Genomic DNA, 42,387 nt, shown 5'->3' on the forward strand with positions numbered 1-42,387 from the left:
GCTCGCCATGGACCACCTCCTCGGCGTCCGGGCCTGACACGGCGGAGGCGTCCGGGATCGCGTGAGTGCGGCGGTGGCACGCGCGGCGCACGCGCACGCTGTCGCGGACGGAGCGCGATCCTGGACGGAGCCGCCCTGCCCTGGCTTCGGCGCGGGGGTCTGCCGCCCGCAGCACCCCGCGGCCGCCCGGGCCGCGCCCGGTGACACACCACCGCCGGAGGACGGCTTCTTCCGACGCTGACGGTCTTGCGTCGCTGCTGCCGTCCCTGGTCGCCGATGCGGCGCAGTGAAGGCGTGAGGGCGGCCGGGGCGGTCAAGGCTCCTGAGGCTCGCTCCCGTCCGGACGTGCCGTCTGGGCCAGTGCCGTCGCGGGGTCGTGCGCCGCCACGCCCGCCGGTACCCAGCGGCCGTCCTCCTCGCGGTACGGCCACCAGCGGCCGTCACGGCCCAGGCGGAGCTGATGCGCTGCTCCGACGACGGTCCAACGGTTGGCGCGCGCCCGCAGCGAGGGCCGTTCGTCCTCGTCCCAGGCCGACTCCAGAGCGGCCCGCGCGCGTGCGAGCGCCTCACCCCCGACCGCCCACTCCTCCTCCAGTACGGCCAGCGCCTCGGGGCCGCCGAGCCGCCACGCGGCCACGGCGGTCGCGAGGACCCGCGGATCGCGACCCGATCCATCGGCCAGGCGTGCCGGCAGGAGCGGATCGGGCTCGTCCGCGGTCGAACGCGCCGCCGCGAGTCGCACCGCGTCCTGAGCCGGTGACAGCTCCTCCGCCACGGGCCGCTGTCCGTGTCCGGGGCGCAGGGCGTCGGCGAGCAGTCGACGTGCCTCCGCCGCCGTGGCGGACATCAGGAAGGTCAGGGCGGCCGGATCGACGGCAGCGGGGACAGGCTGGGCATTGGCGTCCAGGTCGCTCCCGAGGTCGGTATCCATAGCGGTGTCGGTGTCCAGGGAAGGGGGTGTCCCCGGTATCTCGGGGACCTCGGGCAGGGCGGGCGGGGGCGGCAGTACGACGCCCGCGGCGTACGCCTCGGCGGCGTCGATCCCGGCCGGCCGCGACCGGGCCGAAGCCGCCGCCCCGGCAGCCCCGCCGTCGCGTGCCTGGAGCGCCTCCACGACGGCGCGTTCACCGCGCCCCCGCATCAGCAGCAGGACGAAGGGGTCCTGGTCCAGAAGCCGGGCCACCTGGTGGCACAGCGCCACCGTGTGCCCGCAGTGGTCCCAGGCACCGCAGTCGCACTCCGGCTCCAGATCACCCGTGCCGGGCAGCAGGTCGATGCCCGCGGCCTCCGAGTCCTCGACCAGGTGCGGAGGCATCTCCAGGTCCAGCAGGGCCGCGACATGAGCGGCCCGCGCGGCCGCCATCTCGATGAACCGGTCCCACTGCGCCCCGGACAACTCGGCCAGCAGGACGTCGGCACGATGACCCGTCCCGTCCGGGTCCCGCACGATCGCGGTGATCCGTCCCGGCCGCACCGACACCGCGCCGACCGCACCCGCGCGGGCGAGCCGCCGCCCCGTCCGTACCTGCTGACCGTCCAGGGCGGTGTCCTCCAGCGCCTTCAGCCAGGCCTGGCCCCACCACGTCTGCGCGAAGCCGCGCCCGCGCGCGGGCGGCAACGCAGCGAACGTCCGCTCGGCGTCACCGCCGCCGTCATCGGCACGGTCGTGGTCGTGTGCGTCCTCGTACCGGGTCACACCGTTCCTCCTCGCAGTCGCACCAGATCGGCCAGCTCCGCGTCCGTCAGCTCGCTCAGAGCCCCCTCTCCGGCTCCGAGCACGGAGTCGGCCAGGTCCCGCTTGCGGCTCAGCAGAGCGGCGATACGGTCCTCGACGGTGCCTTCCGCGATCAACCGGTGCACCTGCACCGGCCGGGTCTGGCCGATGCGGTGGGCACGGTCGGTGGCCTGCGCCTCGACGGCCGGATTCCACCAGCGGTCGTAGTGGACGACATGCTCCGCGCGGGTGAGGTTGAGCCCGGTGCCCGCCGCCTTGAGCGACAGCAGGAAGACGGGGACCTCGCCGTCCTGGAAGCGCCGCACCATTGCCTCGCGGCCGCTGACGGAGGTCCCGCCGTGCAGGAACAGGGAAGGCACGCCCCGCGAGGCCAGGTGGTCTTCCAACAGGCGGCCCATCCGCACGTACTGGGTGAAGACCAGCACGCCCGCCTCCCCGGCGAGGATCGTGTCGAGCAGCTCGTCCAGCAGTTCCAGCTTCCCCGAGCGGCCGGCGATCCGCGGGCGGTCCTCCTTGAGGAACTGCGCCGGGTGGTTGCAGATCTGCTTCAGGCTCGTCAGCAGCTTCACGATCATTCCCCGCCGCTCCATGCCGTCCGCGCCGGAGATCTCCGTGAGCGCCTCCCGGACCACCGCCTCGTACAGGCCCGTCTGTTCCGCGGTGAGCGATACCGGGTGGTCCGTCTCGGTCTTCGGGGGCAGCTCCGGCGCGATACCCGGATCGGATTTCCGGCGACGCAGCAGGAACGGCCGTACCAGCCGGGCGAGTCGTTCCGCGGCGGCCGGGTCCTGGCCGCTCTCGACGGCCTGGGCATAGCGTGTGCGGAAGGTGCCGAGGCGGCCGAGCAGCCCCGGTGTGGTCCAGTCCAGGATGGCCCACAGTTCCGACAGGTTGTTCTCCACCGGGGTGCCGGTGAGCGCCACGCGTGCGCGCGCCCCGATGGTGCGCAGCTCCCGCGCGGTCGCCGAATAGGGGTTCTTGACGTGCTGGGCCTCGTCGGCCACCACCAGGCCCCACGGCACCCGCGCGAGCCGCCGCGCGTCCAGCCGCATCGTGCCGTAGGTGGTGAGGACGAACCCGTTCGCGCAGAGGTCCGCCAGGTCGCGCCGCGTGCCGTGGAAGCGGCGCACCGGCGTGCCGGGCGCGAACCGTTCGATCTCCCGCTGCCAGTTCCCCATCAGCGAGGTCGGGCAGACCACCAGGGTGGGCCCCTGGGACGATTCCTCGGCCTGCCGGTGCAGGTGCAGGGCGATCAGCGTGATCGTCTTGCCGAGTCCCATGTCGTCGGCGAGACAGCAGCCCAGCCCCAGTGAGGACATCCGGGCCAGCCACTCGAGACCGCGCCGCTGATAGTCCCGCAGTGTCGCGGCCAGGGCGGCCGGCTGTGCCACCGGCTGCTGCCCCTCCGGGTCTGTGAGCCGCTCCCGCAAGGCTGCCAGCCACCCGGTCGGCCGCACCTCCACCAGGCGCCCGTCCACCTCGGCCGAGCCGGTGAGCGCCGCGGCGAGCGCGTCGACGGGCGTGACCTTGCGGTCCTGCCGGTCCCGGGCGCGACGCACGTGTTCGGGGTCGACGAGCACCCACTGGTCGCGCAGCCTCACCAAGGGCCGGTCGGCCTCGGCGAGCCGGTCCAGTTCCGCACGCGTGAGCCGCTCGTCCCCCAGGGCGAACGTCCAGTCGAAGGCGAGCAGCGCGTCGGCGGACAGGAACGACGGCCCGCCGCCGCCGGCGAACCGGCCCGCATCCGGCTCCTCGTCCGCCGGACCGATCTCCGCGCGGGAGGTCAGCCCGCGGACCCACTCGCGCGGCCAGTGCACGTCGACCCCCGCGCCGGCCAGGGTGCGGGCGGCGCCGGCGAGGAGTTCGGTGACCTCGTCGTCGGCGAGTTCGACGGCGTCCGGTACGGCGGCCGACAACAGGGGCGTGAGCGCGGGCCAGGCGCGGGCCGCGCGACGCAGTGCGAGCAGGGCGTCGATGCGCGCCCGCGGGCCGAGGGCGTCGCTCGCCGCGCCGGCCCAGACCTCGGCGGCGTCCGCGACGAGCGTGGGATCGCCGACGCTGTGCACCTGCGGCACGACCCGGAACACGGCCCCCGCCCCCGCCTCCGTCCCCGCCATGTCCGTCAGGCCGGACACCTCGATCCGCAGCGAGATCCGCACCCCCGCGTCGTGCCCCGAGGCGACGGCGTCCGCCCAGGCGCGCAGTCCAGGCCGAAGCGCCGGCTCCCGTACGGCGTAAGCGGGACCGCCCGTCACCAGTGGGGCGGCGGGGGAGCGCGGCAGCGTGTCGGCGACCGCGTCCAGGAAGGCGCGCACCAGCAGCTCGGGCTCGGGCAGCCGTGCGGCCCCGGGACCGTCCACCGCCACGGCGTGCGCCTCGGGCGGCATCGCGGCCGCCAAGTGACGCACCCGCTCCAGGTCCTCGGCGCGCAGCGGACCCACGCGCCACGCGTCGTGGTCCCCCGGGGACAGGCCGGGCAACAGCAGCCCGCGCGCCAGGAAGTGCAGGGCCTCCACGGCCGCGGCGCCCCAGAACGCCGCCGCCCGGTGGCTCTCCGCCTGGGCACGCACACGCGTGAGGACCGGCAGCGCCTCCCGCAGCGGCAGCACTACGGCCGGCACGTCCACCGTCTCGACACCGTGGGCGGCGGGTACGGTCACCGCCAGGTCCACCAGGGAGCCTGCCTCGACGCCCCAAGGCCGCTCACCGTCGGGTCGCCAGAAGGCGATCGACCCGCTGCGGGCGGGATCGCCGGGCAGGAACACGACGCTGCACCGGGCGAGTCGGGAGATGTCCGTCGAGGCGGGCGGGGGAGTGGTCTGCTCGGCGATGACCTATTCCTCAAGTTTGACTAGTGGGATCGGAACGCCGACTGTACCGCAGTACGGCGCCTGGTCGGGTGTGCTTTCGGGTGGGGTGGGTCACTATGCAGGGGTGGGGTGGCGTCATGGGTGGCGCCATCGGTGGCGGGGTCGTTGTCGGGTCCAGGGGGCGACTGAGGGCGGTGAGTAAGGGCAGTAAGGGCGGCGTGTAAGGGTTGGGCTCAGGGGTGCCTCAGGGGCGTCTCAGGGGTGCGGGCCGGAACTGCGGCGGGCGCGAGCCCGTTCTCAGGAGAGAGAGCGGCAGTGGCCGCGGAGGAGGCGACACCATGTCGAAGAACGCCAAGATCGCCGCAGGGGGTGTGGCGGTCGGCCTCATCCTGTTGATCTGGCTGCCCTGGTGGGCCGCCCTCCTGATCATCGTGGGCATCCCGGCCGCCGCGTACCTCGCGCTCGATCCCTCCCAGCGGCGCAGGCTGCGCCGTAACCGACGCCGGGAACTCGGCCGCTGACGGGCCGGCGCCCCGCCATGGCCACACGCTCCGCGGGCGGCGGAACAGAGGCGAGGGGCAGGGGAGACGGACAGAGGTGACGGAGAGGGGCGACGACTCGTGGGCGTAGCGCTCAGCCGGGGCGTACGGCCATCTTGTCCAGGGCTTCCAAGAGGCCCGGCAGCTCCGCTCCCCGGCCGACCGGGAGGACCTCGCCGGGTTTCTCGTCCAGCAGGACGAAGGCGATGTCGTCGGTGCGCGCCACCAGGGACCAGCCGGGGCCGTCGGCTCGCAGGGTGCGTGCCTCGCCCGGTGCGAACGACGACCGCACGCGGCCGAGCGGCGGCGGCGTGTCGACGTAGGCGCGGGCCTCCGCGAGCACCCGCCGGATGCCGTTGTGGCCGCTCTCGGGCGCGTTCTTTCGCCCGGCGCCTGCTCGCCCGGCGCCTGCGTCGGCCGGTTCCGCCGCGGCGGCGCCCGCCTCCCGCTCCGGGGCATCGGGCACACCGGCGTCCCCACCGGCACCCGTACCGTCGTCCGGGGCGGGGAAGTCGGAGTCGTCGAGCTGCTCCCGCCACTGCGACCACCGCGACGCGATCTCGTCGGCGCCCAGGCGTCGTTGCGCCGACCCCCAGGCGGTCGTGTCGGGCGGCGACAGCGGAGGCTGGTCCTCGCTCTCCGGCGCGGGATCGTGCGGCGCGGGTACGCCCGGTGCCGCCACGGCGAGCGCGAGAGGCCACCCGGGCAGGGCCGCGACGACCGTGCGCTCGTCCGGCGACAGCTCGTACTCCATGCCGCAGTCCCAGGACGCGACGGCCACGGCGACCAGGGAGACGTCGTCGATCACGACGGTCCACCGGGCGCCGTCGCCGTCCTGGCCGAGCACCAGCCCGTAACCGTCCGCGAGGGGCGGAAGACCGAGCGCCGCGCACGCCTCCGGGTAGTCGTCGCCCAGCACGCTCGGGAAATTCGCCGGCGTCAGCAGCACCGCCGTCAGCACATAGAGCGCGTCGTCCGCGGTGGCGACGGCGTCCTCGTCCGTCTCGGCCATCCCAGCCTCCCCATCGGTTCGACCAACCGCGCGCACCCTAGTGCGACCGGAAGGCGCTTGTCACGGCTCCCCGACGCACGCTGGCTGCGGTTCTCCGGCCGCACGGGGCGACACCGACCACCGCGGGCGCGGCGAGCGGCCCCTCAGACCACCGGAAGCCCGAGGAGCGCGCGGGCCACCTGTCGCGGTGACTCCTCGCGTTCCCGCGCGAGTGCCACGACGGCCCGGCAGGCCAGCTCGTTCAACCCGAACGACAACGCCTCCGGTGACACCCAGCCCGCCGCCTCGTCGATCCGCTCCTGATCGTCCTCCACGGACGCCGACACGTAGGCGGCGGCCGCCTCGAAGAGGTTGTGCGGCCGCGTGTCCGCTCCGGCGGCCGGCGTGCCCTCCTCGCCGGCCGCCGCCCCGGTGACTCTGCTCCAGACCGTGCGCACCCTGTCGAACACGCTGATCACCTTCCCCCTGTGCGGCTCTCCTCGCCGAAAGTGCGTTCCCTGCCACTCAACGTAAGGGTTTCAGGGCGGCGTCGACAGAAGGGGGCCATGGCCGGTCGTCGGCCGCTTCGCGGGGGTGCGCCGCCGGTGGTCGGAGCCGGAGCCTCAGCCCTCGCGGACGGCCAGGGCAAGAAAGCGGTCGTCCTCGTCCACGTACGACGTCATCCGCCATCCCGAACCAGCCAGCAGCGGACGCAGATTGGGCTCCGCGCGCAGATCGTCCGGAGTGAGCCGCCGCCCCTGGCGGGCCGCCAGCGTCGCCCTGCCGAGGGGGTGGAACAGGGCCAGCAGACCTCCCACCCGCACCACGCGTGCCAACTCCCGCAAGTTCGTCCCCGGTTCCGGCAGGTGGGCGACAAGACCCGCGGCGAAGACGGCGTCGAGCGACGCCGAGCGCAGCGGCAGCGCGGCGACATCGGTCCGCAGCAGCCGTCCGTCCCGGTCCCGCCCGGCCCGCACGGCGGCCTGGAGCATGGCCGAGGTGAGATCGGCCCCCATCACGACCCCCGCCGGGCCCACGGCCGCCCGCAACGGCGTCAGGGCCCGTCCGGTGCCGCAGCCCGCGTCGAGCACACGGTCCCCTTGGCGCAGGTTCAGCGCGGCGACGGCCGCGGCGTAGGCGGGGGCGTCGTCGGGGAATCTGCTGTCCCAGTCGGCGGCGCGGGCGGCGAAGAACTCCTGGACGCGTGTGTGGTCGTGACTCATGTTCCGCATGATCCCCCACCGCCGCGCCGCGACACCGCGGTGCACGCGTGCGAACGGCGTGGGCCCCGGGCGGGCCCGGTCCGCTCAGTCCGCCACGCCCTTCTGCGCCAGGACCTTGTCCACGGTGACCCGGACCAGCAGCTCTCCGGGGACGCCGTTGCGGACCCCGAACTCCTCCGCTCGGTCCTCGCCCATGTACCGGGCACCGATGCGGGCGGCCCAGTGCCTCAGCTCGGCCAGGCCCTCCAGCAGGCGGGCGCGGCCCTGCAGGACGACGAAATCGAAGGGTGGCCGGTCGTCGTCCACGCACAGGGCGACCCGGCCGTCCCGGGCCAGATTGCGCCCCTTCACCGTGTCCGCCCCGGTGTTGAACACGATGTCGTCCCCGTCGAGCAGGAACCAGATCGGCGCCACGTGCGGACTGCCGTCCGCGCGGACGGTGGAGAGTTTCGCGGTGCGGGTGCCGTGGGAGACGAACGCCCGCCACTCCTCGTCGGTCATCTTCTGTGCCATGGCCCCATCCTGCTTGCCCGGAGCCGGACCGTGGGGAAGGCTGGCGGAAGCTCCCTCGGCCGGAGGGAGACATCGCACGGGGAGCACACGGGGAGACGGGATCATGGCGCAGAACCGGGGACTCGGCTGGATGCTGGACGATCTGACCGAGCGCGTCGAACACGTCCGGCACGCACTGGTCCTGTCCAACGACGGGTTGGTGACGGGCGCCAGCACGGGCCTACGACGCGAGGACGCGGAGCACCTCGCCGCCGTCTCGTCCGGCCTGCACAGCCTGGCCAAGGGGTCGGGGCGCCACTTCGGTGCCGGGCGGGTACGTCAGACGATGGTCGAGTTCGACGAGGCGGTGCTCTTCGTCACGGCGGCCGGCTCCGGTAGCTGCCTGTGCGTACTGAGCGGCGCGGAGGCCGACATCGGCCAGATCGCCTACGAGATGACCCTGCTGGTGAACCGGGTCGGCGAGCACCTCGACATCGACGCCCGCCACCCCGAACCCACCTCTGCGCTGGACTCCTGACCCCGTGGCTCCTCACCCCGCGCAGTGCTGACTCCGTGGGCTCCTGACCCCGTGGACTGCTGACTTCGTGGGCTTCTGACCCCGTCGAGACCGGCCGGTGCAGGGCCGTCACGGAGAGTTATCCACAGGCTCGTCGGGAGAACCGTCGCAGCGGCTACGGTTTTCTCGGTCGCACGCATCGGGCGTCGGCCGCACGGACTCCACGGGGGAGACGAGCATGTCCGGCAACATCCTCACGCACAGCACCGCACCCACGACCGCCGCTGACCGGGCTGCCGCCACCACCGGGGACTCCCTGGTCGCACTCGGCCGAGCCGCACGGGAACTCGGTCTTCGACGCGGCGAGTTCGACATCGCGATGGGCCTCGGGCGGATCCGCACCGTGCCCGACGACAGGGGAGGGGGCCGGTCCGTCCCGCAAGCCGAGATCGACAGGATCCGCGCCCGGGAGGGCTTCGGCACGGCCCTGCGGGACAGCGTCCGGACCGTGGGCACCACACAGGGCGCGGCGCTCATGGAGATCCCCAAGGCCCGGTTCACGCGTCTCGCGCGGCTGGGACTGCTGGTGCCCGTGCGCTTCTACCTCAACCGGTACCGCGCCGTGGTGTGGCTGTACCTGGCCGACGAACTGGAGCGGTTCGCGGCCGACGATCGGCATACGGCGCTGCTGACGGGCCGGATGTCCGAGGAACTGCTGGACCGTCTGAGGGCGGGCCAGGACCGGCGCCCCCGCAACTGGCGCGGGCGGCACCTGGGTTTCCTGCTCCGGCAGGCCGACGGTCCATGGGCCCGGGCCGCGGCGGTGGCCTCCCTGCTCGGCCCGGCCGAAGTGGCCGCGGTGGTGGCGGACCCCGGCGAGCGTGACCTCCTCGACCGGTTCCGCCCCGCGCCGGCCGCTCACGGCGCGCCGGGTTCACCGGCCGCCGACGCGGCGGAGGAGATCATGACCGCGGCCGACCCGGACGAGATCGACTGGCTCCGGGCCGACCTCACGCGCGCGGTGTCCGACGCCCGCGACCACCAGCCGGCACCGGACCGGACCACGGACCCGCCCGCTGCCCACCGCCCGGCGCCCCCGCCCCCGCCCCGGACCGTTCCGTCCTGGGCGCCGGCACCCGCTGTCCCGTCCCCGGTCGCTCCGTCCCCGGTCGCTCAGTCCCCGGCTGTCGGACGGGCGCGCGGGCTGCTCGCGCCGCGCCCCGCCACCGAGGCGCACACGGCGCACACGCCCTGCCGGGCACCGGCCCGGCGCCCGGAGCGACCACCCGCACGCCCCCGCGGTCTCCTCGCCCGTCTGCGCCGGGGGAACCGCTGAGCGAGACGGGCGGTCATGCGCGCAAGGCCGGCGCACCGGACGCGGGAGCGCGCGGGCGCGGGGAACGCAGCGACCGCAGTGACCGCAGGGCACGGACTACAGGGCCCTGAACAGGCCCTCCTGCACGACGGACACCAGCAGGCGTCCCTCGGTGTCGTAGATCCGGCCGCGGGCCAGTCCCCGCCCGCCGGTGGCGATCGGCGACTCCTGGTCGTACAGGAACCACTCGTCCGCCCGGAACGGACGGTGGAACCACATGGCATGGTCCAGGGACGCCATGTCGAAGCCGCGCGGACCCCACAGCGGTTCCACCGGGATACGCACGGCGTCCAGGAGCGTCATGTCGCTGGCGTAGGTCAGCGCGCAGGTGTGCACGAGCGGATCGTCACCGAGCGGCCCGACCGCGCGCATCCACACGGCACTGCGTGGCTCGGCGTCCCGGATCTCCTCGGCGTCCCAGCGCAGCCGGTCGACGTAGCGGATGTCGAAGGGCTGGCGCCGTGCCATCCGCTCCAACTGCTCCGGCAGGCCGCCCAGATGCTCCCGGACCTCGGCGGCGACCGTCGGCAGGGACTCCGGGTCCGGCACCTTCCGGGCCGGCGGCAACTGATGTTCGAAACTGCCCTGCTCGGGCTTGTGGAAGGAGGCGGTGAGATTGAAGATCGTGCGGCCCTGTTGCACGGCGGTGACCCGGCGGGTCGTGAACGACCGTCCGTCCCGCACCCGTTCGACCTGGTACACGATCGGCACACCCGGCCGTCCCGGCCGCAGGAAGTACGCGTGCAGCGAGTGCACCGGGCGGTCGCCCTCCGTGGTGCGCCCCGCGGCGACCAGCGCCTGGCCGGCGACCTGGCCGCCGAAGACCCGCTGCAGGGACTCCTCCGGGCTGCGGCCGCGGAAGATGTTGACCTCGATCCGCTCCAGGTCGAGCAGGTCGACAAGGCTCTCGGCCGGGTTCGTCATGAGTGGTGTTCTCCTGTGGTCACAACTGGCCGACATCGGTGACGCGCACGATCGCCCGGCCCTCCGCGTCGGAGGCCACCAGGTCGATCTCCGCGCTGATGCCCCAGTCGTGGTCGCTGTTGGGGTCGTCGAAGATCTGCCGCACGCGCCACAGCCGGTTCTCCGGCTCCTCCGTGATCACCAGCAGCTTCGGGCCGCGGGCGTCGGGACCGGTGCCGAGGTCGTCGTACTCGTCCCAGTACTTGTCCATGGCCTCGCCCCAGGCGTCCGCGTCCCAGCCGGCGTCACCGTCCATCTCGCCCAGCTCGTTCACCTGGTCGAGAGCGGCCAGCTCCACCCGGCGGAACAGGGCGTTGCGCACCAGGACGCGGAAGGCGCGGGCGTTGGTGGTGACCGGCCGGACCTGGTCGGCCTTCTCCTGGGCCTCCTCGGCGGTCATCTCCCCCGGGTTGGCGAGCTGCTCCCACTCGTCCAGCAGGCTGGAGTCGACCTGGCGCACCATCTCGCCCAGCCACTCGATCAGATCCTGGAGGTCGTCGGACTTCAGGTCGTCGGGGACGGTGTGATCGAGCGCCTTGTAGGCGCCGGCGAGGTAGCGCAGCACGATGCCCTCGGTGCGGGCCAGCTCGTAGTGCGAGGTCAGCTCGGTGAAGGACATCGCCCGCTCGTACATGTCCCGGATCACCGACTTCGGCGACAGCGGATGGTCACCGACCCAGGGGTGGCTCTTGCGGTACGTGTCGTACGCGTGGAAGAGCAGTTCCTCCAGCGGCTTCGGGTAGGTGACGTCCTGGAGGCGCTCCATGCGGTCCTCGTACTCGACGCCGTCCGCCTTCATCGCGGCCACGGCCTCGCCGCGCGCCTTGTTCTGCTGGGCGGCGAGGATCTGCCGCGGGTCGTCCAGCGTGGACTCCACCACGGACACCATGTCCAGCGCGTACGACGGCGACTCGGGGTCGAGGAGTTCGAACGCGGCCAGCGCGAACGTGGACAGCGGCTGGTTCAGGGCGAAGTCCTGCTGGAGGTCGACCGTGAGGCGGACGATGCGGCCCTCCGCGTCCGGCGTGTCCAGCTTCTCGACGATGCCGCCGTCCAGCAGGGAGCGGTAGATCGCGATGGCCCGCCGGATGTGCCGGAGCTGCTGCTTGCGGGGCTCGTGGTTGTCCTCCAACAGGTGCCGCATCGCCTCGAAGGCGTTGCCGGGCCGGGCGATCACCGACAGCAGCATCGTGTGCGTGACCCGGAAACGGGAGGTCAGCGGCTCGGGCTCGGAGGTGATGAGCTTGTCGAAGGTCTGCTCGGCCCAGCCGACGAAACCCTCGGGAGCCTTCTTGCGGACCACCTTGCGGCGCTTCTTCGGGTCGTCGCCCGCCTTGGCCAGGTTCTTCTCGTTCTCGATGACGTGCTCGGGCGCCTGCGCGACCACGAAACCAGCCGTGTCGAAACCCGCCCGCCCGGCCCGCCCCGCGATCTGGTGGAACTCCCGGGCGCGCAGTGTCCGCACCCGGCTGCCGTCGTACTTGGTCAGCGCGGTGAACAGCACGGTGCGGATCGGGACGTTGACGCCCACACCGAGCGTGTCGGTCCCGCAGATCACCTTCAGCAGTCCGGCCTGGGCGAGTTTCTCCACCAGCCGCCGGTACTTGGGCAGCATGCCGGCATGGTGCACCCCGATGCCGTGCCGCACGTACCGGGAGAGGTTGCGCCCGAACTTGGTGGTGAAGCGGAAGCCGCCGATCACCTCGGCGATCTTGTCCTTCTCCTCCCGGGTGCACATGTTGATGCTCATCAGCGCCTGCGCCCGCTCCACGGCCTGCGCCTGCGTGAAGTGCACGATGTACACCGGAGCCTGCTTGGTGACCAGCAGGTCGGTGAGCGTCTCGGTGAGCGGGGTGTAGCGGTACTCGTAGGACAGGGGCACCGGGCGGGTCGCCGACCGGACCACCGACGTGGGGCGGCCGGTGCGCCGGGCGAGGTCCTGCTCGAAGAAGGAGACGTCACCGAGGGTGGCGGACATCAGGACGAACTGCGCCTGCGGGAGTTCCAGCAGCGGGATCTGCCAGGCCCAGCCGCGGTCCGGCTCCGCGTAGAAGTGGAACTCGTCCATGACGACCTGGCCGATGTCCGCGTGCTTGCCGTCCCGCAGCGCGATCGACGCCAGTACCTCGGCGGTGCAGCAGATCACGGGGGCGTCGGAGTTCACCGAGGCGTCGCCGGTCAGCATGCCCACGTTCTCGGTGCCGAACAGCTTGCACAGCTCGAAGAACTTCTCCGACACCAGTGCCTTGATCGGCGCCGTGTAGAAGGTGACCTCGTCCCGGGCCAGGGCGGCGAAGTGGGCGCCCGCCGCGATCATGCTCTTGCCGGAGCCGGTGGGCGTCGACACGATCACGTTCGCACCCGAGACCGCCTCGATCAGCGCCTCCTCCTGGTGGGGGTAGAGCGTGAGACCGCGTTCCTCGGCCCACGACTCGAAGGCTTCGTAGAGGGCGTCGGGGTCGGCGGTCGGCGGCAGGCGATCGATGAGGGTCACGCCCCCATCTTGCCTGGCCCCGTCCCCCAAGAGGGAATCGGCTGCGGGCCCGAAGATCACGAACGCTACGCTGGACGGCCGGTGACGCATCGGCGGCCGGAGTCAACTGGGCAGCGGCACATGAGGAACAGGGCGGGCAACGGTCATGATGGGACCAGCACACTCACTGTCGGGCGCCGCGGCCTGGCTGGGCGTCGGGGCGGCGACCGCCGCCGCCGGGCACCCGATGCCCTGGCCGGTCCTCCTGGTCGGAGCCCTGATCTGTGCCGGTGCCGCGCTCGCCCCGGATCTGGACCACAAGGCGGCCACCATCTCGCGCAGCTTCGGGCCGATCTCCCGCGGAGTGTGCGAGATCGTCGACAAGCTCTCGTACGCCGTCTACAAGGCCACGAAGAAGCAGGGCGACCCGCGCCGCTCCGGCGGGCACCGCACGCTCACACACACCTGGCTGTGGGCGGTCCTGCTCGGTGCCGGCTCCTCCGCCGTGGCGGTGGGCGCGGACCGCTGGGGAGTGCTGGCGATCCTCTTCGTCCACCTGGTGCTGGCGATCGAGGGCCTGCTGTGGCGGGCGGCCCGCGGCTCCAGCAGCGACGTCCTGGTCTGGCTGCTCGCCGCGACCAGCGCGTGGATACTGGCCGGCATCCTCGACGAATCGGACAACGGGTCGGCCTGGCTGTTCACCGCGCCGGGCCAGGAGTACATGTGGCTGGGGCTGCCCATCGTGCTGGGCGCCCTGGTGCACGACATCGGGGACGCGCTGACCGTGTCCGGCTGCCCGATACTCTGGCCCATTCCGCTGGGCCGCAAGCGCTGGTATCCCGTGGGCCCGCCCAAGGCCATCAGGTTCCGGGCGGGCAGTTGGGTGGAGCTGAAAGTGCTGATGCCGGCGTTCATGCTGCTCGGCGGGGTGGGCTGCGCGGCCGCGCTCAACGTCATCTGAGGCCGGGCCGCCGCCCGGACGCGAGGGGCGGCGGCGCGTCCCGCTCCGGCGGCGCGGCCTCAGGACCCGGTGCCCCGCGTGCCACCTGCGGCGCCCGCGTCGTCTCCCTTGCCGCCCGTGCCCCCGTCGCTTCCGTAGCGGCGTTCGAAGCGGGCGACGCGTCCCTCCGTGTCCACCGTCCGGGCCTGGCCCGTGTAGAAGGGGTGGCTCTCCGAGGAGATCTCCACGTCGACGACCGGGTAGCTGCGGCCGTCGTCCCACTCGACGGTCCGGTCGCTGGTGGCGGTGGACCGGGTGAGGAAGGCGTAACCGGCGGCGCGGTCCCGGAAGACGACCGGGTGGTAGTCGGGGTGCTTGTCCTGTTGCATGGGGGCTCCTCCTACGGCCTCGGCCGCGAGGGCCGGGGCGGCACCGGAAGGCCGGCGCGGCCTGTGGGGCCCGGCGGGTTCAGCGGATCGAGCGGATGGGGCGGATCAAGCGGATCAAGCGGCTTCAGCAGGCTCTGGGAAGTCTGCGGGGTCTTCAGGTTCCGTGGGTTCCGTGGGTTAGGTGGGCCGGCCCGCCGGGCGACCGGCGGCCGGGTCTCAGTGGGGCAGAGTGTCCTCGTCGACGACGTGCATCGCGGCCTCCTCGGCGGAGGCGGCGGCCCCGTCGATGCCGACGTCCGTGGCGACGAGCGCGGGCTCCTCGTCCTCGCGCGCGCCCTCGTCGGGGGCGACGAGCCGGCCGGAGCGCGCGGCGCCGACCTCGTCGTCCAGCAGTTCGCCGTCGGTGTCCTCGCTGTCGCCGAGGCCGTCGCCGTCGGGTGCCGGGGTGTCCGGGGTCTCCTCGGCGAGGCGCTGGTCCAGGGTCTCGCCCCGCCGGCGTTCCGCCGCCGTCACCCCCTCGTGCTCGACGGCCCAGGGCCGCTCCGGCGGGGACCAGCCCCGGTCGAGGGGATCGTCGACACCGTCGTACTCCAGGGTGTCCTCCGCGTCGAGCAGCCCGGTGTCCTCCCGCTGCTCGGAAGCGTCGGGCTGGTAGACGTCGTCTCCCCATCCGTCGGCGCTGCTCACGGATACCTCCAGGGGGTGGGGGCGGGCCCCTCGCGGCGACGGCCCGGGGCGGGCCACCGCCGTGCGGGGCACAGGCGCCGCCCGTCGCCGAACCGCGCGGTTGCGGGGCGTTCCCCGAGCCGGTGCCTGCTTCCAGCCTTCCACCCCCGCTCGGCACCGCGCAACGGCACGGACCCGTGCCGGGGACCCGGCGGCCCACGCCGTTCCCCCTTGAACCCGGACACAACGGCGATCACCAGCGGGGCCGGGCCCGGGTCGACCGGCCGACCGACCCGTCGCCCGAGCCGGTCGACCGCTCGTCCCCGTCGTCCGTCCGGGGCGGCCGGCCGCCGCGGATCAGCCGTGCCAGGAGCGCCACAGCGCCGCGTAGGCGCCGTCCGCCGCGACCAGCTCGTCGTGACTGCCCAGCTCACTGATCCGGCCGTCCTCGACGACGGCGATGACGTCCGCGTCGTGGGCGGTGTGCAGGCGGTGGGCGATGGCGATCACCGTGCGGCCCTCCAGCACCCGGGCGAGCGAGCGCTCCAGATGGCGTGCCGCCCGGGGGTCGAGCAGCGAGGTCGCCTCGTCCAGGACCAGCGTGTGCGGGTCGGCCAGCACCAGGCGGGCCAGGGCGATCTGCTGGGCCTGCGCCGGGGTGAGGGCGAAGCCGCCGGAGCCGACCTCGGTCTCCAGCCCCTCGTCGAGGGCGCGGGTCCAGCCGTCCGCGTCGACCGCGCCCAGCGCGGCCCACAGCTCGGCGTCCGCGGCGCCACCGCGGGCGAGCCGCAGGTTGTCGCGCAGGGAGCCCACGAAGACGTGATGTTCCTGGTTGACCAGGGCGACGTGCGAGCGGACCCGTTCGGCGGGCATCCGGGAGAGTTCCGCGCCGCCCAGGGTGATCCGGCCCTCGCGCGGGGCGTAGATCCCGGCGAGCAGCCTGCCCAGGGTGGACTTGCCGGCCCCCGAGGGGCCGACCAGCGCCAGCCGGGTGCCGGGGGCGACCTCCAGGGACACCTTGCGCAGGACGTCCACGCCCTCCAGGTAACCGAAGTGCACCCGGTCGGCGCGTACGTCACGGCCGTCGGGGGTCTCCGTGACATCACCGGTGTCCGGCTCGATGTCCCGGACACCGACCAGCCGGGCCAGCGACACCTGCGCCACCTGCAGCTCGTCGTACCAGCGCAGGATCAGGCCGACCGGGTCGACGAGCATCTGCGCGATCAGCGCCGCCGTGGTGAGCTGGCCGACCCCGATCCAGCCCTGGAGGACGAAGACGCCACCGATCATGAGGACCGAGGCGAGCACCGTCGCGTGGGTGAGGTTGATGACGGGGAAGAGCACCGACCGCAGCCAGAGCGTGTAGCGCTCCCACGCGGTCCACTCCGCCACCCGGCGGTCCGACAGTTCGATGCGGCGGTCGCCCAGGCGGTGCGCCTCGACGGTGTGCCCGGCGTCCACGGTCTCGGCGAGCGCCGCGGCCACGGCGGCGTACCCGGCGGCCTCCGAGCGGTAGGCGGCGGGGGCACGCCGGAAGTACCAGCGGCAGCCGATCACCAGCAGCGGTACCGCGAGCAGCACGACCGGGGCCAGCGGCGGTGCCGTGACCACCAGACCGCCCAGCAGCAGCACCACCCACACCGCGCCGATCGCCAGTTGTGGCACCGCCTCGCGCATGGCGTTGGCGAGCCGGTCGACATCGGTCGTGATCCGGGACAGCAGGTCGCCCGTGCCGGCCCGTTCCAGCACCCCCGGCGGCAGCCCGACCGACCGTACGAGGAAGTCCTCGCGCAGGTCGGCCAGCATCCGCTCGCCGAGCACCGCGCCGCGCAGCCGCACCTGGCGCACGAAGACGGCCTGGACGACGAGCGCGGCCACGAACAGGGCGACGGTGATGCCGAGGTGGAGTTCGCGGGCACCGTCCGAGACGCGTTCCACGATCCCGCCGAGCAGGTAGGGCCCCGCCATGGAGGCGACGACGGAGACGGTGTTGACCGTGACGAGGATCAGGAAGGCGCGGCGGTGGCGGCGCAGCAGCTCCGTCACGTAGGCGCGGACGGTGGCCGGGGCGCCGACGGGCAGGGTGTTCGCCGTCGTCGGGGCCGCCGGGTCGTACGACGGGGGCGCGACGCCGATCATGCCGTCTCCTCGATCTCTTCCAGCTCTTCCAGCTCTTCAAGTCGGCGCAGTGCGCCGCCGCCCTCCGGGACGCCGCCCGCCGTGGTCCCGGTCCGGGTCTCGGTCTCGTCCTCGGTCTCCCGGGTCACCACCGCCCGGTACCGGGGGTCGGAGTGCAGGAGGTCGTGGTGGGTGCCGACTGCCGCGACCTCGTCGTCGTGCAGGAAGACCACCCGGTCGGCGCTGTCCAGCAGCAGCGGTGAGGAGGTGAACACCACGGTCGTCCGGTCCTCGCGCAGGCTGCGCACGCCCCGCGCGATCCGTGCCTCGGTGTGCGAGTCGACGGCGGAGGTGGGCTCGTCCAGGACGAGCACCTCGGGGTCGGTGATCAGGGAGCGGGCGAGGGCGAGCCGCTGGCGCTGGCCGCCCGACAGGGAGCGGCCCCGTTCGGTGATGCGGGCGTCCATCGGGTCCTTCGCGTCGTACGAACCCTGCGCGAGCGCCGCCAGCACGTCTTCGCACTGGGCGGCGGCCAGCGCCTCCTCGGCTCCGACGGCGCCGGAGGCGGGCACGTCGAGCAGGTCGCGCAGCGTCCCCGACAGCAGCACCGGGTCCTTGTCCTGGACCAGTACGGCGGTCCGCGCGGAGTCCAGCGGCAGCTCGTCCAGCGGTATGCCGCCCAGCAGCACCGAGGTACCCGTCTGCGCGGGGTGTCCGCCGAGACGTTCCGCGAGCCGGCCGGCCGCGTCCGGGTCGCCGCACACCACGGCCGTCAGCCGGCCCGTCGGCGCGAGCAGACCGGTGGCCGGGTCGTACAGGTCGCCGGCGGGGACGTCGGCCGCGCGGGAGCCGGCCGTGTCCGTGGCGCGCTCCAGCGACAGCACCCGGGCCGCCCGTGTGGCCGAGGGCCGGGAGAAGGAGTACGCCATGGCGATCTCCTCGAAGTGCCGCAGCGGATAGGTGAGGATCATGACCGAGCTGTAGACGGTGACGAGTTCGCCCACGCCGATCCGGCCGTCCCGGGCGAGGTGCACGCCGTGCCAGACGACCGCGATGAGCAGCAGCCCCGGCAGCAGTACCTGGATCGCGGAGATCAGGGACCACATGCGGGCGCTGCGCACGGCGGCGTGCCGGACCTCCTGGGAGGCGTGGCGGTAGCGGTCGAGGAACAGTTCCTCGCCGCCGATGCCGCGCAGGACCCGGAGGCCGGCCACGGTGTCCGAGGCGAGTTCGGTGGCCCGGCCCGCCTTCTCGCGCTGGACGTCGGCGCGCCGGGTGGCCCTGGGCAGCAGCGGCAGCACGGCGAGCGCGAGCACCGGCAGGCCGACGGTGACGACTACGCCGAGCGCGGGCTCGTAGACGAGCAGGCCGACGCAGACCAGCACGATGGTCAGCGCGGCGGCGGTGAAGCGGGAGACCGCCTCCACGAACCAGCCGATCTTCTCGACGTCTCCGGTGGAGACGGCCACGACCTCGCCGGCCGCGACGCGACGGGTGAGCGCCGAGCCCAGCGTCGCGGTCCTGCGGGCCAGCAACTGCTGGATGCGGGCCGCCGCGGTGATCCAGTTGGTGACCGCGGAGCGGTGCAGGAAGGTGTCGCCGAGCGCGTTGCCGACGCACGCCAGGGCCAGCAGGCCGCCGGCGAGGGCGAGCCGGGCACCGGACCGGTCGACGACGGCCTGCACGGCGAGACCTACGCAGAACGGCAGGGCGGAGACGGAGAGGAAGTGCAGCATTCCCCAGGCCAGCGAGGTGAGCTGTCCGCCCCACTGGTTCCGGAAGAGCCACCACAGGAATCGGGGGCCCGAGCGGGCGTCGGGCACACCCGGGTCGGTGTACGGAAGGTCTTGGATCTGCATGACGTCCCAGTGGCTCGTGTCAGGGGCCCCACCGCAGGACGGCGGGGGGAGCAAACCGTGACAGGTTCGCGTCGCTGCGTGGTCAAAATCAAGGGGTTTTTCCGCAGCCGCCCGCTCCTGCCGGAGGTGCCGCGGGCGGACCGGCGGCGAGGACGGGCGGGTGGCCGGCCACCGCGGCGGTCTGCCGCGGCGGTCCGCGGACGGGGCGGCCGCCGGGTCCGGCCGACCGGCCCCGGCCTGCGGCGGAGTCAGCGGGCAGCGGGGCCCTGGTGACCGGCGGCGCAGCCGTGATGGTCAGCACCGGAACCGTGGCTCTCAGTACCGGAACTGTGATGGTCGATACCGGAACCCTGGCTGTCGGTACCGGAACCCTGACTGTCATCACCGGAACCGTGGTGGTCGGCGGCGGAGCCGTCGACCAGGGTGTCCATCAGCCCCCCGAGCACCACGCGTTGCTCGGTGGTGAGCGGGGCGAGGATCTCCTCGGCCGCGGACCGGCGTGCGCGGTGCAGTTCGCCGAGAGCCATGCGCCCCTCGTCCGTGATCTCGATCCGGATCACCCGGCGGTTGGCGGGGTCCGGTACCCGGCGGACCTTCCCGGCCGCCTCCAGCCCGTCCACGAGTGTGGTCACCGCCCGGGGGACCACTTCCAGACTCTCGGCCAGGTCCGCCATCCGGGGCGGGGAGGCGTAGTGCGCGAGCGTGCGCAGCAGGCGCGACTGGGCCGGGGTGATACCGAGCCCGCGCAGCTCCAGGTGCCGTTTCTGGATGCGGTGCACCCTGCGGGTGAGGTGCAGCAGTTGCTCGGCGAGCGGGCCGTCGGGATCGGGGGCGGTCATGCCGGGAACATTATCAGGATGCAGTTCATTGTGAGCATAGGTAACAATGACCTACGATCCACAAGTCACGTACCACACCCATGAAGGAGCCCATGAAATCCGACCACGTCCCTGCCTGGACCCCACCCGCCGACGCCGAGGAGCAACCCCGGCAGGTGCGGCGCATCCTGAAACTCTTCCGCCCCTACCGCGGCCGCCTCGCGGTCGTCGGACTGCTCGTCGGCGCCGCGTCCCTGGTCTCGGTCGCCACGCCCTTCCTGCTGAGGGAGATCCTCGACGTCGCGATCCCGCAGGGGCGCACCGGCCTGCTGACCCTGCTGGCCCTGGGCATGATCGTCGGCGCCGTCCTGACCAGCGTCTTCGGCGTGCTCCAGACGCTGATCTCCACGACGGTCGGCCAGCGCGTCATGCACGATCTGCGCACCGCCGTCTACGGCCGCCTGCAGCGCATGTCGCTCGCGTTCTTCACCCGCACCCGCACCGGCGAGGTCCAGTCGCGCATCGCCAACGACATCGGCGGCATGCAGGCCACCGTCACCTCCACGGCGACCTCCCTGGTCTCCAACGCCACCAGCGTCATCGCCACCGTCGTCGCCATGGTCGTCCTCGACTGGCGCCTGACGGTCGTCTCGCTGGTCCTGCTGCCGGTGTTCGTGTGGATCAGCCGACGGGTCGGCAACGAGCGCAAGAGGATCACCACCCAGCGGCAGAAGCAGATGGCCGCGATGGCGGCCACCGTCACCGAGTCCCTCTCGGTCAGCGGCATCCTGCTCGGCCGCACCATGGGCCGCTCCGACTCCCTCACCCGCTCCTTCTCCGACGAGTCCGAGAACCTCGTCGATCTGGAGGTGCGGTCGAACATGGCGGGCCGCTGGCGCATGGCCGTCATCACCATCGTCATGGCCGCCCTGCCCGCCGTCATCTACTGGACCGCGGGCCTGACCCTGCACACCGGCGGCCCCCAGGCGTCCATCGGCACGATCGTCGCCTTCGTCTCGCTCCAGCAGGGCCTCTTCCGCCCCGCCGTCAGCCTGCTGTCGACCGGCGTCCAGATCCAGACCTCGCTCGCGCTGTTCCAGCGCATCTTCGAGTACCTGGACCTGCCCATCGACATCACCGAGCGCAAGGACCCCGTCCACCTCGACCGCATCAAGGGCGAGGTCGCCTTCGAGGGCGTCGAGTTCCGTTACGACGGCAAGGGCGGGCCCGTGCTCGACGGCATCGACCTCACCGTCCCGGCCGGCGGCAGCCTCGCCGTCGTCGGCCCGACCGGCGCCGGCAAGTCCACCCTCGGCTACCTGGTGCCGCGGCTCTACGACGTCACGGGCGGCCGGGTCACCCTGGACGGGGTCGACGTGCGCGACCTCGACTTCGACACCCTGGCCCGCGCGGTCGGCGTCGTCTCGCAGGAGACGTACCTCTTCCACGCCTCGGTCGCGGACAATCTGCGGTTCGCCAAGCCGGACGCCACCGACGAGGAGCTGATCGCGGCGGCGCGGGCGGCGCAGATCCACGACCACATCGCGGGTCTGCCCGACGGTTACGACACGGTCGTCGGTGAGCGCGGCCACCGCTTCTCCGGCGGTGAGAAGCAGCGCCTGGCCATCGCCCGCACGATCCTGCGCGACCCGCCCGTCCTCATCCTGGACGAGGCGACCAGCGCCCTGGACACCCGTACCGAGGCCGCCGTGCAGCAGGCGGTGGACGCGCTCTCCGCCGACCGCACCACCCTCACCATCGCGCACCGCCTCTCCACGGTCCGCGACGCCGACCAGATCGTCGTCCTCGACGCCGGACAGGTGGCCGAGCGGGGCACGCACGAGGAACTGCTGGAGCGGGACGGGCGGTACGCGGCCCTGGTCCGCCGGGACGCCCGGTCCGTCCCCACACTGGAGGCCGAAAAGCTGACGATATGACAACCAATAAGGGGTGTATGCCGTAATTGCCCCTCTTTGGGAGTTACCGTGCACGCATGCAGATCAACACACCGTCACGGACTCGGAAAGACCCGACAGACCCCACAGACCCGATGGGCACAGGGAGCACGATCCGACTGACGCGCCGGGGCCGTGTCGCCCTGATCGCGATCGGAGCCGTCGTCGCCGGTACCGCCGTGGCGGTGCCGCTGCTGACCTCGGACGGCGAGGAGGACACCCGTCCCGAGTCCCTGGCGATCCCCGAGGGGCGGCGCGCCGCCCAGATCTACCAGGCGGTCGACGAAGCCCTCGCCCTCCCGGCCGGGACCACCGGGAAGGCCCTCGGCAAGGCCCGGCTGAAACTGCCCGTCGACGCGGAGGGCAACCCCGAGGGCTACCTCTTCCCGGCGACCTATCCACTGAAGGACGCCACCCCCGAGAAGCTGCTGACGGCCATGGTCGACACGGCGAACCGGCGGTTCAACGGAGCGCCGGTCGCGGCGGGCGCCGAGCGCAACGCGATGAACGTCTACCAGGCGGTGACGATCGCGAGCATCGTGCAGTCCGAAGCCGCCACCGAGCCCGACATGGGCAAGGTGGCCCGGGTGGTCTTCAACCGCCTGGAGCGCGGTATGCCGCTCCAGATGGACTCGACCCTCAACTACGCCCTGAACCGCTCCACCCTGGACACCACCGTCAAGGACACCAAGATCGACAGCCCATACAACTCGTACCGGCGCATGGGGCTGCCGCCGACCCCCATCGCCAACCCGGGCGAGGCCGCGATGCGGGCCGCGATCAGCCCGACGCCGGGCGACTGGCTGTACTTCGTCACGGTCAAGCCCGGCGACACCCGCTTCACCGCCGACCACCGGGAACACCGGCGCAACGTCGCCGAATCCGACAAGTACCGGCGCGCGGCCCCCGACGCTTCCGCCACGGCTCAGGCCAAGAGGTGACGCCGCGGCTCCTCAAGCGGCGAGCGGGTCCGCCGCGGCGAGCAGCCGCCTGATGTCCCGTACGGCCGCGCGCCCCGCGCGGTTGGCGCCGACCGTGCTGGCCGACGGGCCGTAACCGACGAGGTGGACCCGCGGGTCGGCGACCGCCCGCGTGCCCTCCAGACGGATGCCGCCGCCCGGCTCGCGCAGCCCGAGCGGCGCGAGATGGCCGATGGCGGCCCGGAACCCGGTCGCCCAGAGGATGGCGTCGGCGGCGACCTCCCGCCCGTCGTCCCACGCCACCCCGTCCGGTGTGATCCGGTCGAACATCGGCTGCCGGTCGAGGACGCCGGAGGCGAGGCCGGCCCGGATCGCGTCGTTCAGCGGCAGCCCGGTGACCGACACCACGCTCGTCGGCGGCAGCCCCCGGCGCACCCGCTCCGCCACGAGCGCGACGGCGGCGCGGCCCGCTTCCTCGTCGAAGGGCCCCTCCCGGAAGACGGGCGGACGCCTGGTCACCCAGGTGGTGGCGGCCGCGTACGGGGCGATCTCCAGCAGGTGCTGAGTGCCCGAGGCGCCCCCGCCGACCACGACGACGCGCTGCCCGGCGAACTCCTCGGGCCCGCGGTACCGCGCCGTGTGCGACTGGCGTCCCCGGAAGGTCTCCTGCCCCGGGTAGCGCGGCCGGAACGGGCGGTCCCAGGTCCCGGTCGCGTTGATCAGCGCGCGCGTCGCCCAGTTCCCCGCCGAGGTCTCCACGAGCAGCCGCCCGCCCGTGCCCTCCCGCACCGCGTGGACGTCCACGGGCCGCCGTACCCGCAGGTCGAAGGCGCGCTCGTAGGAGGCGAAGTACTCCCCGACGACCTCGGCGGACGGCCGGGCGGGGTCGGCGCCGGTCAGTTCCATGCCGGGCAGGGAGTGCATGCCGTGCACCTTGCCGTACGTCAGCGACGGCCAGCGGTACTGCCAGGCGCCGCCGGGGGCGGGGGAGTGGTCGAGCACCACGAAGTCCCGCTCCGGCGCGAACCCGGCGCGCCGCAGGTGGTACGCGCCGGCCAGGCCGGCCTGGCCGGCACCCACGACGACGACCTCGACCTCATGTGTGGCGTTCACCCTTGCGCCAACAGCGAAGCCGGGGTGGATCTTCCCGGCCGGATGCGGCGGCGTACGTCAGGATGGGAGGCATGTCTGATGCCTTCACCACCCGGATCCTGAACCTCGCCACCGGCTCCTCGGAGAGGGTGGCCGACATCACCCGCGACTGCGAGTCCTTCCTGCGCGAGGCTGCGGCCGGCCGCGACGGTCTCCTCAACGTCTTCGTCCCGCACGCCACCGCCGGGATCGCCGTCATCGAGACGGGCGCCGGCAGCGACGACGACCTGCTCTCCGCCCTGCACACCCTGCTCCCGGCCGACGACCGCTGGCAGCACCGCCACGGCAGTCCCGGCCACGGCCGCGACCACGTCCTGCCCGCCTTCGTCCCCCCGCACGCGACCCTGCCGGTGATCGGCGGCCGACTGGAACTGGGCACGTGGCAGTCGGTGTGCCTGGTCGACACGAACGTGGACAACACCGACCGCAAGGTGCGGTTGAGCTTCCTGGGCTGACCGAGATCGTTCAGGCGCATGCCTGCCCGGAGCGCGTCGCTTGTCGCGCGCGCAGCCGGCGACGTCCTCCCCTGGGCGCCGGCGCGAGAACGTGCTGACCCGCCCGAGCCTCGGCCCTCTGCCTCGGAGCGTCCGCCTGCCGGCGTGCCGGGTCGAGAAAGCGGCGAACGCCCTCTGCCACTCAGATCTGGTTCTCTCCGCCGTCGACGTAGAGGTTCGCACCGACGATGTAGCTGCTCTGTCCGGAAGCCAGGAACGACACCGCGGCGGCGACCTCCTCGGGACGCCCCAGGCGGCCCTTGGCCACGGTCGCGGCGACATTGTCCTTGACGGCGGACAGCATCTCCTCACCGCCGAGAACATCGGCGAGTCCGGGAGTTTCGACCCCGCCCGGCGACACCGCGTTGACCCTGATGCCTCGGCCCTTGAGTTCGTTGGACCAAGTGCGCGCGAAGGAACGGACAGCGGCCTTGGACGCCGCGTACGTACCGAACGCTTCCGTGCCGTTGTCGGCGGCTGTGGAGGAGATCAGGATGACCGAGGCGCCGTCATTGAGCAGCGGGAGAGCCTTCTGCACGGTGAACAGAGTGCCCCGGACGTTGACTCCGAAGGTCTGGTCGAAGTGGTCCTCGGTGGTCTGCTCCAGCGTGACGAACGCACCGACCGCCGCGTTCGCGACGAGCACGTCCAGTCCCTGCCCCCGGGAGCGGACCGCGTCGTAGAGCCGGTCCAGGTCGGCTGCCTCGGAGATGTCGCAGGCCACCGCGGTGGCCCTGGATGCTCGGATGCTCTCGACGGCGGCATCCAACACGGTCTTGCGCCGGCCTGTGATGAACACGTGCGCGCCCTCGTCTGCCAGACGCGCTGCTACGGCCAGACCAATTCCGGTGCCGCCCCCGGTGACCACGGCCGTCCTGTCCTTGAGCTGTCCCATGCGAGTGCCTCCATAGCCCTCTGTGCCGATCTGTTTGATCTTCTTCTATGGCCATCCTTCAGGAGCGCCCCGGTGCGGTGCATCATGTGCAGTCCACACTTCTTTATGCAGCGTCCAGAAGGGAGGAGTGCGTGCGCGGCTCCAGCGATCCGATCGCCGACGCCATCGGTCTTCTGCGCCCTCGTACCGTGATCGACCCCGGTCTCCACGCGGCAGGACCATGGGCGCTGCGCTTCGAGCAGTCTCCGCACGTCAAGCTTGGCGTCGTCGCGCGCGGCGCATGCTGGCTGGCCCTCGACGGGCACAGGCCCGTACGGCTGGAGGAGGGCGACTTCTACCTGCTGGGCAACCCCCCGTCCTACATCCTGGCCAGCACACTCACCGCACCGTCGCGCCCCGCGAAGCCGGTGTGGACGAGCGCCGAGGACGGTGTCGTACGCATCGGGCCGGAAGCCGAGGAAGACACGTATCTCTGCGGCGGGCACTTCTCCTTCGAGGACACGAACGCCCCCGTCCTGACCCAGGTCCTGCCGCGGCTCGTGCTTGTCCGTGCCGCAGATCCTCGCGGCAAGCTCCTGGCACACCTTGCCGAGCTACTGGTCTCCGAGACCAGGACCGCCGCCGCCGGCAGCTCTCTCGTCCTGAACCACCTCGCACAGGTCCTGTTCGTCCACATGCTGCGCGCCCACGCCGAACAGGCCGATCAGCCCACCGGCTGGCTGGGAGCGCTCAACGACGACGGCATCGGTGCCGCACTTCGCGCCATGCACACCGACGCGGCGCATCCCTGGACCCTCAAAGAGCTGGCCGGCATCAGCCACATGTCACGTTCCGCGTTCGCCTCATCCTTCAAGGACCGGGTCGGAACCACCCCGCTGGACTATCTGATCCAGTGGAGAATGAGCCTCGCCCGCGACGCCCTGAGCCGCGGTACGCACACGATCTCCGAACTCGCGTTCATGATCGGCTACAAATCCGAAAGCGCGTTCAGCACCGCATTCCGCCGTGTGGTCGGTTCCTCACCCAGGCAATTCCGCGAAACATCAATCCGCGCGGTCGACGGCCCCCCGGAGCAGGGGCACTGATCCCGTGCCGCGATACAAGGCCGTCTGGGGCAGTTGCCCGGTGCACGTCATGGTCCGGGCCCACAAGTACGACCTCTCCCTGCCGGACAACGAGCGCCCCCGGGAAAGTGGGGACGAACAGCGCCGCCGCGACCGTCGTTGTCTCACCGGCCGAGATCGGCGTAGCGCACGGTCTGGGCGGCGAGGCCGGCCAGCATGGCGGTTTCCGCTGCCGAGATCAGGAGGAGCGGCCAGTGCCGGGGTCCGAGCAGCAGGTGGACGGCGAGGGCCGCCAGCGGGGCCACGCAGAAGGTGAGCAGGTCGACGGCGAGTTGGATGCGTTTGCGGGAGCGGCGGTGTGCGTCGCGGCGGTGTGCCGATTCCCAGCCGAAGACTTCGAGCCGTTCCGGGGTGAGCCGTTCCGGGGTGAGCCGTTCCGAGGTGAGCTGTTCGAGCCGGGGGGCCAGTTCGTCGCGTACGTACCGGCCGACGGCGGAGATCTTCTCGTCGTTGACCAGGTACGTCCAGCCGAGGATGACCGACAGGGGAGGCAGCAGCAGAAGCATTTCCAGGTGACCGCCCCGGGGCAGCGTCGAGCCGATGACGGCGGCCATGACGCCGAGAGTGGCGTAGATGAGGTTGTCGCGGAAACCGATGCGGGCCCGCTGTTCCTGCTTGACCTGCTCGTACTCGGCGAGGATGAGCTGACCACTGTCCATCACGGTTGTTCCTTCTCCAGTCGGGCCAGTTGGGCTTCCAGGCCGGTCAGGCCGTTCTTTCCGGCAGCGCCCAGGAGGCGGGACAGCGTGGGGGCCGCCAGGCCCAACTGCCGGGACAGGCGCGCGACAAGTTCCCCGGCCTCCTGCCGGGTCACCCGCCGCCGTGCCCCCAGGTTCTGGTCCAGACGCCTGAGCAGCGCGTGCTTGCGCTGCGTCTCGTCCGGGCACCACAGACGGAAGAAGCGGCTGCCCGCCATCCGGTAGGTGCCGATGCGGGTCACCGGAAGCCCCTTCTCGCCGAAGACGGTGGCGGGGAGCGAGACCGACCAGGTGCCGTCGTCGCCCCGCTCCGGAGCGACCGTGTCCAGGCCCAGCTCGCGGAGCCATTTGCGGGCCGTCCGCAGCACGCGCTCGTCCGCGTCGTCGGCTGCCTCCTCGTTGTCGAGTGCGCTGATCAGCTCCGGTGTGCGGCGGCAGACTTCGCTGAGTTCCGGATCGGGTGCCGTGCCCGCTTCCGCCTGCCCGTAGACCAGCAGCCCGGCGTGGCCGCGCACCAGGTAGACCGGGAGGAAGACCTGCTCCTCGCCCAGGCTCTCCACCTGTTCCAAGGCGACCGGCAGATTGAACCGGGCCCGGTCCGCGCGGTCCCTGAGCCGGTGCAGGGCGGCGCGGTCGAAACCGGAGGTCGCGTAGGTCGGGGTGAAACGCGGGTACTGGTCGGCCCGCAAGGCCTTTCCCAGGCTCTCGCCGGACAGCAGCGTCACGACTTCCTCGTCGTAGTGGACCCGGGTCAGCGGAGAGCAGCTCAGGGCCTCGAAGTACAGCTTGCGGCGGTCCTGGCGGGTGACGACGTAACGGATGTCGTCGTCCACTGACCGATGGCCCAGGCGCGTCAGGGAGAGCCGCCCCGACGACTCCTCGACATGGCCGATGGCTGACAGGAAGCGCACGGCCTGTGCCACCAGAGCCCTGTCCAGGGCGAAGAACTCGGCGAGTTCGTCGACGGTGTGCAGACCGCCGTGGCGCAGTCCGCGCTCCAGGAACCGGTCGATGAGGTAGAAGTCCTCGCCCTCGGTGATGTCGGCACGGATCTCGACCTCCCACACCGGCAGCAGCAGTGCGTACAGCCGGGTGGGGGCGACGCCCCGGCCGAACGCGGCGTCCTCCAGGACGCGCTCCGGGGGGAAGGACATGAGGCGGGGCGCCGTGCTCACGGCCGGTCTCCTTCCGGTGCCGGGGCGGCGGCGTCGAGCGCGTCCATGACGTCCCGGTAGTCGCGCAGGTCGCCGTGGTCGCGCAGATACCGGTGGAGATCGTCGGCCAGCGCACGGAACCCGGGGTCGTCGGCGGCGAGCAAGGTGCTCAGGTCACCCGTCATCACCAACTGGCTCTTGGCCCGCGTGAAGGCGACGTTCACGCGGCGAAGCTCCGCGAGGAACCCCACCCGCCCCCGGGGATTGCTGCGGGTGAAGCCGTACAGAACGACCTCGCGCTCGCCGCCCTGGTAGGAGTCGACGCTGCCGACCGAGGCGGCCGCGAGCTGCGAGTCGCCGATCAGCGGGGTGAGATGACGGATGACCTCGGCGCGCTGCGCACGGTAGGGAACGATCACCACCCACTCGGAGCCCCGCCGGTGGTGGAAAGCGGCGAGCCGGGCGAGGAGACGCGCCTCGCAGGTGTTGAACGAGCCCTTGTGGCCGTGGCGTTCCTCGGCGCGCCGGCCGGGGGCCTCCTGGCGCTCACGCGCGGGCAGGGCGGCGGTGTCGACAAAGGCCATCGGACTGTCGAACAGCGGGTCGGTGTGCCGGTGTTCCTTCTCGGTGATCAGCTCGCCCCGGTAGAAGGCCGCGGAGATGAAGTCGGCGATCTCGGCGGGCATCCGGCGCTGCCGCGTGAGCTGGACGACATGCGAGGCGGGAAGCCCGGACCGCAGTCGCTCCAGGGCACTCTGCGCCATCATGTCGAGCAGTTCGGCGGCACCCGTCTCCCGGCCCCACTCGGCCACCTCGGAATCGAGGAAGGGCGGCAGTTGCCGGTCGTCGCCGACCAGAATGCCGCGCCGGACCCGGGTCAGCGGCACCAGGGCGTCCGCGACGCCGATCTGGCCGGCCTCGTCGACGATCCCCAGGTCGAAGTCGACCCCGGACAGTTCGGCACGGGACGCGGCACCGATGCAGGTCGCACCGATCACCTGCGCGTAGCGGATCAGCTCGGGCACCAACTGGCCCGGGTCCCGGTCGATGGCCGCGTGCCACTGCTCGCTGAGCTCGCCGCGTTGGGCGGCCAGCGGCAACCACTGTTCGAGCCGGCCGTGCGCAGACCGCAGCGTGGCCGTCGCGTCGGCCGGGTCGGACCGGCGGGTGGGCACGGCCAGCCAGGGGAACACGGCGCTCAGCGCCAGCACCGCCATGTCGGCGGCCTCGTAGGCGGACTGGATGCCCTCGCTCAGCCGCCGCTCCTCCGCCTCCCGCGCGGCCCGGGCCGAGAGCACGGCGGGGGAGGCGTCGACCGCCTCGTCCACGGCGGTGCGCGCGGCCTCGATCCGCTGCCGCAGTTCCGGGCGGGCGCGCGCGAGCTGCTGGACGCGGGCGTGGACGGTACCGATCTCCGCTTCCCGTCTGCGGACGCGTGGGCGATACAGCCAGCCCAGCAGCCGTGATCCGGAGCGGCGCTGTTCGCCTTGCAGCTTCGACTGGAGCCAGGTGGCCCGTTCGGTCAGGCGCTGCCATTCCGCTGCCTGCCGGTCCTCCTCCCGGCGGAGCGCGTCCAGTGCCTCCAGGGCCGCCGCGCCGGCCGCTCGGACGGCGCTGCGAAGAAGCGTGGCCGCCGCTCCTTCCCGCTGGGCGAGGGTGTCGACCTGTTCGAGCCGGGTGCCGAGTTCGGTCGTCCATGGCGCTGCGGCCCGCGCCTCCCGGTAGGCGTCCGCCCGTACGGTCATCGCGTGCCGGATCTCCTGGGACAGGTTCTCCCGCTGCTCCTCCAGCAGCAGCGGTTTCACATCGGCGTGCACATTGCCCTCGTCTCCGACGCGTACCACCACCAGCTCCCGGGGCAGCCGGGCCAGGGCGTTGTCCACGGCCCGGTTGGTGTGGGAGGTGATGAGGACCCGGCCGCCGCCGGCGGCGGTGGTGACCGCGCTGGTATGGGCGATCTCGGTGATGATCCGGGTCTTGCCGGTACCGGGCGGGCCGAGCACGACGAGTATGTCCTCGGTGGCCAGTGCCTTGCGGAAGGCCGTCAGTTGCTCCGGATCGAGTTCCTGGTGCGGTCGCGCGCGGGTGTCCGCGATGGCCCGTACCCGGTGCTCGACCAGGGCCGGGAGCAGTCCCGGGTTCTTGGTGTCCTGGGCGCGCAGCGCCGCCACCGCCTGCCGCTGCTGGTGGTGGACGACGGAGTTCGGGGTGAGTTCCAGGGCGCCTCGGTCCGGCAACCGCTCCCAGGAGACGGGCTGGTCGAAACGTACGGTGACGGACTGCCCCTCGCTACGGGCCACCCGGCCGCGGGCCTCGTCGACTCCCTGGACCCGGACGAAGGCACCGGGTGCGGGCAGCTCCTCGCCGAGGAGGCGGAACTCGTAACTCGACCGCGGAGTGCTCCGCCGGCCGCCGGTCGCCGTGCGCCGCTGATACGGGAAGGGAGCGGCGTCGCGCTGCTCCCGGCCGGTGATCTCCTCGGTCGCGTCGATCAACCGGTCCACCGTGTCGAGGAACTCGGCCTGGGCGTCACTCACCGCGGCGACTCCCCGCCGCCGCGCGCGTTCCTGGCCGAGGTTCTGCCAGGCGTGCTCCAGATGCTGCCACTGCGCGTCCGACCCCTCGGGCACCGCTTTCAGTTCGAACGCCATCCGCCAGCCGGGCGGGCGGACGAGAAGACACGACCGGGCCAGCCGCGCGTGGTCGGCGAGACGCAGCGGATCGATGCTCTTGACGAGGTAACCGGTGCCGCGATGGGTCATCTCCAGACGGAGCCGATAGGTACGCGTGTGGATCAGCACGGATGACTTGAACTTGCCGTTCGCCGGGGAGAGGTGCGCCGGGGCCCCGCCCGCCATGCGGTTCAGGTCGTCGACGATCTGCGGGACAGCGGCCGGCAGCCCCGCGCTGGTCCCGGCCTTCCGGCGAAGCTGTTCGTCGAGGGAGAACCCGGGGACGAGGATCAGGGGGGCGGGGAGGGCGACGGTGGCGACGGACATCGGTACTCCTCAGCGCTGAGGCGGGAAGCTCCTCAGCTCCCGGGTGGCGGCGAGCAAGTGGCGGCGGAGCCCGCGGGCGTCGGGGCGGGCGGCCGGGTCCTGCCGCAGCGCGCCGCTGAGCGCCCGCGCGAGACTGTCCGGCACGGCGCCCGGGGGCCGGAAGGGCGGCATGCCGGGGGTGGGCGGGCGACCGGTCAGCGCGTGCCGCAGCAGCGCGCCCAGTTGGTAGACGTCGGTGGCGGGCCCGGGACGGGTGACGGAACCGTGCCGCTGTTCCGGAGCCTGATAGGGGCCGGGGTGCTCGCCGCGGCGCGGTGCGGCGGTGGCCAGGCCGAAGTCCCGCAGTGACGCGCGCTGACGGTTCGCGATGACCGCGGTCGGCCGCAGCGCCCGGTGCGACAGTCCTTCGTCGTGCAGCGCGCCGAGGAACTGGGCGACCGCGGCGAGGCTCTGCACGATCGTCAGCAGCCGCAGTGGGTCCGTGCGTACCGGAGCCGCGGGCAGCAGGTCGTACAGCGTCTCCGAGGGGCGGCCCGATGTCCGGTCGGCGGGCCAGGCCAGGGCCAAGGTGGTGGTGTTCCCGCGACGGCTCACCTGTACGACGCCGGGGCCTCCGTGCCGCTCGCAGAGCCCGGCCTCCCGTTCGAGCGCCGCCAGGGGATCGGGCTCCGCCTCCGGCAGCGGCCGTCCGCGCTCGACCTGGCGCAGCCAGACGTACGAGCCGCGCGAGCCCCGGTCGGACGTCCGACGGGCCACGGCCTGGCGCCGCACCACGTCGCCGTCCCGCGTCTCCCGCAGGAGGTCCTCGGGACCTTCGTACAGCAGGTACTCCTGGTCGCCCACCGCGACGACCGGTCGCTTCTCCCAGCCCGCGGTGTCCGTATCCTCCCGGCCGGGTCCGGACACCAGGAGGACCGCGGGGTGCCCGGGCCGCTCCCGGCGCGCCGGTCCGGTGGGCCGCAGGTCGCGCAGTATCCGCAGTGCGAAGGCCGCGGCGTGCCGCGACGCCGTACGCTGAGAACCCTTCGCGTCGGCTGTCGCCTTGTCGGGGTCCGCGAAGTCGCTGATGCCCCTGATGGCGAGCATCTCGACCGCGCCGTGCATCCTGGCCGCCTGGGCCACGCCGTGACTCTCCATGTCGACCGCCACGGCGTCGTTGTAATGCCGCCGGATCCTGTGGAACGTCTCGGAGTCCCGGGAGCCGATCAGTACGTCACCGGCGGCGATCGGTTCGAAGTGCAGACCGGGCCGTACGGCGGGATCGGGCGCCGGAACGAGATGGGCCCAGGGTTCGTCGCGGCGGGCGGAGCGCACCAACTGGTCCACGCGGTGCGACGTTTCCACGAGGGCGGGACGAGCGCTGAATCCGTTCGGGCTCTCGCGGCCGCCCTGGTAGCCGTAGATCTTGCTGGCGACGACGACGTCACCGAGCTGTACGTCGTCCTTGAGCGAACCGGCGACGCCGACGAAGAAGACCGCCTCGGCGTCGAAGCGCTCGATCGCGGACTGGGCGACGAGGGCGGCGCGGGTGTTGGTGGGACCGGTCTCGGCCAGCGCCACCTGCCAGTCGAGACCGGGGACCACGCCGACCTCGAGACGCGTGCCGTGCGGCAACTCGATCTCTTCCACGTCCGTCAGGTGCCGGCGCACCGCCTCGTACTCCACCTGCAAGGCAGTGAGCACGACCACGGTGGGCCGTCGTCTCGCTCCCCCCAACGAAAACCCCCACCTTCGTTGAACCCTCGACGTGCTCCGCGCCGGCGTCCGGGCGAAGCCGTCGGACGGCTGATCGGTGCGAGCACTCTAGCCCGGATGGCCCGGGGCGGTTCGTAGTCTGATCCACCGGGGTCCACCGGGGTCCACCGGGGCCCACCGGGGTTCACCGGGGTCCGCGAGGGTCCACCGGTCCGTCGAATCCAGCGGGCTCGCCGGAGCGACGCCACGGAATCTTAGTGGTGTTGCTCACGTTCGCGAAGGTGTCGGCAGGGGCAGGGTTATCTCTTGGGGCGTGCGGGTCGGTGAGTCGACTTGTCGCCGGGAGTGGGCGGGGCTTGTGCGGGGGAATGGCGGGCGCTGCGGCCGGGCGCCGCGGGTCAGTCGTTCAGGAGCGTTAACGGCAGCGTTACAGCGATTCGTGATACTGCACAGATTGATTCCGTATCGTTGTGCGGAGGATCGTCGAGCAGCCGGCGAGGGTCTTATTTCTCGCCAGCCTTGTGACGTTCGTGCGCGACCGCGGTTCATCGCACGTGTAGGCAACACGGACAAATGGGTCACCGGCCAGGGGGAGTGGTTGATGTGGTTCTCCAATCGGACCGAGCCGGCCGGTGACCGCTTCGGCGAAGCGGGGTCCGTAGACGGTTCGTTCCCCGGGACGGGGTCGGCCGGGCGCTGCGGCGCAGGCGGCGAGGTTCGCAAACGTACTGGTCAGCGGATGTGCGCACAGGTGAGACGCGGTTCGGCGTTTCGGGCCGGGAAACCTGGGCCGCCATGCCAGGGGGCACGCCACCCCCGCCGGTCCGAAGCGGCCGGATTACATACGTGACGGGAGGGTGAAGGGGAAGCGTATGCACGTCCGGAAGAAACGGTCGACGGGGCGGAGTGACACCCCTCGAGTCCAGTTTGCCGCCCGATTACACGTCAGAGGTTCGTAGTGCCCCCGCGATATTCAGTAATATCCGAGCAAACTCTTCTCGAATCCTCCTCCGAACCAGGCCGCTCCGTCGCACAATCAGCGCTTCTCTGGATGGACGGGCAGCTCGCCAGAAGCATGGAGTTAGCCGCCGCGGCCTCGGAACCGGCCCCTGAGGAACGGGCTGACGGTGACGTTCCGTTGGAGGCGCGCATCTGGTACGCGACGCTGCTGACCCGTGTCCGCGGCCTGCGGCCGGCCGAGCGGCTGCTGGTCGGTGAGGAGCCGCTCGGCCGCGAACCGCACAGCCCGGAGGCGCACGCGGCGCTGTTGCTGTGCGAGGCGGAGATCCATCTCGCCGGGGGCAAGCTCACCGCGGCGATGGCGGCGGCCGAGGCCGGTCTCCGGCTGGCGCGCCAGGCCGGGAACCGCGGACTCCCGCCACGCGGCCACGTGGTCATGGCCCTGGGCGCCGTGCGCTCCCAGGATCTGACCAACGGCCTGCAGTACGCCAACCGGCTCCGGGACGCGGCGCTGCTCGGGCAGGAGAACCTCATCCCGGGACAGTGCGTCTGGGCCGCCGCCCAGGCCCTGGAGGCACGTGACGGCATGGAGAGCGTCGCCCATCTGCTCAAGGGAATCCTCCACGACGAGGTGCTCACGCGCGAACTGCTGCTGTCCCAGCCGGCGGCGGCGCCCTGGCTGGTCCGGGCCGGGCAGCGCCTCGGCGACGCGGAACTCGCCGAGAGCACCGTACGCACGATGCGCCGGCTCGCCGGGGGCAACCGCAGTTTCCGCAGCGTCCAGGCGGCGGCCGAGCACGCCGCCGGACTGTACGCACGCGACGCGGACGTCCTGGAGGCCGCCGCGGAGCGGCACCTGGACCCGTGGGCCCGCGCGTCGGCCCTGGAGGACGCCAGCCGGGTGCGCTCCGCGCGTGCCCCGGAACGTGACCGCGCGGTCGACCTGCTGCGCCGCGCGGCCGGCGCCTACCTGGGAGCCGGGGCCTCCAGGGACCTCGCGCGGGTCCAGAGCCGGCTCCGCGAACTCGACGACCACGGCGGCCGGCCCGCCCGCGGCCGGACCCGGGTCAGCCGGCTCACCGACACCGAGTTCGCGGTGGCCGAGCTGGTCAGCCAGGGCCTCACCAACGGCAGGGTCGGCAGCCGGCTCTACATCTCCCCCCACACGGTGGCGTTCCATCTGAAGAAGATCTTCCGCAAGCTCGACGTGACCTCCCGGGTGGAACTGGCCCGCTCCTGGAACCGCATCCTGGTGGAAGAACGCGCCGACCGGCCCGGCGAGTCCGAGCCCGACTTCCTGGTCCGCCCGGTCAAGGCCCGGCGGGCCGGGGAGCAACCGGCCGGCGCCGGATCGTCGGCGCAGGTGACGACCGCGCGCCGCCCCACCACCACCGCCCTACCAACCTGAGGGATGCCGCCGCGACGACCCCCACCGATAGCCTCCAGCAAGGGAAGCACCGTTCCTCACCGTGTTGTGCCGTCCCGCCGGCGAGTGCCGGCCGGAAGGGACCGGGTGGATCGCCAGAACAGCCACACCGATTGGCCAGGAGTCACCTCATGACCCACCTTCTGCACATCGACGCCAGCATCCGCTCCGGCGAAGAGTCCGTGACGCGGCAGCTCACGGCCGAGTTCGTCACCCAGTGGCGGCAGAACCACCGCGACGCGGGCTACACCTACCGCGACATCGGTGCCGAGCCCCTCCCGCACATCACGCACCAGGTGCGGGAATGGCTCTACGACCCGACCGGCGACCTGCACGGCGTCACCCCCGAGGAGCAGGAGCTCACCAACACGGTGATCGCCGAGGTTCGCGAGGCGACCACGATCGTGCTCGGCATGCCCATGTACAACTACACGATCCCGTCCTCCACCAAGGCCTGGATCGACCGTCTGGTCATCCCGTCGCACATGCTGCTCCCCGGTGCCGAGTCCGGCACGCTGAGCGGCACGAACGTCATCGTCGTCACCGCGCGCGGCGGCTCCTACGCCCCCGGCACCCCGCGTGAGGGCTGGGACTACCAGGAGCCGTACCTGAAGGCCGTGTTCAGCGCCATCGGCCTCGCCGACAACCTCAAGATGGTGCACGCCGAACTCACCTTCGCGGCGATCGTGCCCGCCATGGCGGCGCTGAAGCCGATCGGTGAGAAGTCCCTCGCCGACGCCCGCGAGACCTTGCGCAAGCTGGCCGTCTGACCTTCCGCACACCACCATCGCGAGCGGGCGCACCCGGGACAGCGGGGTGCGGATCTCCGCGGACAGACACGTTCTTAGACATAGACACGTTCTTACACACAGACACGTTCTTACACACTGTGGGGAAGGTGCTTCATGAGCGAGATCCTGTCCTTCGAAGAAGTCTGGGCACGTACGCACCACTTCGACCCGCCCGCGATCTTCGACAAGGTGCGGGAGGAGAGCCCGCTCGCGAGAATGGCCTACCCGGACGGTCACCTGGGCTGGATCGCCACCAGCCACCGGACCGTCCGGGAGGTTCTCAGCGACCCACGCTTCAGTCACAGCCTGGAGATCGGTCACTTCCCCACCACCAAGTACGGTGCCCCGGTACCGCAGTTCCCCGCGATGCCCGGCATGTTCATCCACATGGACCCGCCGGACCACACCCGCCTGCGCCGCATGCTGGCACGCGAGTTCACCGTCCGGCGCGTCGCCGAACTCGCCCCGCACGTCGAGTCGGTGGCCGCCGAGCAGGTCGAGGCGATGCGCGAGCACGGCGCGCCCGCCGACCTGCTCCGCACCTTCGCCCAGCCGCTCGTCCTGCGGATCCTGTCCGACATGGTCGGCCTGCCGTGGGAGGAGCGCGCGCGGTACGCCGACGCGTCCGCCATCTCGCACGACCCGGACGGCGACGCCGACGCGTCGATGGCGGCCTACATGGAGGTCGGCGCGCTCATCGCGGAGACCATCGAGCGCAAGCGCGAACAGCCCGGTGACGACATCATCAGCCGGCTCCTGGCCGCCGGCGAACTCACCGACGAAGAACTCGGCAACATGGTCGCCCTGCTGCTGTTCGCGGGCTACGAGACCACCGAGAGCGCTCTCAGCGTCGGTGTCATGGCGCTGCTGCACCACCCCGCGCAACTCGCCGCCCTGCGCGCCGACCTGACCCGCGTCGACGCGGCCGTGGAGGAGATCCTCCGCTACGTCACCGTCAACCAGTACGAGACCTTCCGTACCGCGCTGGAGGACGTCGAAGTCGGCGGCGAGCTGGTGAAGAAGGGGGAGACCGTCACGGTGTCCCTGCCGGCCGCCAACCGCGACCCGGCGAAGTACGGCTGCCCCGCCGACCTCGACCTCGACCGCGACACCGCCGGCCACCTGGCGTTCGGCCACGGCATCCATCAGTGCGTCGGCCAGAACCTGGCCCGCCTCGAACTCCGCACCGGTCTGCGCGCGCTGCTGCGGGCCTTCCCCGACCTGCAGGCGGCCACACCGGCCGAGGAGGTCCCGCTGCGCACCCGCGGTTCCGTCTTCTGCCTGCAGAGCCTCCCGGTCACCTGGTAAGGCTTCCGGTCCGCCCGGCAAGCCTCCCGGTCCGCCCGTGAGCCCGCGGGCGTCCCCGTAGTACCTCCCCTCCCCTCCCCTCTCTTTCCCCTCACTCGTCCCCTTACTTTCTTCTCCCCCCACCTCCGACCACGTCCGGCGGTACGACGGCTCCCGCGCGTCCCTGCGCGGGCCGGTCGCGTCCGCCCGTTCCGGCCGCCCCGGGCCGGCCCTCCCGGCCGTCCGCGGCGAGGGAACGGCCCCTGCCCACCCCGGCGGCGGGACCGGTCCGCTCCCGCCCTTCCGGGCGCCTGAGCGCCGCGCACCCTCGCGGCGCGGGGATGTCTGCTTCCGTCGTTCCGGACGACGGCCGGCTGTCCACTGACGTACAGCCGCCCGCGCCGCGTCCGGAGACCACCCCGACCTGCTGCTCCCGGTACCCGCTGTCGCCCTGTGGAAGGAGTCCGAGGCGTGCGTCCCGACCTGGTCACACCGCTTGCGGTCACGCTGCAAGAGCACGCTCGCCGCATCCCGGAGAAGGTCGCCTTCGCCGACGACCGGCGCGCGGTCACCTACGCGGAGCTGGAGGCGCGGACCCGGCGGCTCGCCGGACATCTCGTCCGCCTCGGCCTGCGCCGCGGCGACCGGGTGGCGCTCTGCCTCGGCAACTCCGTCGCGATGGTGGAGGGGTATCTCGCGGTGGTGCGGGCCGGCGGCGTCGGCGTACCGGTGAACCCGCGGTCCGCGCCCGCCGAGCTGGAGTACTTCCTCACCGACAGCGGCGCGACCTTCGCCCTCGCCGGGCACGGCAGTGCAGTGACGTTTCTGCAGGTGGTGTCGTCCACCGCCCCGGACACGACCGTGCTGGTGACCGGCGCCGGCGAGCTGCCACCGGGCGCCCACGCCTACGACGACCTCGCGGTCACCGACCCGGGCACGCCCGCGCCGGACGACCTCGGTCTGGACGAGGTGGCCTGGATGTTCTACACCTCCGGTACCTCCGGGCGCCCCAAGGGCGTGCTGTCCAGCCAGCGCAACTGCCTCTGGTCGGTCGCCGCCAGCTACGTACCCATCCCGGACCTGCGCCAGGACGACCGGGTGCTGTGGCCGCTGCCGCTCTTCCACAGCCTGTCCCACATCGCCTGCGTGCTGTCGGTGACCTCCGTCGGGGCCACCGCCCGCATCACGGACGGGGCTTCCGCCGACGATGTCCTCGATCTGCTCCGCGAGGAGCGGGCCACCTTCCTCGCCGGTGTTCCCACCACGTACCACCACCTCGTCGCCACCGCCCGCCGTACCGGCCTGTCCCTGCCGCACCTGCGCATCGGACTCGTCGGCGGCGCCGTCACCGGGTCCGAGCTGCGCCGCGCCTTCGAGGAGACCTTCGGCGTCCCGCTGGTCGACGCCTACGGCTCCACCGAGACCTGCGGCGCGATCACCATGAACCCGCCGGACGGCGCCCGCGTCGAGGGTTCCTGCGGACTGCCCGTACCGGGCGTCGACGTCCGCGTCGTCGACCCCGACACCGGACTCGACGTGCCCACCGGGCGGGAGGGCGAGGTCTGGGTCAGCGGGCCCAACGTCATGTCCGGCTACCACAACAGCCCCGAGGCGACCCGGGCCGCGCTGCGCGACGGCTGGTTCCGCACCGGCGACCTGGCCCGCCGGGACGAGGCCGGCTACTTCACCGTCTGCGGCCGGCTGAAGGACCTGATCATCCGCGGTGGCGAGAACATTCACCCCGACGAGGTCGAAGCGGTCCTGCGCGCCGCCCCCGGGGTCGCCGACGCCGGCGTCGCCGGGGCCGCCCACGACACCCTGGGCGAGGTGCCCGTGGCCTGGCTGGTCCCCGGACCCGACGGCCTCGACCTCGCCGCCCTGCTCGACCACTGCCGCGCCCGGCTCTCCGCGTACAAGCTCCCGGAGCGGATCCACGAGGTCGCCGCCATCCCGCGCACCGCCTCCGGAAAGATCGTTCGCAGGCTTCTCGCCGCCCAGCCGTACTGGCCCCGCCACGCGGCCGACGGCCACCACGACGGGCTGTTGAGCCCCGCGTGGCTGCCGGCGCCGGCCGGTACCGGCGACACCGCCCGCCCGGCCGCGTGCGCCGTGGTCGGGGAGGACACCGTCGGCCTCGTCGCGGCACTGCGGGCGGCCGGGGTGCGCACGGAACTCCACGCCGATCCGGGGAACGTCGACGCTTCGGCGGACGGGACGGACAGGACGGACGGGACGGACGGGACGGACGGGACGGGCGGGGCGGACGGGGTTCCGGACCTGACCGTCCTGCTGCCGCCGGCCGCCTCCGCCGACCCCCTCACCCAGGCCCGCCTGCTCATCGAGCAGGCGACCGGCGGGGACGTCCCCGAACCCCTGGTGGTCCTCACCCGGTCGGCCACACCCGCCGACGGCACCGTGCCCGACCCGGTCGGCGCCGCGCTGTGGGCCGCCGTACGGTCGCTCCAGGCGGACGGGGACCGGAAGGTGACCGTCGTCGACCTCGGCGTGGCCGACCCGGACGCGGCGACGCTGCTCACCGCACTCACCTCCGGCGAACCGCAACTCGCGATCCGAGGCGCGGAGTTACTGGTACCCCGGCTGCTGCGCACCCCGGTGGACGGCGGGCCGCGTCCCCCTGCCCCCGCCCTCCCGGGAACCGTCGTCGTCACCGGCACGGACACGCCCGCGGGCGCGGCGCTCGCCCACCACCTCGCCACCGTGCACGGGGCCGGTCACCTGCTGCTCGTCCACGCGCCCGGCACGACCGACCGCACCGACCCGGCCGCCTGGCCCGCCGGCACCCACACCCGCAGTCTCAGCGCCGACGACCCCGCCCTGCCCGGCGCCCTCGCGGACACCCCGGTGAGGCTGGCGGTACACACCGCCGACGACCCCGCCCTGGCCCGCACGCTGGACGAACAGCTTCCCCTGACACGCCAGTTGATCACCGTCACCGACGGCTCCGCGACGCTTGGCGCCCCCGGCGACCCGGACCGGGCGGTGCGCGGCGCACTCACCGAGGCGGTCACGCACGCCCGCCGGCCGCGCGGCCCGGCCGCACACCTCGTCCGGGCCGACGACGAGACGGCCCGCCCCGCCGACCTGCTCGCCGCGTTCGACCTGCTCCTCGCCGGCCGGGCTCCGGCCCTGTTCACCCCGCGGCCCGCCCTGCCCGACCCGTCCCGGCCGGTCCCCGCGATCCTCCGCGCCCTGACCGAGCCACCGGCCCGGCAGGCCCGCCCCGACGCCGCCGTCACCGCCGCCCTGCGCGCACGTCTGGCCGGCCTCGGTGAGCGAGCGCAGACGGCCCTCCTCGAACGGCTGGTCCGCGACCAGGCGGCCACCGTCCTGCCCGGCCCGGACACCGCCCTCCTCCCCGCCGACCGCGCCTTCCGGGACCTCGGCCTGACCTCGGTCGCCGTCGTCGCGCTGCGCGACCGGCTGACCGAGCACACCGGACTGCGGCTGCCCGCCGCGGTGACCTTCGACCACCCGACCCCGCGCGAACTGGCGGCCCACCTGCGCAACGCCGTCCTCGGCCTGGACGACGCCCCGGCGCGCCCCGAGCGGCCGGCCGCGCCCGCCGATCCGCAGGAGCCCGTCGCCATCGTCGCCATGGCCTGCCGGCTGCCCGGCGGCGTCAACACCCCGGACGACCTGTGGCGGTTGCTGGCGGGGAGCGCCGAGAACGCGGACGCCGTCTCGGCGTTCCCGGCCGACCGGGGCTGGGACCTCGACGGCCTCTTCGACCCGGATCCGGAGAAGCCCGGCACCTCCTACGTCGAGCGCGGCGGCTTCCTGCCGGACGCCGGCCGGTTCGACGCGGGCCTCTTCGGTATCTCGCCGCGTGAGGCGCTGGCGATGGACCCCCAGCAGCGCCTCCTCCTCGAAACGTCCTGGGAAGCGCTGGAGCGGGCGGGCATCGACCCGCACGCGCTGAAGGGCACGGACGTCGGCGTGTTCGCCGGGATCATGGGCCAGGGCTACGGCTCCGGAGGCGAACTCCCCGCGGAACTCGAAGGTTTCGTGACCACCGGGACCGCCTCCAGTGTCGCCTCGGGCCGCATCTCGTACGTCTTCGGCCTCGAAGGCCCCGCGGTGACCGTGGACACCGCCTGCTCCTCCTCCCTGGTCGCACTCCACCTGGCCGCCCAGGCGCTGCGGCGCGGGGAGTGCTCCATGGCACTGGCCGGCGGCGCGACCGTCATGGCCACCCCGGGCACCTTCGTGGAGTTCTCCCGACAGCGGGCGCTGGCCGCCGACGGGCGCTGCAAGTCGTACGCCGACGCGGCCGACGGCACCGGCTGGGCCGAGGGCGCGGGCGTGCTCGTCCTGGAGCGGCTCTCGGAAGCCCGGCGCAACGGGCACCAGGTACTGGCGATCGTGCGGGGCAGCGCGGTCAACCAGGACGGCGCCTCCAACGGCCTGACCGCCCCGAACGGCCCTTCCCAGCAGCGCGTGATCCGCAAGGCGTTGGCCGAGGCGGGACTGACGCCGACGGACGTGGACGCGGTGGAGGGCCACGGCACCGGAACGACCCNAGGACCGCGAACGGCCGCTCTGGCTGGGCTCGTTGAAGTCCAACATCGGGCACACGCAGGCCGCCGCCGGTGTCGCCGGTGTGATCAAGATGGTCCAGGCGCTGCGCCACGGCGTCCTCCCCGCCACCCTGCACGTCGACGCTCCCTCCTCCCAGGTCGACTGGTCGGCGGGCTCCGTCGAACTGCTCACCGAGGCCCGGCAGTGGCCGGAGACCGGGCGCCCGCGCCGGGCCGGTGTGTCCGCGTTCGGCGTGAGCGGCACGAACGCGCACGTGATCCTGGAGCAGGCACGGGACGAGGCGCCCGGGGAACCGGTGCCCCCGCACGACGGTGTGGTGCCGCTGGTGGTGTCGGCGGCGTCCGAGGGTGCGCTGACCGGCCAGGCCGG

Annotated in this window: 29 protein-coding genes and 3 pseudogenes; 13 read left to right on the plus strand and 19 right to left on the minus strand. The window is 72.7% G+C overall.

The window, feature by feature from the left end; all coding sequences use genetic code 11:
- Positions 1–313: 313 nt before the first annotated feature.
- Positions 314–1,696: an SWIM zinc finger family protein gene (locus ABEB00_RS04850; RefSeq protein WP_345617637.1), complete on the minus strand. Its 1,383-nt coding sequence runs from the start codon at positions 1,694–1,696 to the stop codon at positions 314–316.
- Positions 1,693–4,500: an SNF2-related protein gene (locus ABEB00_RS04855; RefSeq protein ID WP_345617638.1), complete on the minus strand. Its 2,808-nt coding sequence runs from the start codon at positions 4,498–4,500 to the stop codon at positions 1,693–1,695. Before ABEB00_RS04855 ends, ABEB00_RS04850 begins: the two co-directional genes overlap by 4 nt.
- A 383-nt stretch (positions 4,501–4,883) precedes the next feature.
- On the opposite strand from ABEB00_RS04855, the gene ABEB00_RS04860 reads away from it, so the two are divergent.
- Positions 4,884–5,066: a hypothetical protein gene (locus tag ABEB00_RS04860; protein ID WP_345617639.1), complete on the plus strand. Its 183-nt coding sequence runs from the start codon at positions 4,884–4,886 to the stop codon at positions 5,064–5,066.
- Positions 5,067–5,178: 112 nt separating this feature from the next.
- Here the strand turns inward: ABEB00_RS04860 and ABEB00_RS04865 are convergent, their stop codons facing one another.
- The 4 genes from ABEB00_RS04865 to ABEB00_RS04880 all read right to left on the minus strand — a co-directional run bounded on the left by ABEB00_RS04865 (position 5,179) and on the right by ABEB00_RS04880 (position 7,811).
- Positions 5,179–6,096: a hypothetical protein gene (locus ABEB00_RS04865; protein WP_345617640.1), complete on the minus strand. Its 918-nt coding sequence runs from the start codon at positions 6,094–6,096 to the stop codon at positions 5,179–5,181.
- Between the two features lie 143 nt (positions 6,097–6,239).
- Positions 6,240–6,545, minus strand: a complete 306-nt coding sequence (locus tag ABEB00_RS04870; protein WP_425586436.1) for a hypothetical protein — start codon at positions 6,543–6,545, stop codon at positions 6,240–6,242.
- Positions 6,546–6,698: 153 nt separating this feature from the next.
- The gene (locus tag ABEB00_RS04875) at positions 6,699–7,298 is read right to left on the minus strand and encodes a class I SAM-dependent methyltransferase (protein ID WP_345617642.1); all 600 of its coding nucleotides are present in this window, start codon (positions 7,296–7,298) and stop codon (positions 6,699–6,701) included.
- Positions 7,299–7,382: 84 nt separating this feature from the next.
- Positions 7,383–7,811, minus strand: a complete 429-nt coding sequence (locus ABEB00_RS04880; RefSeq protein WP_345617643.1) for a PPOX class F420-dependent oxidoreductase — start codon at positions 7,809–7,811, stop codon at positions 7,383–7,385.
- A gap of 103 nt (positions 7,812–7,914) precedes the next feature.
- On the opposite strand from ABEB00_RS04880, the gene ABEB00_RS04885 reads away from it, so the two are divergent.
- Positions 7,915–8,328 (plus strand): roadblock/LC7 domain-containing protein, encoded by a 414-nt coding sequence (locus ABEB00_RS04885; protein ID WP_345617644.1) that lies wholly within the window; start codon positions 7,915–7,917, stop codon positions 8,326–8,328.
- A 217-nt stretch (positions 8,329–8,545) separates the two neighbouring features.
- A complete protein-coding gene (locus ABEB00_RS04890) occupies positions 8,546–9,643 on the plus strand; it encodes a DUF6397 family protein (RefSeq protein ID WP_345617645.1) in 1,098 nt (365 codons plus the stop codon).
- Positions 9,644–9,739: 96 nt separating this feature from the next.
- Here ABEB00_RS04890 and ABEB00_RS04895 read toward each other — a convergent pair whose 3' ends face one another.
- The gene (locus ABEB00_RS04895) at positions 9,740–10,606 is read right to left on the minus strand and encodes an acyl-CoA thioesterase (RefSeq protein ID WP_345617646.1); all 867 of its coding nucleotides are present in this window, start codon (positions 10,604–10,606) and stop codon (positions 9,740–9,742) included.
- 19 nt (positions 10,607–10,625) lie between these two features.
- Entirely contained in the window at positions 10,626–13,139 is a 2,514-nt protein-coding gene (locus ABEB00_RS04900; RefSeq protein WP_345617647.1) for a DEAD/DEAH box helicase, read from the minus strand.
- A gap of 145 nt (positions 13,140–13,284) precedes the next feature.
- Here ABEB00_RS04900 and ABEB00_RS04905 point away from each other — a divergent pair, with 145 nt between their 5' ends.
- Positions 13,285–14,079, plus strand: a complete 795-nt coding sequence (locus tag ABEB00_RS04905; RefSeq protein ID WP_345617648.1) for a metal-dependent hydrolase — start codon at positions 13,285–13,287, stop codon at positions 14,077–14,079.
- Between the two features lie 59 nt (positions 14,080–14,138).
- On the opposite strand, the gene ABEB00_RS04910 is transcribed toward ABEB00_RS04905, so the two are convergent.
- The 5 genes and pseudogenes from ABEB00_RS04910 to ABEB00_RS04930 form a co-directional block, all read right to left on the minus strand.
- On the minus strand, positions 14,139–14,447 hold the full coding sequence (locus ABEB00_RS04910; RefSeq protein ID WP_345617649.1) for a type B 50S ribosomal protein L31: 309 nt from the start codon (positions 14,445–14,447) through the stop codon (positions 14,139–14,141).
- A 216-nt stretch (positions 14,448–14,663) separates the two neighbouring features.
- Positions 14,664–15,134, minus strand: coding sequence for a DUF5709 domain-containing protein (locus ABEB00_RS04915; RefSeq protein WP_345617650.1), 471 nt, complete (start codon positions 15,132–15,134; stop codon positions 14,664–14,666).
- A 336-nt stretch (positions 15,135–15,470) separates the two neighbouring features.
- Positions 15,471–17,252, minus strand: coding sequence for an ABC transporter ATP-binding protein (locus tag ABEB00_RS04920; protein ID WP_345617651.1), 1,782 nt, complete (start codon positions 17,250–17,252; stop codon positions 15,471–15,473).
- Positions 17,249–19,090, minus strand: coding sequence for an ABC transporter ATP-binding protein (locus tag ABEB00_RS04925; protein WP_345617652.1), 1,842 nt, complete (start codon positions 19,088–19,090; stop codon positions 17,249–17,251). The genes ABEB00_RS04920 and ABEB00_RS04925 overlap by 4 nt, the downstream gene beginning before the upstream one ends.
- 407 nt (positions 19,091–19,497) lie before the next feature.
- A pseudogene (locus ABEB00_RS04930) lies at positions 19,498–19,929 on the minus strand (MarR family winged helix-turn-helix transcriptional regulator); the annotation flags it as partial.
- A 92-nt stretch (positions 19,930–20,021) separates the two neighbouring features.
- On the opposite strand from ABEB00_RS04930, the gene ABEB00_RS04935 reads away from it, so the two are divergent.
- Positions 20,022–21,845, plus strand: a complete 1,824-nt coding sequence (locus tag ABEB00_RS04935; protein ID WP_345617653.1) for an ABC transporter ATP-binding protein — start codon at positions 20,022–20,024, stop codon at positions 21,843–21,845.
- A gap of 56 nt (positions 21,846–21,901) precedes the next feature.
- A complete protein-coding gene (gene mltG, locus ABEB00_RS04940) occupies positions 21,902–22,804 on the plus strand; it encodes an endolytic transglycosylase MltG (protein ID WP_425586437.1) in 903 nt (300 codons plus the stop codon).
- Between the two features lie 12 nt (positions 22,805–22,816).
- Here the strand turns inward: mltG and ABEB00_RS04945 are convergent, their stop codons facing one another.
- The gene (locus tag ABEB00_RS04945) at positions 22,817–23,896 is read right to left on the minus strand and encodes an NAD(P)-binding domain-containing protein (RefSeq protein ID WP_345617655.1); all 1,080 of its coding nucleotides are present in this window, start codon (positions 23,894–23,896) and stop codon (positions 22,817–22,819) included.
- Between the two features lie 71 nt (positions 23,897–23,967).
- Here ABEB00_RS04945 and ABEB00_RS04950 point away from each other — a divergent pair, with 71 nt between their 5' ends.
- Positions 23,968–24,390, plus strand: coding sequence for a secondary thiamine-phosphate synthase enzyme YjbQ (locus ABEB00_RS04950; protein ID WP_345617656.1), 423 nt, complete (start codon positions 23,968–23,970; stop codon positions 24,388–24,390).
- A gap of 181 nt (positions 24,391–24,571) precedes the next feature.
- Here the strand turns inward: ABEB00_RS04950 and ABEB00_RS04955 are convergent, their stop codons facing one another.
- Entirely contained in the window at positions 24,572–25,324 is a 753-nt protein-coding gene (locus ABEB00_RS04955; RefSeq protein ID WP_345617657.1) for an SDR family NAD(P)-dependent oxidoreductase, read from the minus strand.
- A gap of 131 nt (positions 25,325–25,455) precedes the next feature.
- Here ABEB00_RS04955 and ABEB00_RS04960 point away from each other — a divergent pair, with 131 nt between their 5' ends.
- Positions 25,456–26,409 carry an AraC family transcriptional regulator gene (locus tag ABEB00_RS04960; protein ID WP_345617658.1) on the plus strand — a complete coding sequence of 318 codons (954 nt, stop codon included), beginning with the start codon at positions 25,456–25,458 and terminating at the stop codon, positions 26,407–26,409.
- A gap of 143 nt (positions 26,410–26,552) precedes the next feature.
- Here ABEB00_RS04960 and ABEB00_RS04965 read toward each other — a convergent pair whose 3' ends face one another.
- Genes ABEB00_RS04965 through ABEB00_RS04980 form a run of 4 tightly spaced genes read right to left on the minus strand, consistent with a single transcriptional unit; the run spans position 26,553 to position 32,982 of the window.
- Positions 26,553–27,107: a hypothetical protein gene (locus tag ABEB00_RS04965; RefSeq protein WP_345617665.1), complete on the minus strand. Its 555-nt coding sequence runs from the start codon at positions 27,105–27,107 to the stop codon at positions 26,553–26,555.
- On the minus strand, positions 27,107–28,321 hold the full coding sequence (locus ABEB00_RS04970; protein ID WP_345617659.1) for a hypothetical protein: 1,215 nt from the start codon (positions 28,319–28,321) through the stop codon (positions 27,107–27,109). Before ABEB00_RS04970 ends, ABEB00_RS04965 begins: the two co-directional genes overlap by 1 nt.
- Positions 28,318–31,299 carry a DEAD/DEAH box helicase gene (locus ABEB00_RS04975; RefSeq protein ID WP_345617660.1) on the minus strand — a complete coding sequence of 994 codons (2,982 nt, stop codon included), beginning with the start codon at positions 31,297–31,299 and terminating at the stop codon, positions 28,318–28,320. Before ABEB00_RS04975 ends, ABEB00_RS04970 begins: the two co-directional genes overlap by 4 nt.
- A gap of 9 nt (positions 31,300–31,308) precedes the next feature.
- Positions 31,309–32,982, minus strand: a complete 1,674-nt coding sequence (locus ABEB00_RS04980; protein WP_345617661.1) for a phosphorylase family protein — start codon at positions 32,980–32,982, stop codon at positions 31,309–31,311.
- A 1,150-nt stretch (positions 32,983–34,132) separates the two neighbouring features.
- Between ABEB00_RS04980 and ABEB00_RS04985 the strand changes: the two genes are divergently transcribed.
- From ABEB00_RS04985 to ABEB00_RS36025, 5 genes and pseudogenes are all read left to right on the plus strand, one after another.
- On the plus strand, positions 34,133–35,362 hold the full coding sequence (locus ABEB00_RS04985; protein WP_345617662.1) for a helix-turn-helix transcriptional regulator: 1,230 nt from the start codon (positions 34,133–34,135) through the stop codon (positions 35,360–35,362).
- Positions 35,363–35,511: 149 nt separating this feature from the next.
- Positions 35,512–36,150 carry an FMN-dependent NADH-azoreductase gene (locus ABEB00_RS04990; RefSeq protein WP_345617663.1) on the plus strand — a complete coding sequence of 213 codons (639 nt, stop codon included), beginning with the start codon at positions 35,512–35,514 and terminating at the stop codon, positions 36,148–36,150.
- Positions 36,151–36,285: 135 nt separating this feature from the next.
- On the plus strand, positions 36,286–37,479 hold the full coding sequence (locus ABEB00_RS04995; RefSeq protein WP_345617664.1) for a cytochrome P450: 1,194 nt from the start codon (positions 36,286–36,288) through the stop codon (positions 37,477–37,479).
- A 450-nt stretch (positions 37,480–37,929) separates the two neighbouring features.
- A pseudogene (locus tag ABEB00_RS36020) lies at positions 37,930–39,417 on the plus strand (class I adenylate-forming enzyme family protein); the annotation flags it as partial.
- Between the two features lie 1,041 nt (positions 39,418–40,458).
- A pseudogene (locus tag ABEB00_RS36025) lies at positions 40,459–42,387 on the plus strand (type I polyketide synthase); the annotation flags it as partial.

It is taken from the genome of Streptomyces ziwulingensis (assembly GCF_039542605.1).
Lineage (GTDB): Bacteria > Actinomycetota > Actinomycetes > Streptomycetales > Streptomycetaceae > Streptomyces > Streptomyces ziwulingensis.

Bases quoted from the DNA above. Each gene is read 5' to 3' on its own strand.
- ABEB00_RS04880 (WP_345617643.1), bottom strand. From the start codon at position 7,811: ATGGCACAGAAGATGACCGACGAGGAGTGGCGGGCGTTCGTCTCCCAC.
- ABEB00_RS04860 (WP_345617639.1), top strand. From the start codon at position 4,884: ATGTCGAAGAACGCCAAGATCGCCGCAGGGGGTGTGGCGGTCGGCCTC.
- ABEB00_RS04925 (WP_345617652.1), bottom strand. From the start codon at position 19,090: ATGCAGATCCAAGACCTTCCGTACACCGACCCGGGTGTGCCCGACGCC.
- ABEB00_RS04865 (WP_345617640.1), bottom strand. From the start codon at position 6,096: ATGGCCGAGACGGACGAGGACGCCGTCGCCACCGCGGACGACGCGCTC.
- ABEB00_RS04975 (WP_345617660.1), bottom strand. From the start codon at position 31,299: ATGTCCGTCGCCACCGTCGCCCTCCCCGCCCCCCTGATCCTCGTCCCC.
- ABEB00_RS04965 (WP_345617665.1), bottom strand. From the start codon at position 27,107: ATGGACAGTGGTCAGCTCATCCTCGCCGAGTACGAGCAGGTCAAGCAG.
- ABEB00_RS04920 (WP_345617651.1), bottom strand. From the start codon at position 17,252: ATGATCGGCGTCGCGCCCCCGTCGTACGACCCGGCGGCCCCGACGACG.
- mltG (WP_425586437.1), top strand. From the start codon at position 21,902: ATGCAGATCAACACACCGTCACGGACTCGGAAAGACCCGACAGACCCC.
- ABEB00_RS04955 (WP_345617657.1), bottom strand. From the start codon at position 25,324: ATGGGACAGCTCAAGGACAGGACGGCCGTGGTCACCGGGGGCGGCACC.
- ABEB00_RS04895 (WP_345617646.1), bottom strand. From the start codon at position 10,606: ATGACGAACCCGGCCGAGAGCCTTGTCGACCTGCTCGACCTGGAGCGG.
- ABEB00_RS04885 (WP_345617644.1), top strand. From the start codon at position 7,915: ATGGCGCAGAACCGGGGACTCGGCTGGATGCTGGACGATCTGACCGAG.
- ABEB00_RS04935 (WP_345617653.1), top strand. From the start codon at position 20,022: ATGAAATCCGACCACGTCCCTGCCTGGACCCCACCCGCCGACGCCGAG.
- ABEB00_RS04910 (WP_345617649.1), bottom strand. From the start codon at position 14,447: ATGCAACAGGACAAGCACCCCGACTACCACCCGGTCGTCTTCCGGGAC.
- ABEB00_RS04875 (WP_345617642.1), bottom strand. From the start codon at position 7,298: ATGAGTCACGACCACACACGCGTCCAGGAGTTCTTCGCCGCCCGCGCC.
- ABEB00_RS04990 (WP_345617663.1), top strand. From the start codon at position 35,512: ATGACCCACCTTCTGCACATCGACGCCAGCATCCGCTCCGGCGAAGAG.
- ABEB00_RS04905 (WP_345617648.1), top strand. From the start codon at position 13,285: ATGATGGGACCAGCACACTCACTGTCGGGCGCCGCGGCCTGGCTGGGC.
- ABEB00_RS04890 (WP_345617645.1), top strand. From the start codon at position 8,546: ATGTCCGGCAACATCCTCACGCACAGCACCGCACCCACGACCGCCGCT.
- ABEB00_RS04950 (WP_345617656.1), top strand. From the start codon at position 23,968: ATGTCTGATGCCTTCACCACCCGGATCCTGAACCTCGCCACCGGCTCC.
- ABEB00_RS04995 (WP_345617664.1), top strand. From the start codon at position 36,286: ATGAGCGAGATCCTGTCCTTCGAAGAAGTCTGGGCACGTACGCACCAC.